Here is a 55,235-nt window from a genome sequence, read left to right on the forward strand (position 1 = left end):
TGACCGAGTGGAAGGAATTCCGCAGCCCGGACCTGGAGACCATCAAGGCCCGGCTCAAACGCCCCTTGATCGTCGACGGCCGCAACCTCTACGACCCGGCCTGGGTGCGCAGCCAGGGCTTCGAGTACCTGCCCATCGGGCGCTGAGCGAGATCGGGAGCGGCCCGGCCGCGCTCAGGCCAGGGTGTGCAGCGGAATGTCTTTCGCCAGCGCCAGCGCATCCAGCTGCCGGCGTGTCTTGCCCATCAGGAAGGCCGCGATGGCGGCGTGCGTGGCGGGCTGGAACAGCGCCCGCGGATCGCTGAGCGACAGGCCCGCTGCCGTGCTCAGCGCGGCGGCAAAGTGCGGCTCCAGCGCGGCCACCGCCACGCGCCCGTCCTTGCAGGGGTAGACGCGGTAACCGGCGTGCGCACCGCCCACCGCGCCCTTGGGCTGCGTGAGGCCCCAGGTGCGTGGCAGGGCGAGCCAGGCCGCGGCATCCGAGAGCGCCACTTCCCGGAAACTCCCCTTGCCGCTGCGCTGCTGCGCCAGCACGGCCTGCAGCACGGCTTCGCTCGCCATCAGCGCGCCGCCCATGTCGGCGAACAGGGTGGGTGGCAGTTCCAGGCCGGTCACCAGGCCGGCGTCGGCCAGGTAGGTGAGGTCGTGCCCGGGTTCTTCGGCGCGTGCGCCGGGCGCGCCCACGATGGCCACCACCGACAGCGCCGGGTACTGCTGGTGCAAGGCCTTCCAGCCCAGTTGCAGCTTGACCAGTGCGGAGGGGCGGAAGGAGGTGAGCAGCACATCGGTGCGCGCCAGCTGTTTGTGCAGCGTGGCCTGGCCGCGCTCGGTCTTGAGGTCGATGCCGAGCACCTTGATGCCGTCGTGCATCTCGGCATAGGCCGGCGGGTTGTACTGGCCCATGGGGTCGCCCGAGGTGCCGGCGGGCGCGCCCTTCGGCCCGGGCGGTTCGGCCTTGAGGCAGCTCGCGCCCATGGCCTTCAGTCGCATCAGGGCGGCCGGGCCGGGCAGGTTCAGCGCCAGGCTGAGCACGCGTACGCCGCGCAGGGGTTTGAGGGCCGGGGCGGGCCGGGCAGGGCGGGAGGTGGTCATGGCGCTTGTCTCGTTGGGTGGTTGTGCGGCCACTGTAGCGCCAAGCGCTGCGCCAGAAACGCAAACGGGCGACAGTGTCGCCCGTGTGGATGCGCTGGAAAACGCCTCAGCGTTCGCCGAAGTTCAGCGGCAGGCCGACGTAGTTCTCGGCCAGCGAGCGCGACATGGCTTCGGAGTTCACCACGTAGTCGAGCTCGGCTTCCTGGATCTTCTGGCCGAAGCCGGCGGTGTCGGGGAAGCGGTGCATCAGCGTGGTGAGCCACCACGAGAAACGCTCGGCCTTCCAGACGCGGCGCAGGCAGCGTTCGGAGTAGCTGTCGATGCCGGCCGAGGTCTTGTCGCGGTAGTACTCGATGAACGCACCCGAGAGGTACTTCACGTCGCTGGCCGCCAGGTTCAGGCCCTTGGCGCCGGTGGGCGGCACGATGTGCGCGGCATCACCGGCGAGGAACATGCGGCCGAAGCGCATCGGCTCGGCGACGAAGCTGCGCAGCGGGGCGATGCTCTTTTCGATGGTGGGGCCGGTGATGACGCGCGAAGCCATCTCCGGGTCGAGCCGCAGGCGCAGTTCGTCCCAGAAACGCTGGTCGCTCCAGTCTTCGACCTTGTCGTCCAGCGGGCATTGCACGTAGTAGCGGCTGCGCGTCAGGCTGCGCATGGAGCACAGCGCGAAGCCACGTTCGCTGTTGGCGTAGACGATGGCATGCGGCGAGACCGGTGGCACATCGGCCAGCACGCCGAGCCAGCCGAAGGGGTAGACCTTCTCGAACTCGGTGATCGCGCCCTTGGGCACGCTGGCGCGGCAGACGCCGTGAAAGCCGTCGCAGCCGGCGATGAAGTCGCAGGCAATCTCGTGCGTCTGGCCGTCCTTCTGGTAACGCACGCGTGGGTTGTTGCTGTCGTAGTCCAGCACTTCCACGTTGGCCGCTTCGTAGATGGTGGGCAGGTTGGCAGCGCTGCGCGCTTCCATCAGGTCGCGCGTCATCTCGGTCTGGCCGTAGGCGGTCACCACGCTGCCGCCGGTGAGGCCGTGCACGTCGATCGCGTGGCGCGTGCCGGCGAATACCAGCTCGATGCTGTGGTGCACCGTGCCCTCGGCATCCAGGCGCTGGCCCACGCCGGCTTCGCGCAGCAGGTCGGTGGTGATCTGTTCCAGAATGCCGGCGCGGATGCGGCCCAGCACGTATTCGCCGGTCTGGCGTTCGATCACGATGTTGTCGATGCCGGCTTTGTGCAGCAACTGACCGAGCAGCAGGCCGGAGGGGCCGGCGCCGATGATGGCGACCTGGGTTCGCATGGGGTGTCTCCTGAAAGGGTGGCCGGGCTGTTGGTCAGCACAGGCCTGATGAGGTACCGTCGCAGCTTAAAAAGCGCAAGGCCGAACTGCAATGCGGCGGCAGGCGATTTGCGCGATGATCGGACGCATTGCGCGATCACCGCGCAAATTCAGGGCGCTTGGGCATAATCCCCGGCATGACCCACGCGCTGCCCCCCATCGCCAAAGCCGACTTCATCGAGGGCATGGCCAAAGGCCTGGCGGTGCTGGAGAGCTTCGACACCGAGCGCCAGCGCCTCAACGCCACCCAGGCGGCCGAGCGCGCCGGCCTCACGCGGGCGGCGGCGCGCCGGCACCTGCTCACGCTGGCCCACCTGGGTTATCTGGAGTCCGACGGCAGCCACTACTGGCTGGCGCCCAAGGTGCTGCGTTTCTCCGGCAGCTACCTGGCCTCGGCGCGCCTGCCGCGCCTGCTGCAGCCCAGCCTGAACCGGCTCGCGGCGCAGACGCGCGAATCGTTCTCGGCCGCGGTGCTCGATGGTGACCAGGTGGTGATCGTGGCGCGCAACGTGTCGCTGGGAGGCCAGCGCCTGATGGCGCATGGCCTGCACCTGGGCGCGCGGCTGCCGGCGCATGCCACCTCCACCGGGCGGGTGCTGCTGGCCGGCCTGCCGCGCGGCGAGTTCTCCACCTGGCTGAAGGGCCGCGAGCTGCCGCGCCTCACTCCGCACACCACGGTGGAGCACAAGGCCTTTCGCGCGCTGATCGCGCAGGTGCGCAGCGACGACCTGTCGATTGCGCGTGAAGAGCACGAGCTCGGTGTGTTTGCATTGGCGGTGCCGCTGCGCAACATGCAGGGCCGCACGGTGGCGGCGCTCAACGTGGTGGCCTCGCCCGAGCGCTTTGAACCGGCGGTGTTCCGCCAGGACTTGTTGCCGCTGTTGCTGGAGGCGGCGCGCGAGCTGCGGCCGCTGCTCTGAGCAGAAGCTGCGATCAGACGCCCAGGTACTGTTCCAGCAGTTCCGGCTGCGCGTGCAGCTGTTGCGAGCTGCCCTGGAACACCACCTCGCCCTTGACCAGGATCACGTTGACGTCGGTGATCTGCGTCACGTGTTTCCAGTTCTTGTCCACGATCACGCTGCTGATGCCGCTCTCGCGGATCAGGCCGCAGATGCGCCAGATCTCGCGCGCGATCAGCGGTGCCAGGCCTTCGGTGGCTTCGTCGAGGATCAGCAGGTCGGGGTTGGTCATGAGCGCGCGGCCGATGGTGAGCATCTGCTGCTCACCACCGCTGAGCTGCTGGCCGCCGTGGTTCAGGCGTTCGGCCAGGCGCGGGAAGGTTTCCAGCACGCGGTCATACGTCCAGTCGCGCTGGCCACGGGTGCCGGCGCGGGCCGACATCACCAGGTTCTCGCGCACGCTCAGGTTGCCGAAGATGCCACGGCCTTCGGGCACGTAGGCCACGCCCAGGCGGGCGATCTCGAAAGTGGGCGCGCCGGTCATGTCCTGGCCCTTCACATGCACCTTGCCGCCACTCGGTTTGACGATGCCCATGATGGATTTGAGCAAGGTCGTCTTGCCCATGCCATTGCGGCCCATCAGGCCGATGGTCTGGCCCGGCTCGACGGTGAAGTCCACGCCGCGCAGGATGTGGCTGGCGCCGTAGTGGGTGTGCAGGCCGGTGGCCTGGATCAAAGCGGTCATCAGTGCTCCTCGCCCAGGTAAGCGGCTTGCACGCCGGCGTCGTTGCGGATTTCGGTCGGGGTGCCGCTGGCGATCACCTGGCCGTTGACCATCACCGTGAGGCGGTCGGCCAGCGTGAACACCGCGTCCATGTCGTGCTCCACCAGCATGATGGCGTGCGCCTGCTTGAGCTTGAGCAGCAAGGCCACCATGCTCTCGGCCTCGGCCTGGCCCATGCCGGCCAGCGGCTCGTCGAGCAGCAGCACGGTGGGCTCGGTGGCGAGTGTCATCGCGATCTCCAGCTGGCGCTGCTCACCATGGCTGGTGGTGCCGGCCACGGTGTGCGCGCGGGCGTTCAGGCCGGCGAGTTCGATGGCGCGTTCGCAGCGCTGGTTCACCCCGCGCATGGCACTGGCGTCGGACAACCAGCGCAGCGGGTTCCACGGGCTCTGCCGCTCGCGCGATTGCGCGGCCAGGCGCACGTTGTCCCACACGGTGAAGGGCCGGAAGATGTTGGTCTTCTGGTAACTGCGGCCCAGGCCCAGGCGCGAGATGTGCGCAGGGTTCTTGCCGGCGGTCTCGCTGCCGTTGAGCGTGACGCGGCCGCTGGTGGGCGGCAGGTCGCCGGAGAGCAGGTTGGTCAGCGTCGACTTGCCGGCGCCGTTGGGGCCGATCACGGCGTGGATGCGTTCGCGGTGCAGGTCCACCGACACGTCGTTCACCGCGGCCAAACCACCGAAGCGCTTGGTGAGGTTCTTCGCAGACAGCAGCAGTTCGCTCATGGGGCCTCCCGCTTCTTGCTGAACTGGGCCACCACGCCGAGCAGGCCGCGCGGCGCGAACACCACCACCAGCACGATGAAGCTGCCCATGAGCAGTTGCCAGTGCTTGGTAAGGTCCTTGAAGAAGTGCATCACGTACTCGAACGCGAAGGCGCCGACGATGGCTCCGGCAAAGTTGCCCATGCCGCCGAGGATGACCATCATGATCGCGTGCGCGCTCATGTGGAAACCCATCAGCTCGGGGTTCACGTAACCGGTTTGCGCCGCCCACAGGAAGCCGGCCACACCGGCCAGCGCGCCGGCCAGCGTGAAGGCCGCGAGCTTGTAGCCGAAGGTGCCGTAACCCACGGCGCGCATGCGGTGCTCGTTGACGCGGATGCCCGACAGCACGCGGCCGAAGGGCGAGAACAGCAGGCGCCGCAGGAAGGCGTACACCAGCACCAGCACCACCAGGGTGAAGTAGAAGAAGGTGGTCTTGTTCTCGAGGTCGATGCCGGTCCAGCCGAACAGCGAGGCGTCGGGGCGGAAGTTCACGTACAGGCCGTCGGAGCCGCCCAGTGCCTTGTTGTCGAAGAACAGGAAGAACACCATCTGCGCGAACGCCATGGTGACCATGATGAAGTAGATGCCGTGCGTGCGCACCACGAAGAAGCCGATGATCAGCGCCGCCAGTCCTGCGCCCAACGCCGAGACGGGCAAGGCCCACCAGAGGCTGATGGGTGTGTCGGCCGGCGTGAGGAAGGCCAGCGCGTAACCGGCGAGGCCGAAATAGGCGGCATGGCCGAGCGAGACCAGGCCGGTCACGCCCTGCAGCAGGTCCAGGCTCATCGCGAAGATGGCCAGGATCATCATCTGCGACAGCATCTGCAGGTAGAAGTCGGCACCCGCCACAGGGATGAGCGGGAAGGCGGCGAGGGCGATGGCGCCCAGCAGCAGGATCACCTGCATGCTGCGCGGCAGCTTTTCCAGTTGGGCTTTGGGCGAACTCATTGTTTGAACAGCCCTTCAGGCTTGTAGAGCAGGACAGCGGCCATCAGCATGTAGACCGCCATACCGGCGATCTGGGGCACCAGCACCTTGCCGAAGGTGTCGACCAGGCCGACCAGCAGCGCGGCAACCAATGCGCCCCGCACCGAGCCGATGCCGCCGATGACGACCACCACGAAGCACATGATCAGCACCGAACTGCCCATGCCCGGGTAGACGCTGGAGATGGGCGAGGCGATCATGCCGGCGATGGCGGCCAGCGCCACGCCGAGCGCGAACACCACGCCGTGGATCAGCCGGATGTTGATGCCGAGCGATTCCGTCATCTCGCGGTTGAAGGCGCCGGCGCGGATCTTCATGCCCAGGCGGGTCTTCGAGATGAGCAGGTACAGGCCAAGCGCGAGCGCGATGCACACGCCCGACATCACCAGGCGGTACACCGGGTAGGACAGGTTGTCGGTCAGCGGGATCGACCAGTTCAGCATCTCGGGCACCTGCACCGAGTGCACGTCGTCGCCCCAGAAGATGGAGCGCATTTCTTCAAAGATGTAGATCAGGCCAAACGTCAGCAGCACCTGGTCCAGGTGGTCGCGTTTGTAGAAGTGGCGGAACAGCAGCCATTCGAGCAGCCAGCCGAAGATGACCGCGATGACGGTGCCCAGCACGATGGCCAGCACCAGGCTGTTGAGCTGCGACACCAGGAACCAGGCGAGGTAGGCGCCCAGCATGTAGAAGCTGCCATGCGCGAGGTTGACCACGCCCATGATGCCGAAGATCAGGGTCAGTCCGGCGGCCAGCATGAACAGCAACAAGCCGTACTGCAGGCTGTTGAGCAGCTGGATCAGGAAATTGGCAAGGTCCATGAAACGGAGGCGGCGAGCAGCGGGGAAATTGGAGGGGTAAAAAACAGACCAGCGCCTGTGGGCGCCGGTCTGTAAAGGCAAGAAAGCAGGAAACGCGGGCGGTCTTCAGCCCATGCGGCAGCCGGTGGCCGGATCGGCCACCGCCTTCTGTGCAATGCCGATCACCTTGTTTTCCTTGTTCTCGACCTTGCGCATGTAGATGTCCTGGATCGGGTTGTGGGCCTTGCTCATGGTCCACTTGCCACGCGGGCTGTCGATCTCGGCGCCTTCCATGGCGGCGTACAGGGCCTTTTTGTTGTTGAGGTCGCCCTTGACGGCATTGGCGCCCTTGATCAGCAGCAGGCCGGTGTCGTAACCCTGCACCGCATACACGTCGGGCTGCAGGCGGAACGCCTTCGCGTAGTCCAGGCGGAACTGCTTGTCGCGTGGCGTGTTCAGCGAGTCACCGTAGTGCATGGTGGTCAGCACGCCGTTGGCGGCCGCACCGGCGGCTTCGAGCGTGCCCTCGGTCAGGAAGCCCGAGCCGTACAGCTGGATGCTCTTGTTCAGGCCGGCCGCGGCAAAGTCGCTCATGAACTTGGCGGCACCGCCACCGGCGAAGAAGCAGGCCACGGCATCGGGCTTGAGCGAGGCGATCTCGGTCAGCAGCGCCTGGAATTCCACGTTGGGGAAGGGCAGGCCGAGCTTCTTCATGATCGTGCCGCCTGCGGCTGTGTAACTTTGTTCGAAGCCTTCAAAGGCCTCGTCGCCCGCGGCGTAGTTCCAGGTGATCCACACGGCCTTCTTGTGGCCGTTGGCCACCATGGCCTTGCCCAGCGCCAGCGTCGGCTGTGAGTTGCTGAACGAAGTGCGGAACACGTTGGGCGCGCATTGGGCGCGGGTGGCCACGTGCACGCCGGCGTTGGGGATCAGGTTGAGCACACCGGTGTCGCGTGCCACCTTGTGGATGCCCATCTGCACGCCCGAGTGCACGGTGCCGACCAGCACGTCGACCTTGTCGCGTTGCACCAGGCGGGTGGCGTTCTCGATGCCCTTGGCCGGGTTGGATTCGTCGTCAACCTTGAAGTACTCGACCTCACGGCCACCCAGCTTGCCGCCTTGCTCGTTGAGGGCCATGCGGAAACCGTTCTCGATCGCCACGCCCAGCTGGGCGAAGGTGCCGGTGTAGGGCAGCATGAAGCCCACCCGCACCTTGTCGGACTGGGCGCGCACGATTTGTGGCAGCAGCAGGCCGGTGGATGCTGCGCCGATCACGGCGGCGCTGCGGGTCAGAACGATTCGGCGGGTGGTCATTGTTGTCTCCTGTGGATGGTTTGCCGGGATGCGGTTCACTGTAGACGTGGGGTCCGGGGCTGGCGATCCAGAATTACCCGTACTTGAGGCCTAAAATATTTATGGGTGAATTGGAACTCGTGGCCCGCAGCGCGCTCAGGCCTTCGCCTCGGCCTGCAGGGCCAGCGCCAGCCAGTCGCGGCACCAGGCGGTGCCGACCGCCTCGGGCTCGGTGCCGGCGGCGGCGTCAATGCGGAACACCTCACCCACGCGCACCGCGCCCAGGTCGGCCAGGCGCTCGTCGAAGCGCAGGCCACCGTTGCAGAAAGTCTGGGGGTGTGTGCTGCTGTCGCCCAGGGCGATCACGCCGTAGCGCACATGGCCGAGAAACTTGGGCTGGCTGCCCAGCGAGTCGTACAGCGCGTGGGCGTTGTCGGGCACGTCACCCGCGCCGTAGGTGGAAGTGCACAGGAGATATAGTGCATCCCCGTCAAAAACCGAAATATCCAGCCCGTTCATCATGCGCACCTCGATCGATTCGATCAGGTCGGCGCAATCCATTTCGATCGCCTGGGCGACGTATTCGGCGGTGTTGGTCATGGTGCCAACGAGGATGAGGAGTTTGGTAGGTGCTGGCATGGTCAGTTTCCTGCAATATACTTCATGTTTTTCGAGGGTGACACCGGGAAAACCCTCGGCCCAAAGGCGGCGGAAAGGGCTGTGACGGTGGTCATGCGCTCCGCGTGAATGGGCTGCCCTTTGCGGCCCTCTCTCTTCTGGATGCCCGGTTGCTTCTTCTGCCCCGGGAGTGACCGGCGCATTCTGCCGGCTTGCACCAAAGCCCCACGTTGCTGCGGGCTTAGGGCCCTCAAGCCCGCGCCATCGATGTGCAGCCCGATATGCTGGGCGCTGGCACAACAAGCGGAGGCACGATGCAGCAGGTCAGAATTTGCTGGAACCACGAAGTGAGCCGACTCAAGCGAGAGTCCACCACATCCAGCGCATGGGCTGAGTCTTCACCCGGACTGCTGAACTATTTCGATGTAATGGTGCAGGCCGGAAACACCGTCTTCGGTCCGGGAACGCACTGGTGTGAAACCAGGGAGGCGAGGGCGACATCGCTCCACCCGGAGGTTGCCGTGAGGCAGTTGCTGGACGACAGCATGAAAGCCTGGGTCGATGGGGACATCACCCGACATGTCGGCTACTTCACCCCATCGGCCGTGTTTGTCACCCCGACCGGTGAATGCCTGCGTGGCCACAGTGCACTGCAGCACGCCTTTCAAATCGAGCGTTCGGCCATGCCTGCGTTGCAGATGGCGCCCAAGAGCATCGAGATATTCCACCCGGCGCAAGACACGGCCATCGTGCTGATGAAGGGTCTCATCCACCACTCGGGCAGCACGGACCCGGAGCCGTGGAGCAGCACACAAACCGTGGTGCATACCGATGCCCAGGAATGGAAGATCGCGTCGCTGCAGGTTTATCACCCTCGGTGATCTCACGCCGGCCGCATGCCGGGATCGCTCGCGGACGTTCGAACGGCGCTGTTGCCGTGACCATTGCCTGAGACTGATACAGAAAAAGCACTCAAGGGGAAAACCCGACGATGCGTTTCGCCGCCTGCCGCGAAGATTCCGCGAGGAGGGCTTATGGACGCAAACGCTTTGTACACGCGGCAAGCAGCCGCTTTTCGAAACGAGATGCGCCAGACGTGCGCAGCGCTGGTGGGCATCGTGCAAGGCATCCTTGCCGATGGACAACTCCATGATCGGGAAATCGCGTTCCTCGATGGCTGGCTTGAAGGGGCGAAGAACGTTTCGCTGATATGGCCGGGCTCTGTGATTCACGCCCAGGTGAAACAGATACTGGCTGATGGTGTCGTCACCCAACAAGAGCGAGAGCACCTGACCAGCACGCTGGAGGCTCTCCTCGGTGGAGCGCTGGACAGCCTGGCCGAAACGCCACGCGTGACGGCCCTGGCATTCGATGAGGAGGCGACGATCGAGCACAGTGAACGATTGTTTTGCTTCACGGGCGACTTTGTTTTCGGACATCGCAGCGTCTGCGAGGCGGCGGTCGTGCGCCGCGGTGGTGTGATTGGCGGGGTGACGAAGAAGCTCAATTACCTTGTTGTAGGTGGACTCGGTAGCGCCGAGTGGAAGCACGGGGTCTTTGGCACGAAGATTGAGAAGGCGATGGAGCACCGCCAAAAAGGCGCCCCTGTGAAAATCGTTCACGAAGACACCTGGGCCTCGTCTCTAGGGGGCTGAGGCACTTGAGGTTTCTTCCAGAGGGGTGCGCTTCACCCCAAGAATTCAGACCTTCTGATCCGTTTCGATGGGCCTCTCACTCCGCGGGCCGATCAACGCGATGACTGCTTTCCGACCACCCTCCCGCCCGCCCGCATGTCGCGCCCGGGACAAGCCCTACAAGGTGTAGGCGAACCCATCCGCAAAAGTTTGTTAAATGCGGTACGACGTCGTACCGTTCGGGTGGTGGTGAATCAGGATCAAAGGGTTTGTATGCGGTTCTATCGGTTGTGTTGGAGCAAAGGCGTCGCCCAGTCAAAGGGCGAGCCGCATTGCTCCACGTCTTGGATGGCGGAAGAGGACACGAACCTCGAAGACCTTGCCGCGATGTGCGAGGCAGGCGTGCAGCTGTATGGGCCAGCTTCTCATTGGCTTGAGGTTCAGTTGAACCAGCCTGGAGATTGAGTTGCTCGCGGGCGGCATGCTGGCGCTTGCGCGCTTCGGCGCGGATTGCCGGGTGCGCGATGCAGAGGGCAAGACCGGTGCGGGTTGCCGTACTGCAAACGCGATGGGGGGGATGATGTGGTCTGCCCGGAGGGACTCGAACCCCCGACCTGCTGCTTAGAAGGCAGCTGCTCTATCCAGTTGAGCTACGGGCAGAGAGCGTGACCGCTGGTGATACAAAAAAGGCCCACACTGTGGGCCTTTTTGTTTCTGAAAAGAAATGGTCGGAGCGGCGGGATTCGAACTCGCGACCCTCTGCTCCCAAAGCAGATGCGCTACCAGGCTGCGCTACGCTCCGACTAAGCGGCGAATTGTACTCGCTGAATTGGCCGTTTTCGGCGCGCTCAACGCTTTTCGTACTGAGTTTTTCCAAACAGCATTTCGCGGGCCTTGTCGTCGGTGCCCGGTTTGCGTGCGCCGGCGAGCACTGCGACACCGCGTTGCACGGCCGGTCGGGCCGCGATGGTGTCGAACCAGACCTTCAAACGAGGGTAGTCGGCCCAGTCGATGCCCTGGTTCTGCCAGCTGCGCAGCCAGGGGAAGATGGCGATGTCGGCGATGCTGTACTGGTTGCCGGCGATGAACTTCTGCTCGGCCAGTTGCCGGTCCATCACGCCGTAGAGGCGCTTGGCCTCGTTGGTGTAGCGGTTCACGGCGTAGTCGATCTTCTCGGGCGCGTAGATGCGGAAGTGGTGTGCCTGCCCCAGCATCGGGCCGACACCGCCCATCTGGAACATCAGCCACTCCAGCGCCTTGAACTTCGCGCGGTCGCTCCTGGGCAGGAACTTGCCGGTCTTGCTGGCGAGGTAGAGCAGGATCGCACCCGACTCGAACAGGCTGATGCTTTTACCGTCAGGGCCGGCGCTGTCGACCAGCGCGGGGATCTTGTTGTTCGGGCTGATCTTGAGGAAGTCGGGCTGGAACTGATCGCCCTTGCCGATGTCGACCGCGTGCACCTGCCAGTCGCGGCCCAGGCGGAATCCGCACTCCTCCAGCATGATGTGGACCTTGTGTCCGTTGGGGGTGGGCCAGGAGTAGACGTCGATCATGGGTTTGCCTCGGTGCTCAGAAAAGAATGGGTTTTCGGGACGGCCACTCTAAGGCAAAGCAGGGGCCCGTGAACGGGCGCGGGAAAAGCGCCCGGCCTGTTGCGTCAGCTGCCGCGCGTGATCGGCATCTCGACCTCGGTCTTGACGAGCATGTGCTTGGCGAGTTCGAGCTTGGCGATGGACTGGCGGTGCACTTCGTCCGGGCCGTCGGCCAGCCGCAGGGTGCGCTGGCCGGCATAGGCATAGGCAAGTGGGAAATCGTCGCTCACGCCACCGCCGCCATGGGCCTGGATGGCCATGTCGATGATGTCGCAGGCCATGGTGGGCGCCACCACCTTGATCATCGCGATCTCGGCCTTGGCCACCTTGTTGCCCACCGTGTCCATCATGTAGGCGGCCTTGAGCGTGAGCAGGCGCGCCATCTCGATGCGGCAGCGTGCGTCGGCAATGCGCTCGTGCCACACCGACTGCGCGGACACCGGTTTGCCGAACGCGATGCGGCTGTTGAGGCGTTTGCACATCAGCTCCAGTGCGCGCTCGGCGGCGCCGATGGAGCGCATGCAGTGGTGGATGCGGCCCGGGCCAAGGCGGCCTTGCGCGATCTCGAAGCCGCGGCCTTCGCCGAGCAGGATGTTGCCGACCGGCACGCGCACGTTCTTCAGCACCACTTCCATGTGGCCGTGCGGCGCGTCGTCGTAACCGAACACCGAGAGCGGCCGCACGACGGTGATGCCCTGCGCGTTGGCCGGCACGATGATCATCGACTGCTGCGAGTGGCGTGGTGCATCGGGGTTGGTCTTGCCCATCACGATGTAGACGGCGCAACGCGGGTCGCCGGCACCGGACGACCACCACTTGCGGCCGTTGATGACGTAGTGGTCGCCGTCGCGCTCGATGCTGCACTGGATGTTGGTGGCGTCCGACGAGGCCACTTCGGGCTCGGTCATCAGGAAGGCGGAGCGGATCTCGCCGCGCAGCAGGGGCTCGAGCCACTGGTCCTTGAGTTCTTCGCTGGCGTAGCGCTCGAAGGTTTCCATGTTGCCGGTGTCGGGTGCCGAGCAGTTGAAGATCTCGGCCGCGAAGGGCACGCGGCCCATGATCTCGCACATCGGCGCGTACTCGAGGTTGGACAGGCCTTGCGGTGCGCGCGGGCTGCGCGGCAGGAACAGGTTCCACAGGCCGGCCTGCTGGGCCTTGGGCTTGAGCTCTTCGACGATTCGGGTGGGCACCCAGGGGTTGCCCGCGGCGCGGTTGGCCGCGATCTCGGCGTAGAAGCGCGCTTCGTTCGGGTAGATGTGCTCGTCCATGAACGCCAGCAGGCGCTCGCGCATGTCCTTGACTTTGTCGGTGTAGTCGAAATTCATCGTGTCTCCAGTGGAAAGTGTGTGTGGGGTGTAGGAGGGTCAGCGGGGGCTGCTGCTGGCGAAGCGCCAGGCCAGCTCGGCCATGGGGCGGGCGCCTGCGGCGGACTTCACCGCCTGGTCGCTGGAGGCGGTGCCGGCTTCCACGCGCTTGGCAATGCCTTGCAGGATGGCTGCGAGGCGGAACATGTTGTAGGCGAGGTAGAAGTTCCAGTCGGCCTTGAGCTGCGCCGGTTCGGCCAGCCCGGTGCGCGCGCAGTAGCGCGCGATGTAGTCGTCTTCGCAGGGGATGCCCAGAGTGGGCAGGTCCAGCCCGCTGATGCCGCGGAACAGGCCCGGCGGGATGTGCCAGGACATGCAGTGGTAGCTGAAATCGGCCAGCGGGTGGCCCAGGGTGGAGAGTTCCCAGTCCAGCACGGCCAGCACGCGTGGCTCCGTCGGATGGAACATCAGGTTGTCGAGGCGGAAGTCGCCGTGCACCACGGACAGCAGGGACTCGTTGCGCGCCATGGCCGGAATGTTGGCGGGCAGCCATTCCATCAGCCGGTCCATCTCGGCAATCGGCTGTGTGATGGACGCCTGGTACTGCTTGCTCCAGCGGCCGATCTGGCGCTCGAAGTAGTTGCCGGGTTTGCCATAACCGTCGAGCCCGATCTGCAGCGGCTTGACGGTGTGCAGCGCGGCGATCACGCGGTTCATCTCGTCGTAGATCTCGCTGCGCTCTGCGGGCGTCAGGCCGGGCAGGGCCTGGTCCCAGAGCACGCGGCCTTCCAGGTACTCCATCACGTAGAAGGCGCGGCCGATCACCGATTCGTCTTCGCACAGCACATGCATCTCGGGCACCGGCACGGCGCTGCCTTGCAGCGCGCTCATGACGCGGAACTCGCGTTCGATGGCGTGGGCCGACGGCAGCAGCTTGGCCACCGGGCCGGGCTTGGCGCGCATGACGTAGGCGCGCTGCGGCGTGATCAGCTTGTAGGTCGGATTGGACTGGCCGCCCTTGAACAGCTCGACGCTGAGCGGGCCGGCAAACCCCGGCAGGGCGGTGTGCAGCCAGCGCTCCAGGGCGGAGACGTCGAAAGCGTGTTGTCCGGTAACGGCACGCGTGCCGGTGAAGTGCTGTGTTTCGCTCATGCGGTGTGGTGGCCCGTGGCCATGTGGGGTGGAATGGCCAGAACCCTCAACCGCGAGCGCGCCGCGGGGAGGGTCAGGTCTCGGCTTCGGCGATGCGCATCAGCATGCTGCGGTTGCGCACCACCAGGCCGCCTTGTTCGATGCGGATCGCTTCCTCGCGCTCCATCGATTTGAGTTCCTGGTTGACGCGCTGGCGTGAGGCGCCCAGCAATTGCGCCAGTTCTTCCTGCGCCAGTTGCAGGCCGATGCGCATCTCGCTGCCATCGGCCAGGCAGGGCACGCCGTAGCTGCGCACCAGGTGCAGCAGCTGTTTGGCCAGGCGTGCGCGCAGCGGCAAGGTGTTGAGGTCTTCCACCAGGCCGAACAGCGTGCGGATGCGCCGCGCCTGCAGGCGCATCAGCGCTTCGTACAGCTCGACGTGCGCGGTCAGGATCTTCTGGAAGTCGGTGCGTGCCACGCACAGCAGCGTGGTCACGCCATGTGCATACGCATCGTGCGTGCGCTGGTCGCCGTCGAACATCGCCACATCGCCGAACCACACGCCCGGCTCCACATAGGTCAGCGTGATCTGCTTGCCCGAGAGCGAGGTGGAGCTCACGCGCACCGCGCCGCGGGCCACTGCCGACCATTCGGCCGGCGGGTCGCCGCGGGCGACGATCAGGTCGCCGTCCTTGAATCGCTTGACGTGGGCGCATCGGAGAATGTCGTGACGCAGGGAAGGTGAAAGACTGCTGAACCAGCGACCGTTGTTGATCGCCTCGCGTTCTTCCATTGTCAGAATCGGTTCGTCCATAGGCTGTCTTTTGAGTGACTGGAAAGTGATTCATTGTCGCCACTGGGACGTGGCACATGGATCAGGGTATGTGCGCAGAAGGGTCTTCCGCGCAGGCTCCGGGCCGTGTCAGCGGTAGTTGGCCGGGCGTTTTTCCATGAAGGCGGCGATGCCTTCGCCCGCGTTGGCGTGGTGCAGGTTGCGCACGAAATGATCGCGCTCGGCATCGAGCTGCGCGTGCAGCGCCACGGTGGCGGCGTCGTTGGCGAGTTCCTTGATGCTCGCCAGCGCATTGGGCGCGCGCGCGTTCAGGCGCTCGCACAAGGACAGCGCATCGGCCAGTGATTCGCCGGTGCTGCTGACCTGGCTCACCACACCCAGTTGCTGCAGCCGCTCGGCACCGACGCGGTCGCCACACAGCAACAACTGCAAGGCGGTGGCGCGGGGCAGGGCGCGCATCAGGCTCCAGGTGGCACCGCCGTCGGGTGAGAGGCCGACGTTGGCGTAGGCCATCACGAACACGCTGCCTTGTGCCGCCACGATCAGGTCACAGGCCAGCGCGAGTGAGAAGCCTGCACCGGCGCAGGCACCTTCCACCGCCGCCACCACCGGCTTGGGGAACGCGCGGATGGTTTCGATCCAGTTGTGCAAACCCTCGATGCTCTGGGCTTGCACCTCGGGCGCTTGCTGCCGGTTGGCGAGCAGGCGCTGCAGGTTGCCACCCGCGCAGAAGTTGCCGCCTTCGCCTGTGATCACGACGCTGCGAACCTCCGGGCTGCTCTCGGCGATGTTGAGCGCTTCAACGCCGGCGGCGTACATGTCGGGGCCCAGCGCGTTGCGATGCTCGGGGTTGCTGATGGTCAGCACCATGGTCTGGCCATGGCTGTGGCTCTTGAGGCTGGCGGTCATGTGGTGAGGCTTTCGCTGGTTGGCTGTTGAAGAGGTGTCGCCGGGCCGCTGCCGGCCCACACCGTGGCACCGGCCAGGCCGGGACACGGGTGTGGCCCCGCGCGGGGGAGGCGCGAGGTGGTGCAGGGGCGCAGCGCTCAGGCTTCCTCGTGCGTCAGGCTCAGGCCCAGCGCGCCGCGGCGGCGCAGCCAGGGCGAAGGGCGGTAACGCGGGTCGCCGTAGACGGTCTGCAGGTTGAACAGGATCTCCAGAACGTTGGTCGGGCCGATGCGGTCGCCCAGGGCCAGCGGGCCGGCGGGGTAGCCCAGGCCGAGCGTGACCGCCACGTCCAGGTCGGCCGGCGAGCAGACGCCTTGCTGGCACATGTCGGTGGCGATGTTGATGATGGTCGCCACCACGCGCTGCGTGACGAAGCCACCACTGTCGCGCACCACGCTCACGGCCTTGCCGTCGCTGGCGAACAGCGCGTGGGCCGCGTCGCGCATGTCGCTGCGGGTGGCCGGGTTGGTGGCCAGCACGCGGCGGCGGGTGGACGCGTCGTCCAGCATCATGTCGATGCCCATGGTGCGCGAGGCGTCGAGGCGCTCGACCGCGGCCAGCGTGGTCACGTCCAGGCCGAGCGGGGCGACCAGGATGAGCGCTTCCGCCGACGGTGCGGCACCGGTCTCGATGCGCGCGCCCAGGTCTTTCAGCAACTGGTAGAGCTCGGGCCGGCGCGCCGCTTTGGGCGACACCCACACCGGTGGCAGGTTGGCCACCGTGGGCACGGGCGGCTCCGCAGGCACCTGGGCCACGCCCTTGTCATACACATAAAAACCTTCACCGACCTTCTTGCCGACCACGCCGCCGGCCAGGCGCTGCGCGGTGATCACGCTCGGGCGGTAGCGCGGTTCTTCAAAGTACTGGTGGTAGATCGACTCCATCACCGGGTGCGACACGTCCAGCGCGGTCAGGTCCATCAGCTCGAAGGGGCCGAGCTTGAAGCCCACCTGGTCTTTCAGGATGCGGTCGATGGTGGCGAAGTCGGCCACGCGCTCGCCCACCACCCGCAGGGCCTCGGTGCCGTAGCCGCGGCCGGCGTGGTTGACGATGAAGCCCGGCGTGTCTTGCGCGGTGACCGGGGTGTGGCCGAACTGGCGGGAGTAGTCGGTCAGGCGTTGGCAGACAGCGGCGCTGGTCTTGAGGCCGGCGATGACTTCAACCACCTTCATCAGCGGCACCGGGTTGAAGAAGTGGTAACCGGCGAGCTGGGCGGGCCGCTTGAGGGCGGCGGCGATGGAGGTGACCGAGAGCGAGGACGTGTTGGTGGCCAGCACTGCGTCGGGACCGACGATGGCTTCGAGGTCGGCGAACAGGCGCTGCTTTACGTCCAGCCGTTCGACGATGGCTTCCACCACCAGATCGCAGGGCGCGAGGTCGGTCAGGGCCGTGGCCAGGTGCAGGCGCGACAGGCAGGACTCCATCTGCTCCGTGTCCATGCGGTTCTTGCCCACCAGGGTCTGCCAGGTGGTTTGAAGGGCAGCGCGCGCGGCTTCAGCGGCACCGGGTTGAAGGTCAAACAGCCAGACCTCGCTGCCTGCCTGGGCGGCCATCTGGGCGATGCCGCGGCCCATCGCGCCGGTTCCTACGATGCCTGCTTTCGGAAATATGGGTTGCATTTGTGTGTCGTATTTGGAAAGAAGCTGTCTGGAGCTATGACAGAATGGCCAAACGAAAAAATCGAAGGACTTCCGACGTGCGCCAGACATGGACAGCCTGTATTCTGCTATCAACTGCGCTGAGCTGTTCCGCCGCCACTCTTGGGCGGCACAGTGGGGCCGCCATCATTGGCCAACCACTGGATGTCCGGGTGCAGGTGTTGTTGGCACCAGGTGATGACCTGAGCAACCAGTGCCTGACGGCGGATGTGTATTACGGCGACAGCCAGATTCCGGCGGGTGCCGTGCGCAGCACACCGCAAAAGACCGCACCCGATGCCGAGGCCTCGGTCCGCATCCAGTCCAGCATCGCGATCAACGAGCCCATCGTCACCCTGTATGTGAAAGCGGGTTGCGGCAGGCCTTTCACGCGCCGCTTCGTATTGCTGGCCGATCCCCTCAACGAGCCGATGGCCGCGGCACCGGCCAGCGCCGCGCCATCACCAGCAACTGTGCGCGCGGCAGAGGCACCGGGTGCCGGTGAAGGCGCTGCCGCAGCGCGCAGCAACAACCGACCTGCCGCGTCAGCATCTAGTGCCGCAGCCCCTGCGCGCACGGCCGCCGCCAGCGCGACACGCGCCCCGGCCGCACGCCCGCCCAGCGTGGTGCGCCGCGCTGCGCCTGCTGCTGCGGCCCCGGCCGCACCGCGGCTCACGCTGGACCCGATCGACCTCGATCCCGGCATCGAACGCAACCCGGTGCTCAAGCTGTCGCCCTCGCTGCTGAGCGAGCCCGGCTCCAGCACCGAAGAGACCCGCGCCGCCGCCGGGCTGCTGTGGAAGGCCATCAACGCCACGCCCGAAGACGTGCTGCACGACGCACAACGGCTGGCCGCGCTCGAAGCCGAGGCTGCCCAGTTGCGCGCCGCGCAGGGCCAGAGCACGACCAGCATCAACGAGCTCAACAGCCAGCTCGAACAGGCACGCGACCAGCGTTACCGCAACTGGCTGGTGTACCTGCTCGGTGGCTTGCTGTTGCTGGCCTTGCTCGCGCTGTTGGTGTTGTCGCGCCGGCGCGCGGCAGCGGCGGACGGCACGCAGGCCTCACGTGCCTGGTGGTCGGCAGACCCGGCGGACAAGGCCGTGGCCGAACAGATTCCGCGCAACGTGCCGCAGGAGCCGCGCCGCAAGGTGCCGGCCCCGGTGGTGGCGCCAGTGGAGCAGGACACGCAGGAAATCGATCTCGACCTGGGTCATCACTCCGCGCTCGACAGCCTGTCGCCCCTGGTGACCGAAGAGCTGCAGGCCCGCGACCGGCGCGACTTTTCGGCCAGCGCACTCGGCGTCTCGCGTTCGGTGGCCACCGAAGAGTTGTTCGACGTGCAGCAGCAGGCCGATTTCTTCGTCTCGCTGGGCGAAGACGAGCAGGCCATCCAGGTGCTGCGCAACCACCTGGCCGAGAGCCACGAGCCCAGCCCGCTGGCCTACCTCGACCTGTTCAAGCTGTACCACCGCCTGGGCCGTCGCAAGGACTACGACGCGCTGCGCGACGAGTTCAACCACGTGTTCAACGCCGGTGCGCCGCCGTTCTCGCAGTACGAGGACGTCGGGCGCGGCCTGGAAGCCTACGAAACCGCGTTCAGCCGCATCCAGTCGCTCTGGCCGCAGCCGCGCGTGCTCGACCTGATCGAAGAATCGATCTTCCGCGACGCCAACGACGACCCGGTGGAGGTGTTTGACCTGGAGGCCTACCGCGAACTGCTGCTGCTGCACGCCATCGCCAAAGACCTGGTCAAGCGCGACGATCCGCCCGCGGCTCGGGCCTCCGGGTTCGGCGCCACCCGCATGCAGCCTTTGAAAGCCGAAGGGCGTTTGTCGGCGGCCGCGGAGACCGCACGCGCTGTCGCCGATGACGCGACGATCGCACGCAACACCCAACCCATGGGCCTGGACCTGCACTTTCCGGTGTCTTCGCGCATCGGGCTGGACGTGAACCTCGACGACCTGTCTGCCTTCTCGGCCTTCGAGGCCTCGCTGCCCGAGGTGTCGCCGCCGGTGGAGCCGAGTGCCCAAGCCCCGCAAGGGCCGCGTTCACCGGTCAGCAACATGATCGACTTCGAGGTGCTGGACTTCTCGCCGCCGGAAGACCTGGATGGCAAGGACGGTGGCAAACGCTGAGGGCCTTTGGCCGAGTCCTCGCGGCCAGGCCTGATGGTCTGAAACCCACAAAAAACGCCGGCATGAACCGGCGTTTTTTCATGGTGGCGCGCCGGGTGGCGCGTTGTTCAGCGCCGGACCTGCAGGGCGCCGGGGTTGACGATGTTGGTCGGCGTGCCCTTGATGAAGTTCACCACGTTGTCGAAGGCCGCCGAGAAGTACATCTCGTAGCTGTCCTGCTCGACGTAGCCGATGTGTGGCGTGCAGATGCAGTTCTCCAGCCGCAGCAAGGCGTGGCCCTGCAGGATGGGCTCGGACTCGAAGACATCGATCGCGGCCAGGCCCGGACGGCCACGGTTCAGGCCGGCGATCAGCGCTTCGGGCTGGATGAGTTCGGCGCGTGAGGTGTTGACCAGCAAGGCGGTGGTCTTCATGCAGGCCAGGTCTTCGGCCGTCACGCAGCCCGCGCTGCTCTCGCTCAGGCGCAGGTGCAGGCTCAGCACGTCGGCCGATTCAAACAGGGCGGTCTTGCTCGGTGCCACGTCGTAACCATCGGCGGCGGCGCGGGCACGGCTTTCTTCACTGCCCCAGATCACCACGCGCATGCCGAAGGCGCGGCCGTAGCTCGCCACCATCTGGCCGATGCGGCCGTAGCTCCAGATGCCCAGCGTCTTGCCACGCAGCACCATGCCCACACCGAAGTTGGCCGGCATGGCCGCCGCCTTCAGGCCGGCCTGCTGCCAGGCGCCGTGCTTGAGGTTGGAGACGTACTGCGGAATGCGCCGCATGGAGGTGAGGATCAGGCCCCAGGTCAGCTCGGCCGTGGCGACCGGTGAACCCACGCCGTCGGCGACGGCAATGCCGCGTTCGGTGCAGGCATTGACGTCGACATGGCCGCCAACGCGTCCGGTCTGGACAATGAGTTTCAGTCGGGGCAGTTTTTCGACCAGCTGGCGCGTGATCTGTGTGCGTTCGCGGATCAGCACCACCACGTCGGCGTCGCGCAGCCGGATGGACAACTGGCCCACGCCCTTGACGGTATTGGTGAAGACCTTGGCCGGATAGGCTTCGAGTTTTTCGGCACAACGCAGCTTGCGCACAGCGTCCTGATAGTCATCGAGGATCACGATATTCATGACCCTATTGTGCCTTCCCGCTCAGGCCAATCTGGAGAGCTGACCGCTGGTTACAAGCAGGGCCGCCACTTGCAGCGCGGCCCGCGCCGAAACGCAGCGGTTGCGTGCGGCGCGCACCGGTATCAGGCAACGCGCGTGGCCAGCAGGCGCTCCTGGTCTGCCAGCCGGTCGAGTTCGGCGCAGACGTCGTTGATGCGGCCCGAGATCACCAGCCGCACCTTGGCCCGCTGCGCCACTGGCGCTTCGGTCTGGCGCAACACCCGCACACGGGAGGTGGCGTGGACCGGGTCTGCAACGGCCGGCACCGCGCTCAGCAGCGGCGCGGCATTGCACGGCACGCCGCGCTTGAGCCAGCCCGCACGTGTGAAGCGTTGCACGGCACGGCTGGCCAGCGGTTCGTTGGCCGCCGGTGTCTTGCGGATTGCCGGTGAGGGCAGCCAGCAGTCGATCAGTTGCAGGGGGGCGCGCCAGGTATTGGATTGAAAGATTTTTCCCATGCGAAACTCCATTGATGGGGTTGAACACAGGCAGGATTGAGAACAAGCGCCAACGCAGGGTTGTGTCCTGTCGCGGGCACCATGCCCACGGGACCAAACGCCCGCCACCTGCGGAGGCGACACCGGCCGGAGCCGGTCAGAGCTGAAAGCTGTTGCGGATCAGGCCCACGGCAAGGCCTTCGATTTCGAACGGTTCACCCGGCTCGACCACGATGGTTTTGTAGTCGGGGTTTTCGGCGTGCAATTCGATCAGGTGCTGGCGCCGCATGAAGCGCTTCACGGTGACGTCTTCGCCCAGGCGGGCGACCACGATCTGGCCGTTCTTGGCTTCCTTGGTGGCCTGCACGGCGAGCAGGTCGCCGTCGATGATGCCGATGTCGCGCATGGACATGCCACGCACCTTGAGCAGGTAGTCGGGCGTGCGCTGGAACAGGCTGCGCTCGACGTGGTAGGTCTGGTCCACATGCTCTTGCGCCAGAATCGGCGAGCCCGCCGCCACACGACCGATCAGGGGCAGCATGAGCTGGCTCAGGCTGGGCAGCGGCAGTGTAAGCTGGCGCCCGCGCGAGTGGTTGATGGACTCCAGGTCTTCGCTGCGCAAGCGGATGCCGCGCGATGTGCCACTCACCAGCTCGATGACCCCTTTGCGTGCCAGTGCCTGCAGGTGTTCTTCTGCGGCGTTGGCCGACTTGAAGCCCAGCTCGGACGCGATTTCGGCCCGGGTGGGTGGCGCGCCGGTGCGTGCGATGGCGGTCTGGATGAGTTCCAGAATTTGCTGTTGTCGCGCGGTCAGCTTCGGAGCGGTGTGGGGCAGATCAAGCATGGGGACCTCGTTGAGAACGTGGTTGCCGGGAATGGACACGGTGTGGACCGAAAGCCAGGTGGCGCTTTGTGCCGTGTACCTGTTTTCTTATCCAGTGCCTGTATTTTTAACCAGTTTCAAAGGAATGGCAAGTGGTGGATGCAAACGAGGCCCGACGGCTGGTGATTCTGGGCACGGGCGGCACCATTGCCGGTCGTGCCACAGCAGCTTCGGACAACGTGGGTTATGTGGCCGGCCAGGTGGCCGTGGCCGATCTGGTGGCCGCCGTGCCGGCGCTGGCCGGTGTGTCCTGCGAGGTCGAGCAGGTGGCGCAGGTGGACAGCAAAGACATGGGCCTGCCGGTGTGGCAGGCGCTGGTGCGCCGGCTGGCACACCATCTGGAGGATCCTGCGGTGGCCGCTGTGGTGATCACCCACGGCACCGACACCTTGGAAGAAACCGCTTTTCTGCTGCAGCAGCTGCTGCAGCCCCGCAAGCCCGTGGTGCTGACCTGCGCGATGCGGCCGGCGTCGGCACTGACACCCGACGGCCCGCAAAACCTGAGCGATGCCGTGGCCGTGGCGCGTGAACCAGGCGCCGGTGGCGTGATGGTGGTGTGCGCCGGGCAGGTGCACACGGCGACCGACGTGAGCAAGGTCCACACCTACCGGACCGACGCCTTTGACTCGGGCGACGCGGGCCCGGTGGCTTGTGTGGAAGAGGGCCGCGTGCGCCGCTTCCGGCCCTGGCCCGCGGACGTTCGCGCGACAGGTGGTGACCACGATGCCGGCGCGCTGGCGCGCTTCCTCGCGGCCGATGCGTTGCCCCGGGTCGAGCTGCTCATCAGCCATGCCGATGCCGGCGGTGCGATGGTGCAGGCCTTGCTCGCGCAGGGCGAGACCGACCCCGTCCAGGCGGTGCGCGGCATCGTGGTGGCCGGCACCGGCAATGGCACGGTGCACCAGGCCCTGGCCGAAGCCTTGGACGTGGCCCAGGCGCGGGGCGTGCCGGTGCTGCTGACCTCGCGCTGTGCGCGTGGCCACGTGGTGCCGCACCCCGGGCTGGCCTTTGTGGCGGCCGACGACCTGTCGCCCGTGAAAGCCCGGCTCGGTCTGGCGCTGGCCCTGCTGGCGGACTGAGCCGTGTTCGAAGCCCTTGGCGCGCACCCCTGGGTCTACCCGATGCTGGAGGTGGTGCACCTGATCGGAGTGGGCCTGCTGCTGGGCAACCTCACCCTGCTGGAGTTGCGTGTGCTCGGTTGGGGCAAGGCGCTGCCGCTGGAGCTCCTGGCGCGTTTGAGCCTGACGCTGGTGGCGATTGGTTTCTGCCTCGCTGCGGCCTCCGGCTTGTTGATGTTCGCGACGCAAGCCGGGGAACTGCTGGCCAACCGTGTATTCACAGTCAAGATGGTGCTGATCATGCTGGCGGGTTGCAACGCCGGCTGGTTCCACGGCCGGCGTTCATTGCAGCGCCAGGACGGCACCGCACGCGCGCTGATGCTGCTGTCGTCGGCGCTGTGGCTGATGGTGTTGACCTGCGGCCGCTGGATTGGCTACTGGTGAAGGAGATGGCGATGCAAAGACGCAATCTGCTGCGAGTGGGCGCGCTGCTGTCGATGGGGGGCTGGCGCGGCGCCGCGTTGGCCCACCACGGCTGGAGCAGCTTCGACCAGACCCGGCCGATTTACCTGGAAGGACGCGCCAGCAACGTGCGTTGGCGCAACCCGCACGCGGAGCTGGTGCTGGAACTGCCCGACAACCTGGTGCTGCCGCCCGACCTGGCGCAACGCCCCTTGCCCCCGCGCAGACCGCCGGCATCGACGGCCTGGCGCTGCTCGCAAAGGCGGTGCTGCCCTCGCGCCGCGAGCGCCGCTGGGAGATCGAGCTGGCGCCGCTGTTGCGCCTGAACCAGTGGAAGATGCCGGAGATCCGCAACGGCGCCATGCTGTCCGCCGTGGGCTTCACCTTCAAGGACGAACAGGGCGAGGCGATTCTGCGCGCCGAGTACGTGTGGCTGGACGGCAATGCCTACGGCCTGCGCTCCAGCCCGGCCTGACGAGCCCTTTGCGGGTCTGAGCAGGCACAAAAAACCCGGCGCAAGGCCGGGGTCTTGATGGGCGCGTGTGGCGCCTTATTTGGCCAGCGCTGCGAAGGCACGCGCGGTGATGTCTTCCACCGAGCCCATGCCGCTGATGGCGTGGTACTGCGGTGCGGCAGCGGCGTCGTTGCGGGCCCAGCTGCTGTAGTAGTCGACCAGGGGGCGGGTCTGCGCGCTGTAGACCTCGAGACGTTTCTTCACGGTCTCTTCCTTGTCGTCTTCGCGCTGGATCAGGGGTTCACCGGTGACGTCGTCCTGGCCGGCCACCTTGGGCGGGTTGAACTTGACGTGGTAGGTGCGGCCCGAAGCAGGGTGCGAGCGGCGGCCGCTCATGCGTTCGATGATGGCGTCGAAGGGCACGTCGATTTCCAGCACGTGGTCGAGCTTCACGCCGGCCGACTTCATGGCGTCGGCCTGCGGAATGGTGCGCGGGAAACCGTCGAACAGGAAACCGTTGGCACAGTCGGGCTGGGCAATGCGTTCCTTGACCAGGTTGATGATGAGGTCGTCGCTGACCAGGCCACCGGATTCCATCACCGCTTTGGCCTGAAGGCCCAGCGGCGTACCGGCCTTGACCGCGGCACGCAACATGTCACCGGTGGAGATCTGGGGAATGCCGTATTTCTGGCAAATGAACGTGGCTTGCGTTCCTTTGCCGGCGCCCGGAGCGCCCAACAGAATCAGTCTCATCGCTTTCCTTTTTTGCAGAGTTTCAATGGCTTGGCCGCTTGTCTCGAGCGGCGGCCCCTGGCGTGGGAACCGGGGCAACCGGTCGAGGATAGCATGCACATCCTTCCGCCAGCCTGACAGCCCGGGGCGTCGCGGCGTGCCCGGTGCGGGCGGGTTTCAGCTGCTCGCCAGCAGTTCGCGCACGCGTTCCAGGTCTTGCGGCGTGTCCACGCCGGGTCCGGGGGCCTGGCTGCTCAGGTGCACTGCGATGCGCTGGCCGTGCCACAACACGCGCAGTTGCTCCAGCGATTCGGTGGCTTCCAGCGGAGCCGCTTCCAGCGCGGGAAACTGCCGCAGAAAGCCGGCGCGGTAGGCGTAGATGCCGACATGACGCAAGGGAGCGGGCGAGGGCAAGGACGCCATCGTTCGGCTATCCGCGGCCATGCCATCGCGCCACCATGCGATGGGCGCGCGGCTGAAGTACAGGGCGGTGCCGGCGCGGTCGAGCACCACCTTGACCACGTTGGGGTTGAGGAAGTCGGCCACGCTGTCGATGGTGTGTGCCGCGGTGCTCATGACGCAGTCGTTGCGGCGCTGCAGCTCGGCCGCCACCGCGTTGATCAGCGCCGGATCGATCAGCGGCTCGTCGCCTTGCACGTTCACCACCACCGCGTCGTCGGCCAGGCCGAGCAGGGTGCAGGCTTCGGCCAGCCGGTCGCTGCCGGAGGCGTGGTCGGTGCGCGTGAGCAGGGCTTGCACACCGTGCGCTTCGCAGGCGGCAACGATGCGCGCATCGTCGGCTGCCACCACGCAACGGCTGGCCGCGCTCTGGGCCGCGCGTTGTGCCACGCGCACCACCATGGGCACGCCGGCGATGTCGGCCAGGGGTTTGTCGGGCAGGCGGGTGGAGGCGAGCCGTGCCGGGATCAGCACCGTGAAGCCAGCCACGCCGTCGGCGGCGCTCATGCCAGCGGTGCTGGGGAGGAGGGGCGGGCCGCTTCTTCGTCGCTCAGGGGGCGGGCTTCATGTTCGAGCAGGATGGGAATGCCGTCGCGCACCGGATAGGCGAGGCGGGCGCTGCGCGAGAGCAGTTCCTGTTTGTCGCGGTCGAAGATCAGGGGGCCCTTGGTGACGGGGCAGACCAGCAGTTCGAGCAGTTTGGTGTCCATGGCGGGGATGATAGTCGGGCAGGGCGCTTCAGCGGGCCGGCTTCAGCGTCGCCAGGCGCGCGTCGATGGCGGCGAAGAAGGCCGGATCGGGCGCCAGTTCCAGCGGCACGGCCCAGGCCCGTACCGGCTGGCCGGCCGCGGCATGAGGCAGCAGGGGAAACAGCTTGACCGCGTCTTTTTCGGTGCAGAGCAGCGGCCCTTGCTCGGCCGTGCCGAGCAGCGCGGCGTAGGCGGCCGCGTCGGCATGGTCGGGCAGGGCGACGGTGTGGGCCAGGCTCAGCCCCTGGTCGCGCAGCATGTCGAAGAACACCTCGGGCCGGGCGATGGCGGCCACCGCCGTCACTGGCTGGTTGCGCAGATCGGCCAGCGGCATGCGCTGACCTTGCGGCCCGATGGCTTCGGTGGCGAGCCGGCGTGCTGCATTGAAGAGGGGCGCCACCGGCGACGCGGCCAGTGCGGCTGCCGGCTGGCCTGCCCGGCTTTGGCGCAGCACGAAGTCGGGCTGGAAGGCGGTGTGGCGCGCCGGTGGCCAGGGTTCGCGCAGCAGGCCGGCGGGCAGCAGCCAGCCGTTGCCGGTACCGCGGTCGTCGAACACGGCCACCGCGATGTCGCGCCCCAGCGCCAGGTGCTGCAGCCCGTCGTCGCAGACCAGCACGTTCACGTCCGGGTGCGCCGCCAGCAGCGCCTGCGCGGCCTCGGCCCGCTGCGCGGCCACGAACACCGGTACGCCGGTGGCCTGGCGGATCAGCAGCGGTTCGTCGCCGGCATCGGCGGCGGGGCTGCCGGGCAGCACGGCCAGCACGCCGGCCTCACGCCGGCCATGGCCACGCGACACCACGCCGGGCGTCCAGCCCTGGGCGCGCAGGTGTTGCACCAGGGCGATGGTGCAGGGCGTCTTGCCGGCGCCACCAACCACCACGTTGCCGATCACGATGACCGGCACCGGCAAACGCTGCACCTTCAGCAGGCCACGCGCGTAAAGCGTGCGCCGCAGTGCCACGAGGGCGCGGTAGAGCAGGGAGACGGGCCAGAGCAGGCGGGCCCGCAGGCCGCGCCGTTGTGCGCCGAGCAGCCAGGCCGCTTGTCCACGCGCTTGCCGGGTGGCGTCGCTCATGGTGGCTGGCGCGGGCCGCGCGCTGGTGTCAGGACTTGCCACGGGCAGCACCGCCCGACTGTTGCGTGGCAAAGGTGATCTGCACCAGGCCGGCGCGCCGCGCCGCGTCCATCACGTTGATGACCGACTGGTGGGAGGCGGCGGCGTCGGCGCTGATCACGATCACGGTGTCGCGGTTGTCCTGGGCGGTTTGCGACAGCACCCGGGTGAGGGCCTCGACCCCCGCGCCTTCCATCACCTGGCGGTTGATGGAGTAGCGGCCGTCGCTGCCGACTGCCACCACGATCTCGCGCGGGTTCTGCTTCGGCGCCTGCGCATCGGCCGTGGGCAGGTTGACCTTGAGTTCGGTGAACTTGCTGTAGGTGGTGGTGAGCATCAGGAAGATCAGCACCACCAGCAGGATGTCGATGAACGGGATCAGGTTGATCTCGGGCTCGTCGCGCTCGCCGGAACGGAAGTTCATGACAGCGGCTTCCGCAGGCTCAGCAGGTGGCGGGCGAAACGCTCGGCGGCCAGTTCCATGGCCAGCAGGTAAGCGTCGACGCGGCCGCGGAAGTAGCGCCAGAAGATCAGCGCCGGGATGGCGATGATCAGGCCGAACGCGGTGTTGTAGAGCGCGATGGAAATGCCGTGTGCCAGCTGACCGGGGTTGCCCATGCCGGGCACCGCGCCCGAGACGTCGGCCGCTTGCGAGCCGAAGATCTCGATCATGCCGATGACGGTGCCGAGCAGGCCCAGCAGCGGCGCGGCCGACGCGATGGTGGCCAATGCGCCGAGGTAACGCTGCAGCTTGGCCGCGGCTTCGCGGCCGGCGCCTTCCAGGCTGGCGCGCAGGTCGTCTTCGCTGGCGCGCGGGTTGATGTTGTAGGTGCGGAAGCCGGTGGCGAGCACGGCACCGAGCACCGAGTTCTGCTCCAGCTGCTTGACCACGTCGGGGCCGGGCACGCCGCCGCGGGACACCATCATGGCTTCATCCAGCAGCTTGGGTGGCACGATCTTTTTGGTCTGCAGGCTGATGAAGCGCTCGACCACCAGCGCCAGGCCGAGGATGGAGCAGGCAATGAGAGGCCAGATCGGCCAGCCGGCGGCTTGAATGATGGAAAACAAATCGGGGCTCCAGGCTTGTGCCACCGGACGCCGGTGGCCTTGATGGGTGCGAAGGATTATGTCTCAGGGCTGTGTCCGTTCCTCGTGGAGACGCGACCATTCAGCCCTCACCGCCGCCGCCCAGCCATCCTGTAGTTCGCTCGTTGGCACCCATCGCCGTGCTTTCGGTGGTTGCCCAGTCTGAGGTCGTGCAGCGCAGGCCCGCAGCTTCGTTTGCCAGACCTTCTTCCAGCCCACGCGTGCACCCCAGGCCCTGCCTTTGCTGCCGTCCAGCGCGATGCTGCGGTCTGTGGAGGCGAAGACGCTGGCCATCTCCGAGGTCTGGCCGGCGTAGCCCAACTTGAGCTGGGCCCGGGCGCCGAAGTTGTGCCACAGGTTCAGGCCTGCCCAGGCCATGGATCGGCTCCACCAGCACGTCCAGAGCCGCGCGGTACAGTGGCCGTCTTCCCGCACCTTGAGGCTGCCCGAGCAGGCATGGCAGCCAGGGCAGACTTAGCACCAGATTCTGTGGATAACTTTGTGAAAAACCCTCTTGATGACTGCGCCGGGCCCAATGCCCACGGGGCATTCAACAGATCGATGACAAAACAGGCAGCCCGAATGCCTTTGAAATCAACGCCCTTTGCCGTAGCGCGTGTCGGCGCTGGCAGTGGCGAGGGCGTGGCCAGCAACGGTGCGGATTGTGGACACTTTTGCCCCGGAGATGCTCGTGCCTGAAGACTTTCTCAACCCGTTTCCGCCATCGGCGCCGCGCGTGTGGTCGGTTGGACCGCTGATGCGAGCGGTGGCGGACACCCTGTCCGCCCGCTTCAACCCTGTCGCCGTGCGGGGCGAGCTTTCGGGCTTTTCGCGCGCGGCCAGCGGGCATTGTTATTTTTCGCTCAAGGACGACACCGGCCAGGTGCGCTGCGCCATGTTCCGGCGCGCCGCCGACCAGCTGAGCTTTGCGCCGCGTGATGGACAACTCGTGGAGGCGCGCGGCAAGCTCGACGTCTACGGCGCGCGGGGTGACCTGCAGCTCATCGTCGAATCGATGCAACCGGCGGGGCAGGGTGCCTTGTTCGAGCAGTTCCTCAAGCTCAAGGCCCAGCTGGAGGCCGAGGGCCTGTTCGAAGCCGCTCGCAAACGGGCCTTGCCGGCACAACCGCGCAGCATTGGCGTGGTCACCTCGCTCGGCGCTGCCGCCTTGCGCGACGTGGTCACCGCCCTGCGGCGCCGCGTGCCGCACATTCCCGTGACCATCTACCCGGCGGCGGTGCAGGGCGCCCAGGCCCCGGCCGAGCTCTGTACGGCGTTGCAGAACGCCTACCGCCGGCATGCCGACACCGGCGAGAGCGAGGTGCTGCTGCTGGTGCGCGGCGGTGGTTCGCTGGAAGACCTGTGGTCGTTCAACGATCCCACGCTGGTGCGCACGCTGGCGCAGGCGCCGATGCCGGTCATCAGCGGCGTCGGGCACGAAACCGATTTCACCCTGGCCGACTTCGTGGCCGATCTGCGCGCGCCCACGCCCACCGCGGCGGCCGAGCTCTGCGCACCGGCGCGCGAGCAGCGTCTGGGTGAGCTGTCCTACCTGCGTGAGCGCCTGAGCGACGGTGTCTTCAACGCCATCGACCAGCGAGGCCAGCGGCTGGACCGCCTGGCCCAGCGCATGGGCCGGCCTTCGGGTCGTCTGCACGAAAGCCAGCAGCAACTGACCGCCCTGCAGCACCGGCTGCAACATGGCCTGTTGCTCGGTACCCAGCAGCGCCGCCACAGCCTGCAGATGCTGGGGCAGGCCGTGCCGCAGGCCTTGCGCCGCGCGATGGACGCGCAGCGCCTGCGCCTGCAGCGCGGGCAGACCGCATTGAGCCTGCTCGATCCACAACTCGTGCTGCAACGTGGCTACGCCTTCCTGACCGACGAACACGGCACCGCGATCACGCTGGCGGCCCAGGCCCGGCCGGGCCAGGCGCTGCGCGCCACGCTGGCCGACGGTGAACTGGGTCTGCACGTCGATGACAGGTGAATGACCGGGGCGCGGAAGAAACCCTGCTCCTGTTGACGCCACCGGGCTTGCCTACAATGTGCGGGCCCCGCAGCCTTGTGCCACGCGCAACGCGGCCGAGTGCGCCGATTCACAACACCAACGCAAGAGGAACCCCATGGAACACACCCTGCCGAAACTGCCTTACGACCTGGATGCCCTGGCTCCGCACTACAGCCGCGAGACGCTGGAATACCACCACGGCAAGCACCACAACGCGTACGTGGTCAACCTCAACAACCTGCAAAAGGGCACCGAGTTCGAGAACCTCGACCTCGAGTCCATCATCAAGAAGTCCAGCGGCGGCATCTACAACAACGCAGCCCAGATCTGGAACCACACCTTCTTCTGGAACTGCATGAAGCCCGCCGGCGGCGGCGAGCCGACCGGTGCGCTGGCCGACGCCATCAACGCCAAGTGGGGCAGCTACACCGCCTTCAAGGAAGCCTTCGTGAAGTCGGCCGTGGGCAACTTCGGTTCGGGCTGGACCTGGCTGGTGAAGAAGGCCGACGGTTCGGTCGACATCGTCAACACCGGCGCTGCCGGCACCCCCCTGACCACCGCCGACAAGGCCCTGCTGACCGTGGACGTGTGGGAACACGCCTACTACATCGACTACCGCAACCTGCGCCCCAAGTTCGTCGAAACCTTCCTCGAGAAGCTGGTCAACTGGTCGTTCGCCGAAGCCAACTTCAAGTGATCACCGGCACCCGGTAAAACAGGCTCGAAGGGTGACCTTCGGGCCTTTTCCGTTTCTGCCGGGGAAAACAAGGCAGAAAAATTCGGACACTTTTTGCATTGTGAGATTGAGCTCGCAAAAATGGGGTTTCCCGCCACGCCCTGAACGCAAAATCAACGGTTGTCCGCGCGGCGCATCCCGGCACCCGTTGCCCCAGCGCCCGACGGCGTCCCCTTACAACTTTGGAGATAGGCCATGAGCAGCCAGCAACCGACCATCATCTACACCCTCACCGACGAAGCTCCGCTGCTGGCGACCAGTGCGTTCCTGCCCATCATCCGCACCTTCGCGGCACCGGCCGGCATCAACGTCGAGACCAGCGACATCTCGGTGGCCGGCCGCATCCTGGGCCAGTTCCCCGAGCAGCTGACCGAAGAGCAGCGCGTGCCGGACAACCTGTCCCAGCTCGGCAAGCTCACGTTCAAACCCGAAGCCAACATCATCAAGCTGCCCAACATCAGCGCCTCGGTGGCCCAGCTCAAGGCCGCCATCAAGGAGCTGCAGGACAAGGGCTACAAGATCCCGGACTTCCCTGAAAACCCGAAGACCGAAGAAGAGAAGGACATCCGCGCGCGCTACAACAAGTGCACCGGCTCGGCCGTCAACCCGGTGCTGCGCGAAGGCAACTCGGACCGCCGCGCGCCCAAGGCGGTGAAGGAATACGCCCGCAAGCACCCGCACAGCATGGGTGAATGGAGCCAGGCCTCGCGCTCGCACGTCTCGCACATGCACCACGGCGACTTCTACCATGGCGAAAAGTCCATGACGCTGGACCGCGCGCGCGACGTCAAGATGGAACTCATCGGCAAGAGCGGCAAGATCACCGTGCTCAAGGCCAAGGTGTCGCTGCTCGACCGCGAAGTCATCGACTCCATGTTCATGAGCAAGAAGGCTCTGCTGGCCTTCTACGAAAAGGAAATCGAAGACGCACACAAGACCGGTGTGATGTTCTCGCTGCACGTCAAGGCCACCATGATGAAGGTCTCGCACCCGATCGTGTTCGGCCACTGCGTGCGCATCTTCTACAAGGCCGCGTTCGAAAAACACGGCAAGCTGTTCGACGAACTGGGCGTCAACGTCAACAACGGCATGGTCGATCTGTACAACAAGATCGCCACGCTGCCGCAAAGCAAGCAGGACGAGATCAAGCGCGACCTGCACGCCTGCCACGAAGGCCGCCCCGAGCTGGCCATGGTGGACTCGGCCAAGGGCATCACCAACTTCCACTCGCCCAACGACGTGATCGTCGACGCTTCCATGCCGGCGATGATCCGCAACAGCGGCAAGATGTGGGGCGCCGACGGCCGCCTGAAGGACGTCAAGGCTGTGATGCCCGAATCGACCTTCGCCCGCATCTACCAGGAAATCATCAACTTCTGCAAATGGCACGGCGCGTTCGATCCGAAGACCATGGGCACGGTGCCCAACGTCGGCCTGATGGCGCAGCAAGCCGAAGAGTACGGCTCGCACGACAAGACCTTTGAAATCCCGGAAGACGGCGTTGCCAACATCACCGACCTGGCCACCGGCGAAGTGCTGATGAGCCAGGACGTGGAGCAGGGCGACATCTGGCGCATGTGCCAGGTCAAGGACGCTGCGATCCGCGACTGGGTCAAGCTGGCCGTCACGCGCGCACGCAACTCCGGCATGCCGGTGGTGTTCTGGCTCGATGCCTACCGCCCGCACGAAGCGCAACTGATCACCAAGGTCAAGATGTACCTGCACGAGCACAACACGGCCGGTCTGGACATCCAGATCATGAGCCAGGTGCGTGCCATGCGTTACACCCTGGAGCGCGTGATCCGCGGCCAGGACACCATCAGCGCCACCGGCAACATCCTGCGCGACTACCTGACCGACCTGTTCCCGATCATGGAGCTGGGCACCTCGGCCAAGATGCTGTCCATCGTGCCGCTGATGGCCGGTGGTGGCATGTACGAAACCGGTGCCGGCGGCTCGGCGCCCAAGCACGTGCAGCAGCTGGTGGAAGAAAACCACCTGCGCTGGGACTCGCTGGGTGAGTTCCTGGCGCTGGCCGTGTCGATGGAAGACCTGGGTCTGAAGACCGGCAACGCACAGGCCAAGATCCTGTCCCGCACGCTGGACGCGGCCACGGGCAGCCTCCTGGACAACAACAAGAACCCTTCGCCCAAGACTGGTCAGCTGGACAACCGCGGCAGCCAGTTCTACCTCGCCCTGTACTGGGCGCAGGAGCTGGCTGCGCAGACGGAAGACGCGGCCCTGGCCGCCAAGTTCGCACCGCTGGCCAAGCAGCTGGCCGACAACGAAAAGACCATCGTGGCCGAACTGGCCGAGGTGCAGGGCAAGCCGGTGGACATCGGCGGGTACTACAAGCCCGACTTCGCCAAGCTCGAAACCGTCATGCGCCCCAGCAAGACGCTGAACGCCGCGCTGGCGTCCGTCAAGGCCTGAGGACCAGGCGCTGCATCAGAAAGGGTCGCCGGCAACGGCGGCCCTTTTTTATTTGCGGAACGGGCCGCCGATGAGGCGCGTGCCGGGCTGGAGGCCACGCTTGTCGAACCAGCCCTTGTGCATCTCCAGCACGTAGCGCACCGGCTTGGTCGAGCAGTGAGATTCCAGGCTTTGTGGCTGCATGTCGGCCAGGTTGACGATGCTGCCGTCTTCGGCCACGAACGCGGCGGTCAGCGGCAGCAGGGTGTTCTTCATCCAGAAGCACTGCTCGGCCGGGTGCTCGAAGATGAACAGCATGCCTTCGTTGGCCGGCATCTCCTGGCGGTGCATCAGGCCGGTGGCGCGTTCCTGCGGTGTCTGGGCGATCTGGACCTGGATCAGGTGCATGCCGGCTTGCAGCTGCGTGCGGGTCAGGTCGGTCTGCGGCGCGTTCTGCGCCCAGGCCGCGCTGGCGATCAGGAAAGGCAGGCTAAGCAACAGGCGGGCGGACAGGGATTTCATGCGGCGTGTCGGAGGAAACGGATCGGGCCTTCATTGTCCGCCATCCGCTGCGCTGCCGTGAAGGGCGGCAAAGCCGCGCGCGCCGGGGCGCCATGAGGGCGCGACTAAAATTTCGGCTTCCCTCGCGTGCGCCCCCGGCGCGCCCAGCCAGTCCACCACGGGCCGGCTTCACACAGACCCCCGACTCCCGGAGCCCCGATTCCCATGTACCAGCACATCCAGGTGCCACCCCTAGGCCAGAAAATCACCGTCAACGCCGACCTGTCGCTGAACGTGCCGGACCAGCCCATCGTGCCCTTCATCGAAGGCGATGGCACTGGTCAGGACATCACGCCGGTGATGATCCAGGTGGTGGACGCAGCCGTGGCCCGGGCCTACGGGGAGCGCCGCAAGATCCACTGGATGGAGGTGTATGTCGGCCAGAAGGCCACCCAGGTTTATGGCCCGGACGCCTGGCTGCCCGACGAGAGCCTGGATGCCCTGCGCACCCACGTGGTGTCCATCAAGGGCCCGCTCTCCACACCCGCGGGTGGGCGCTTCCGCTCGATCAACGTGGCGCTGCGGCAGGCACTGGACCTGTACGTCTGCCAGCGACCGGTTCAGTATTTCGACGGCGTGCCTTCGCCGCTGAAAGAACCGCACAAGACCAACATGGTGGTGTTCCGCGAAAACTCGGAAGACATCTACGCCGGCATCGAATACGAAGCCGGCTCTGCCCAGGCGCAAAGCCTGATCCGTCTGCTGCAGGAAGAGATGGGCGTGGACAGCATCCGCTTTCCCGCCACCTCGGCCATCGGCATCAAGCCGGTGTCGGTGGAGGGCACCGAGCGCCTGATGCGCAAGGCCATCCAGTACGCGATCGACCACGACAAGCCCAGCGTCACCATCGTGCACAAGGGCAACATCATGCGGTACACCGAAGGCGGCTTCCGCGACTGGGCCTACGCCCTGGCCCAAAAGGAATTCGGTGCCGTGCTGGTTGACGACGGCCCCTGGTGCCAGTTGCGCAACCCGAAGACCGGCAGGGACATCCTCATCAAGGACTGTTTCGCCGACGACTTCCTGCAACAGATCCTGCTGCGCCCGCTGGACTTTTCGGTCGTGGCCACGCTCAACCTCAACGGCGACTACGTTGCCGACGCCCTGGCGGCGCAGGTGGGCGGCATCGGCATAGCGCCGGGCGCCAACCTGTCCGACACCCTGGCGTGTTTCGAGCCCACCCACGGCCCCGTGCCCAAACACGCCGGCAAGGACTACGCCAACCCCTGCGCGGAAATCCTGGCCGCCGACATGATGCTGCGCCACCTGGGCTGGAAAGAGGCTGGCGACATCATCATCCGCGCCCTCAAGGAAGCGATTGCCAGCAAGAAGGTGACGCACGATTTCGCGCGGCTGATGCAGGGCGCGACGCAGGTGAGCACCTCCGGTTTCGGCCAGGTGATGATCGGCCACATGTGAGTGGCAGGCGGCGGGCGGGAAGGGGCTTGCCCCGCCGTCGGCCGTGGCGATGTGACCGCATGTGCCCCAGCGCATGAACAAGTGCCCGAACCGCGCTTTTCTTCACCGTTTCCGCGCCGCATTTCGCTCCACAATGAGGCATGGAAAAGCTGCCTCCCACCGTCTTGCCCGCCAGGCTGGTCCGGCGGGTGGAACGCGCAACCGTATTCCCGCACGTCATTCAGGGCGGATGCGCACCGCTAGAATCATTTTCATGGCCACCCAGAACCCGAAAAAACCACCCACGCCCGTCGTCCCGCCCAGTGTCGGCAACGACGAGTCGGTGGTGCTTGAGCGCCGCACCCAGCGCACCCAGCCGCCGCAGATGTTCCAGGTCGTGCTGCTCAACGACGACTTCACCCCCATGGAGTTCGTGGTGCACGTCATCCAGGAGTTCTTCAGCAAGGACCGCGAAACCGCGACCCAGATCATGCTCAAGATCCACCTGGAAGGAAAAGGCATCTGTGGCGTCTATTCCCGCGACGTCGCGAGCACCAAGGTGGACCAGGTCCTCCAGGCCGCCCGCGCCGCCGGGCACCCGTTGCAATGTGTGAGCGAACCTGTTGAATAAACCCGAGTCCACCCCATCTGACCCCCAGTCTCCTGTTTTTTTGAATCCTGTCGATTGCCTCTTCCCCGATCACCCAAGCCCAAAGGACGTGCCCAATGATTGCCCAGGAACTTGAAGTCAGCTTGCATATGGCCTTTGTCGAGGCCCGGCAGCAGCGGCACGAATTCATCACTGTCGAACACCTTCTGCTGGCGCTGCTGGACAACCCCAGCGCCGCCGAGGTGCTGCGTGCCTGCTCGGCCAACATCGACGATCTGCGCAAATCCTTGACCAACTTCATCAAGGACAACACCCCGCAGGTCGCCGGCACCGACGAAGTCGATACCCAACCCACGCTGGGCTTCCAGCGTGTGATCCAGCGCGCGATCATGCACGTGCAGTCCACCGGCAACGGCAAGAAGGAGGTCACCGGTGCCAACGTGCTGGTGGCGATCTTCGGCGAGAAGGACTCGCACGCCGTGTACTACCTGCACCAGCAGGGCGTGACGCGCCTGGACGTGGTCAACTTCATCGCCCATGGCATCCGCAAGAGCGACCCGCCCGAGGCGGCCAAGCCCGGCGAGAGCGCGGCCGAGAACGAAGAGGCCGGCGAAGCCAAGGGCAACGAGAAGGCCTCGCCGCTGGAGCAGTTCACCCAGAACCTGAACCAGATGGCCAAGGACGGCAAGATCGATCCGCTGATCGGCCGCGAGTACGAGGTCGAGCGCGTGATCCAGATCCTGTGCCGCCGCCGCAAGAACAACCCGCTGCTGGTGGGCGAAGCCGGCGTCGGCAAGACCGCGATCGCCGAGGGCCTGGCCTGGCGCATCACCCAGGGTGACGTGCCCGAGATCCTGGCCGAGTCCGCCGTCTACTCGCTCGACATGGGCGCGCTGCTGGCCGGCACCAAGTACCGCGGTGATTTCGAGCAACGCCTCAAGGGCGTGCTCAAGTCGCTCAAGGACAAGCCCAACGCGATCCTGTTCATCGACGAAATCCACACCCTGATCGGGGCCGGTGCGGCCTCGGGCGGCACGCTGGACGCGTCCAACCTGCTCAAGCCGGCGCTCTCCAGCGGCCAGCTCAAGTGCATCGGCGCGACCACCTTCACCGAGTACCGTGGCATCTTCGAGAAAGACGCCGCGCTCAGCCGCCGCTTCCAGAAAGTGGACGTGGTCGAGCCGACCGTGCAGGAAACCGTGGACATCCTCAAGGGCCTGAAGTCGCGCTTTGAAGAGCACCATGGCGTGAAGTACGCCGTGGCCGCCCTGCAGGCCGCGGCCGAGCTGAGCGCCAAGTACATCAACGACCGCCACCTGCCCGACAAAGCCATCGACGTGATCGACGAGGCCGGTGCAGCACAGCGCATCCTGCCGGTGTCCAAGCGCAAGAAGACCATCAGCAAGACCGAGGTCGAAGAGATCGTGGCCAAGATCGCGCGCATCCCGCCGGCCAACGTGTCCAACGACGACCGCGGCAAGCTGCAGACGCTGGAACGTGACCTCAAGAGCGTGGTGTTCGGCCAGGACAAGGCGCTGGAAGTGCTGGCGTCCTCGGTGAAGATGGCGCGCTCGGGTCTGGGCAAGGCCGACAAGCCGATCGGTGCCTTCTTGTTCAGCGGCCCCACCGGCGTCGGCAAGACCGAAGCCGCCAAGCAGCTGGCCTACATCATGGGCATCGACCTGATCCGCTTCGACATGTCGGAGTACATGGAGCGCCACGCCGTGAGCCGCCTGATCGGTGCGCCCCCCGGCTACGTGGGCTTCGACCAGGGTGGTTTGCTGACCGAGGCCGTCACCAAGAAGCCGCACTGCGTGCTGCTGCTCGACGAAATCGAGAAGGCGCACCCGGACATCTTCAACGTGCTGCTGCAGGTCATGGACCACGGCACGCTGACGGACAACAACGGACGCAAGGCCGACTTCCGCAACGTCATCATCATCATGACGACGAACGCGGGTGCCGAGACCATGAACAAGGCGACCATCGGCTTCACCAACCCGCGCGAAGCGGGCGACGAGATGGCCGACATCAAGCGCCTGTTCACGCCCGAGTTCCGCAACCGCCTGGACGCGACCGTGAGCTTCAAGGCGCTTGATGAGAACATCATCATGCGCGTGGTCGACAAGTTCCTGCTGCAGCTGGAAACTCAACTGAGCGAGAAGAAGGTCGAAGTCACGTTCACCGATGCGCTGCGCAAGCACCTGGCGAAGAAGGGTTTCGACCCGCTGATGGGCGCACGCCCGATGCAGCGCCTGATCCAGGACACGATCCGCCGCGCGCTGGCCGACGAACTGCTGTTCGGACGCCTGACCGACGGTGGCCGCCTGACGGTGGACATCGTGAACAAGACCGACGAAGCGGGCAAGGAAACGCAGGAAGTCGAACTCGACATCCAGCCGTTGCCGAAGAAGGAAGGCAAGGCCAAGCCCGAAGAGGCTACCGCCGGCTGATCGTCGCAGGCACTCGCCCCATGCAAAAGGCCCGGTTCGTCCGGGCCTTTTTTCTTGTGCAATGTGGCTGCGGAGCGCAGCCACCCGGGAAGCCGGCGGGAAACCGGCTCAGCGCTTCTTGCCGCCGCCCAGCAGGCCACCCAGCATGCCGCGCACCAACTGGCGCCCGAGGCCGCTGGCAACGCTGCGTGCCGCCGTCTTGGCCATGGTCTGCACCAGGCCGTCGTACTGGCCGCCGCGTGGGCCGGTGCGGCCGAACAGCGCTTCGTTGACCATGCCGCCAAAACCACCGCCTTCGGCGGGGGCGGCCTGCTTGTCCGAGCCCGGCACCCGGGGCGCCTTGGGCGCCGCGTTGGCCGGCTGCTCTTCCTGTGGCGTCGCGCCGCGTTCGCCGGCGTGTTTGGCAAAGACTTCGTAGGCGCTCTCGCGGTCCACCACTTTCTCGTACACGCCGGCCACCAGCGAATCGCGGCGCAGCTGGGCACGTTGCTCGGGCGTGATGGGGCCGAGCTGGCTGCCCGGCGGCAGCACGTACACGCGCTCGGTCTCGCTCGGGCGGCCCTTGGCGTCCAGCAGGCTCACCAGGGCTTCGCCCACGGCCAGTTCGGTGATGGCGGCTTCGATGTCGAGGCCCGCCTTGGGGCGCATGGTCTGCGCGGTGGACTTGACGGCCTTCTGGTCGCGCGGGGTGAAGGCGCGCAGCGCGTGCTGGACGCGGTTGCCAAGCTGGCCCAGCACGCTGTCGGGAATGTCCAGCGGGTTCTGCGTCACGAAATACACGCCCACGCCCTTGGAGCGCACCAGGCGCACCACCAGTTCGATGCGTTCGATCAGCACCTTGGGCGCTTCGTTGAACAGCAGGTGGGCCTCGTCGAAGAAGAACACCAGCTTGGGTTTTTCGGGGTCGCCGATTTCGGGCAGGGTCTCGAACAGCTCGGACAGCATCCACAGCAGGAAGGTGGCGTAGAGGCGCGGCGCGTTCATCAGCTTGTCGGCGGCCAGGATGTTGATCACGCCCTTGCCGTCCACCGTCTGCATGAAGTCGTTGATGTCGAGCATGGGTTCGCCGAAGAACTTGTCGCCCCCCTGTTGTTCGACCTGCATCAGCCCGCGCTGGATCGCGCCGATGCTGGCGGCGCTGATGTTGCCGTACTCGGTGGTGAACTGCTTGGCGTTGTCGCCGATGTGCTGCAGCATGGCCCGCAGGTCTTTCATGTCGAGCAGCAGCAGGCCGTTGTCGTCGGCGATCTTGAACACCAGGTTGAGCACGCCGGCCTGGGTGTCGTTGAGGTTCAGCATGCGGGACAGCAGCAGCGGCCCCATGTCGCTGATGGTGGCGCGCACCGGGTGGCCGAGTTCGCCGAACACGTCCCACAGCGTGGTCGGGCAGGACTGCGAGGCGGGCGGCGTGATGCCGCGGTCTTTCAGGGTGGCGCTGATCTTTTCGCCGAAACTGCCGCGCTGGCTGATGCCCGAGAGGTCGCCCTTGACGTCGGCCATGAACACCGGCACGCCGATGTTGGAGAACTGTTCGGCCAGCGTCTGCAGCGTGACGGTCTTGCCGGTACCGGTGGCGCCGGTGATCAGACCGTGGCGGTTGGCCAGGGCGGGCAGCAGCTGGCAGGTGGTGTTGGCGTTGAGGGCGATCAGCATCGGTTCGGCCATGGCTTGAGTTCCTTCGGGAGGCGGTTCGGGACGGTGCGGGTGAAAACGTAAAATCGCGGTCTTATTAGATCAAAGCCAGAACGGGCAAAAGGACAATTTCGTGGCCGGACATAGCAAATGGGCAAATATTCAGCACCGCAAAGGCCGTCAGGACGAAAAGCGCGGGAAGATCTGGACGCGTGTCATCCGTGAGATCAGCGTGGCGGCACGCCAGGGTGGCGGCGACCCGGCCATGAACCCGCGCCTGCGGCTGGCGATCGACAAGGCCAAGGCCGCCAACATGCCGGCCGACCGCATCAAGTACAACGTCGACAAGGCCTCGGGCAACCTGGAAGGCCAGGCGCTGGAGGAAATCCGCTACGAGGGCTACGGCATCGGCGGCGCCGCCATCATCGTCGACACCATGACCGACAACCGCGTGCGCACCGTGGCCGAGGTGCGCCACGCCTTGAGCAAACACGGCGGCAACCTCGGCACCGAAGGTTCGGTGGCGTTCCAGTTCAAGCACTGTGGCCAGCTGATTTTTGCCCCCGGTACCTCCGAAGACCAGGTGATGGAAATCGCGCTGGAAGCCGGTGCGGACGACGTGATCAGCGACGAGGACGGTGCCATCGAGGTGCTGACCCCGCCACTGGAGTTCGAGGCCGTGAAGAACGCGCTGGAAGCCGCCGGCCTCAAGCCCGAGGTGGCCGAGGTGACGATGCGGCCGGAAAACTCCATTGCCCTGACCGGCGACGACGCGGCCCGCATGCAGAAACTGCTGGACGTGCTGGAAGACCTGGACGACGTGCAGGACGTGTTTCACAACGCCGAGATCGGCGAATAACCAACGACAGATAGATCCGGATGAAAGTACTCGTGATTGGCGGCGGTGGCCGCGAGCATGCGCTGGCCTGGAAGCTGGCCCAGGCCGACGGTGTGGAGCAGGTGTTTGTGGCCCCGGGCAATGCCGGCACCGCGCGCGACCCGCAGCTGAGCAACCTGGACATCACCGACAAGGCTGCGCTGCGCGCCTGGGCGCAAGGGCAGGGCATCGCGCTCACGGTGGTCGGGCCTGAAGCGCCGCTGGCTGCCGGCGTGGTGGACGAGTTCCGCGCCCACGGCCTGGCCATCTTTGGCCCCACCCAGGCCGCCGCCCAGCTGGAGAGCTCCAAGGCTTTCTCCAAGGCCTTCATGCAGCGCCACGGCATCCCGACCGCGAAATACCAGGCCTTCACCGATCCGGTGGCGGCCCACGCCTACGTGGACGCGCAGGGCGCGCCCATCGTGGTCAAGGCCGACGGCCTGGCCGCCGGCAAGGGCGTGGTGGTGGCCATGTCCGCGGCCGAAGCGCACGAAGCGATCGACTTCATGCTGCTCGACAACACCCTGGGTGTGGCGCACAACGAAGGCGGTGCGCGCGTCGTGATCGAAGAATTCCTGAGTGGCGAAGAAGCCAGCTTCATCGTGCTGTGCGACGGCGAGCACGCGCTGGCCCTGGCCACCAGCCAGGACCACAAACGACTGCTCGACGCCGACCAGGGCCCCAACACCGGTGGCATGGGCGCGTACTCGCCCGCGCCGGTGGTCACGCCCGCGGTGCACGAGCGCGCCATGAACGAGGTCATCCTGCCCACGTTGCGTGGCATGAAGGCCGACGGTATTCCCTACACCGGCTTCCTGTACGCCGGGCTGATGATCACGCCCGACGGCCAGGTCAAGACGCTGGAATTCAACTGCCGCATGGGCGACCCCGAGACCCAGCCCATCACCATGCGCCTGCGCAGCAACCTGGCGCAGGTGCTGCTCGCCGCCACGCGCGGCGAGCTCGACCGCGTGACGCTGGACTGGGACCCGCGCGTGGCGCTGGGCGTGGTGCTGGCCGCCGCCGGTTACCCGCTGAGCCCGCGCAAGGGCGACGCCATCAGCGGCCTGCCGGCCGACGAGGCCGACCGCATGGTCTTCCACGCCGGCACCAGCAGCGGCGCGGCCGACACGGTGCAGGTGTCGGGCGGGCGCGTGTTGTGCGTGACGGCGCTGGCGGACTCCGTCGCCGAGGCGCGCAAGCGCGCCTACGAGGTGGTGGACGCCATCCATTTCGATGGCGTGCAATGCCGCCGCGACATCGGCTACCGCGCGCTGTGAACCCGCAGCACACCCCCACGGCCCTGGTCCGTGAGTACCTGGTCGACCTGCAGGACCGCATCGTGTCCACCGTGGCGCTGGTCGATGGCGGCAGCTTCGTAGTGGACCGCTGGACCAAGGCCGCGGGCGAACCGCTGCAAGGCAGCGGCATCACGCAGATCCTGGAGGACGGTGCCGTGTTCGAGCGCGCCGGCTGCGGTTTCTCGCACGTGACCGGCCCGCGCCTGCCGCCTTCGGCCACGCAGCACCGGCCCGAGCTGGCCGGCGCCGCCTTCGAGGCCATGGGCGTGTCGCTGGTGTTCCACCCGCGCAACCCCTACGTGCCCACGGTGCACATGAACGTGCGCATGATCGCCGCCACGCCCGCAGGCGGCGAGCCGGTGTGCTGGTTCGGTGGCGGCATGGACCTCACGCCGTACTACGGTTTTGAAGAAGATGCGGTGCACTTCCACCGCTCGGCGAAAAACGCGCTCGACCCCTTTGGGGTCGACAAGTACCCGCGCTTCAAGACCTGGTGCGACGACTACTTCGTGCTCAAGCACCGCGACGAACAACGCGGCATCGGCGGCGTGTTCTTCGACGACTTCTCCGAACTGGGCTTCGACGGCAGCTTTGCCATGCTGAGTTCGGTGGGCGACGCGTTCCTCGATGCCTACCTGCCGATCGTGGACCGGCGCAAGAACATGCCCTACGGCGAGCGCGAGCGCAGCTTCCAGCTGTACCGGCGCGGCCGTTACGTCGAGTTCAACCTGGTCTGGGACCGCGGCACCCACTTCGGCCTGCAGTCGGGTGGGCGCACAGAGTCCATCCTGCTGTCCATGCCGCCGCTGGTGAGCTGGGCCTACAACCGCAAGACCAAGAGCGGCACACCGGAAGACCGGTTGTACAAGGACTTCCTGGTGCGCAAGGACTGGGTCTGATGGCCGACCAGCCGGCACCCCTGCGCCGCATCGGCATGTTCGGCGGCGCGTTCGACCCGCCGCACTGGGCGCACCGCGACCTGGCGAAGACCGCGCTCACGCAGCTGAATCTCGACGTGCTGCACGTGCTGCCGACCGGCCACGCCTGGCACAAGTCGCGCGTGCTGTCGCCGCCGCAAGACCGTGCCGCCATGTGCGAACTCGCCTTTGGCGACCTGCCCAGGGTGAAGCTCGACGAACGCGAAATTCACCGCGAAGGCCCGAGCTACACCGCCGACACCTTGCGTGAGCTGCAGGCCGAATACCCCGGCGCACAACTGTTCCTGGTGCTCGGCGCCGACCAGCTGCTGGCTTTCAAGAGCTGGGTGCGCTGGCAGGAGGTGCTGGAGCTGGCTACGCTGGCGGTGGCCAACCGCGCCACCAACATCGGTGCGGACGCCCCGCTGGACACTACCAGTGAGACCGACCTGTCGGGCGTCGGCCTGCCTTTCGAGCTGCTTCAGATGCCTCTGAAGAACATCAGCGCCACCGCCGTGCGCGCCCGCGTGGGCCAGACCGCAGCCAGTGCCCACGCACTGGATGTTCTGGTGCCCGAGGCCGTCGCAGGCTATATTTCACAACACAACCTCTACCAGCCCCCTACATGACCAGCGAAACCACTGCCAAAAAAGACATCCAGAGACTCCAGCGCGCCATCGTCGATGGCCTCGAGGACGTCAAGGGTCAGGACATCGTGGTTTTCAACACCGAGCACCTCTCACCCCTGTTCGAGCGGGTCATCGTCGCCAGCGGCACCTCCAACCGCCAGACCAAGGCGCTGGCCTCCAGCGTGCGCGACGCGGTGCGCGAGGCGGGCTTTGACAAGCCCCGCATCGAAGGCGAAGAAAACGGCGAATGGATCATCGTCGACTGCGGCGCCGCCGTGGCGCACGTGATGCAACCGGTGATCCGCCAGTACTACCGCCTCGAAGAAATCTGGGGCGCCAAGCCCGTGCGCCTCAAGCACGGTGCAGACAAACCTGCCGCGGCCGAAGCCAAACCGGCGGCCAGGAAGACCAGCCGCAAGAAGCCGGCCGAGAGCGTGGCCGCCCAGCCCGCGAAGTCGGTGGCGCGCAAGGCCGCCAAGTCTGCCAAGGCGTCGCAGGCCGCTGCACCGGCCAAGACCGCAACCAAGTCTGCCGCCAAGGCCCCGGTGAAGACCGCTGCCACCAAGTCTGCTGCGAGCAAAACCGCCGCCGGCAAGACCGCCGCCGGCAAGACCGCGGCGCGCAAGACCCCGGCCGCCGCACCGAAGACCGCGCTGCAGAAGCTGGTGGTCAAACCGCGCAGCGCCACCAAGCCGGGCGCGAAGACCGCGGCCAAGCCTGCCGCCAAGAGCGCCGCCGCCAAACCGGCGCTCAAGACACCGGTGCGCAAGACCGCCAAAACTGCCGCCGCCAAGAAGGCATGAGGCTGCTGATCGTCGCGGTCGGGCAGCGTGTGCCCGACTGGGCCCAGACCGCCTACGACGATTACGCCAAACGCTTCCCACCCGAACTGCGGGTGGAACTCAAAGCCGTCAAGACCGAACCGCGCGCCTCCAAGACCCTGGAGACGCTGTTGGCGGCCGAGCGCGAGCGCATCGAGGCCGCGATTCCGCGCGGCAGCCGCGTGGTCGCGCTCGACGAACGCGGCACCACGCTGACCACCAAGGCACTGGCCCAGCAGTTGCAGCACTGGCAGCTTGAAGGCGACGATGTGGCCCTGGTGATCGGTGGCCCCGATGGCCTTGACCCGGCCTTTCGAGCCGCGGCACACCAGCGCATCCGCCTGTCCGACCTGACCTTGCCACACGCCATGGTGCGGGTGCTGCTGATCGAGCAGCTCTATCGCGCCTGGTCGGTCAACGCGAACCACCCCTACCACCGCGAATGAGGGCGCGTTGCTCTCCTGCGCGCGCCAGACCCCACACCGTTCCATGACCGACTTCATCTACCTGGCCTCGCAGAGCCCGCGCCGCAAGCAGTTGCTCGAGCAATGGGGCGTGCGCTGCGAAACCCTGTTGCCCGACGCGTCGGAAGACGCCGAGGCACTGGAGGTCGTGCACCCGGGCGAAGCGCCCGCCGCCTATGTGCAGCGCGTCACCGGGCTCAAGCTGCAGGCCTCGCTGGAGCGCCGGCAACGGCGCGGCTTGCCGCCCGCGCCCGTGTTGTGCGCCGACACCACGGTGGCGCTGGGCCGGCGCATCCTGGGCAAACCCGCCGATGCCGCCGAAGCCCGCCGCATGCTGGCCGAACTCTCCGGCCAGCGCCACCGTGTGCTGACCGCGGTGGCAGTGGGACGGCCGGCGGCGCGTGGTGCGCCGCGCCAGTGGGCGGCCCTGTCCACATCCTGGGTCACGTTTGCTGCGCTGAGCGCGGCGCAGATCCGCCGCTACGTCGAGAGCGGCGAGCCCATGGGCAAGGCCGGTGCCTACGGCATCCAGGGTCGCGCGGGGCTCTGGGTGAGCCACATCAGCGGCAGTTATTCGGGCATCATGGGTTTGCCCGCGCACGAGACGGCGCAGGTGCTGCACGCGGCGGGCGTGCCGCTGATCTGAACCCCAACCACACGCCACCGAGAAGGGCCCCATGAGCCAGGACATTCTGATCAATTGGTCGCCGCAGGAAACGCGCGTGGCGGTGGTGGAGCAGGGCGCCGTGCAGGAGGTGCACCTGGAGCGCACGCTGGAGCGCGGCCTGGTCGGCAACATCTACCTCGGCAAGGTCTCGCGCGTGCTGCCCGGCATGCAGTCGGCCTTCATCGACATCGGCCTGGACCGCGCAGCATTCCTGCACGTGGCCGACCTGATGCCCAACATCGCCGCCAAACACGCCACGCCCCGCGCCCCGGTGCCACCGCCGCCGGCCGCGCCGCAGACCGACACACCCGGCGCCAACGGCGCCACCAAGCTGCTGGCACCCAACCCGGTGCTGCCGATCGAACGCCAGATCTTCGAAGGCCAGGCGCTGATGGTGCAGGTGTTGAAGGACCCGATTGGCACCAAGGGTGCGCGGCTCACTGCGCAGATCAGCATCGCCGGGCGCTTGCTGGTGTTCCTGCCGCAGGACAACCACATCGGCGTGTCGCAGAAGATTCCGCCGGCCCAGCGCGAATCGCTGCGCCAGCGCCTCGTGCGCCTGACCGCCACGGCCGATGGCAGCCCGGCCGGTGGCTTCATCCTGCGCACCAACGCCGAGGATGCGAGCGACGAGGAACTGGTGGAAGACACCGCCTACCTGCGCAAAACCTGGCTGCGCATCAAGGAAGCCGCCACGCGCCAGCCGCCGGCCACGCTGCTGCACGAAGACCTGAACCTGATGCAACGCGTGCTGCGCGACCTGGTGGGCGTGGACACGCAGTCGATCCGCATCGACTCGCGCGAGCAGCACGGCCTGCTGGCCGGCTTTGCCGCCGAATTCATGCCCGACACAGTGGCCAAGCTGCAGCACTACAGCGGTGAGCGGCCGATTTTTGACCTCTTCAACGTCGACGAGGACATCGTGCGCGCGCTCAGTCGCCGGGTGGACCTGAAGTCGGGCGGCTATCTGGTGATCGACCAGACCGAGGCCCTGACCACGGTGGACGTGAACACCGGTGGTTTCGTCGGGGCACGCAATTTCGACGACACAGTGTTCCGCACCAACCTGGAGGCGGCGCAGGCGATTGCGCGCCAGCTGCGCCTGCGCAACCTGGGTGGCATCGTGATCGTGGACTTCATCGACATGGTGCGCGACGACCATCGGGAGGCGGTGCTCACCGAGTTCCGCAAGCAGCTCGCGCGCGACCGCGTGAAAACCATGACGGGCGGTTTCTCGCAGCTCGGCCTCGTGGAAATGACGCGCAAGCGCACGCGCGAGTCGCTGGCCCACATGCTCAGCGAGGCCTGCGAGGCCTGCGGTGGCCGGGGTGTGGTGAAGACCGCGCGCAGCGTGTGTTACGACATCCTGCGCGAAATCCTGCGCGAGGCGCGCGCCTTCAACCCGCGTGAGTTCCGCGTGGTCGGTTCGCCCAAGGTCATCGAGCTGTTCCTCGACGAGGAACGCGCCCATCTGGCGGGCCTGTCGGACTTCATCGGCAAACCGATCTCCCTGCAGAGCGAGAGCTCGATGACGCAGGAGCAGTACGACATAGTGCTTTTGTAGCCTCCCGCGCTGCCTGCAGCGTCACCCCCCAAGGGGGCGCACCTGGCGGCCCGGCGGAGCCGGTTCCACGGGTGCTCTGGACAAGTCGCTTCGCGCTGGAAAGACCGACGGGTACGCCTCGCGCGGCCCGCCATGCGGCAGAGAGGCGTCCTCGACGCTTACTCGCTCTCGGGCCGAAAGCTCTGCGCGTGCAGCCGGGCGTACAGGCCGTCGGCCTGCAGCAGCTCGCGGTGCGTGCCCTGTTCGCGGATGCGACCGTCGGCCAGCACCACCACGCGGTCTGCGTGTTCAATCGTCGAGAGCCGGTGCGCGATCACCAGGGTGGTCCGGCCCTTCATGAGCCGGGACAGCGCATCCTGCACCAGGCGTTCGGACTCGTTGTCCAGGGCAGAGGTGGCTTCGTCCAGGATCAGCACCGGCGCGTCCTTGTAGATCGCGCGTGCGATCGCCAGCCGCTGGCGCTGGCCGCCCGACAGTTCGGCGGCGTTGTGCCCCACGGTGCTGTGCATGCCTTGCGGCAGGCGGCCGATGAGTTCACCCAGGTTGGCCGATTCGAGTGCTGCCTGCACCCGCGCCTCGTCAATCTGGGTGTCGGCCGCGCCCAGCGCCACGTTGGCCGCCAGCGTGTCGTTGAGCATCACCACGTCCTGGCTCACCATGGCGTACTGGCGGCGCAGGCTGCGCAGTTCCCAGTCGGCCAGCGGCACGCCATCGAGCAGCACTTCGCCACGCTCGATTTCCACGAAGCGCGGCAACAGGTTCACCAGCGTGGTCTTGCCGGAGCCCGACGGGCCGACAAAGGCCACCACCTCGCCCGGGCGGATGTCCAGCGACACACCACGCAGGGCGACCAGGCTGTCGTCGTCGGTGCGCGCCGGTGCGCCGTCCTTCTCCGGGTAACGCACCCAGACGTCGCGCAGCGAGATCGAGCCACTCACGCGGTCGGCGGTGTGGCTGCCGCTGGTTTGTTCGGGGGTATTCTCGATCAGCTCCAGGCCACGCTCCAGGGCCGCCAGGCCACGCGTGATGGGTGAGGCGATTTCGGCCAGGTGCCGGATCGGCGTGATCAGCATCAGCATGGCGGTGACGAAAGCGACAAAGTTGCCCACCGTCACGCCGCTGCTGCTGCTCTGCCACAGCGCCACCGCAATGACGGCCGACAGCGCGGCCGAGGCCAGCAGCTGCGTCAGCGGCGTCATGGCGCCGGTCGCGATGGTGGACTTGAGCGCCAAGCGGCGCAGCGCCACGCTCAGCACGTCAAAGCGCTGGGTCTGCCGCTCCTGCGCGCCGTGCAGCCGCACCATGCGGTGGGCGAGGGCGTTTTCCTCCACCACATAGGCCAGCTCGTCGGTGGCCTGCTGGCTGTCGCGCGTGAGCTTGTAGAAGCGGCGCGAGAGCACGCGCATGATGAGGATCAGCCCGGGGAAAATCATCAGCACGATCAGCGTGAGCTTCCAGTTCAGGTACAGCAGGTAGCCGAGCAGGGCGACCACCGCCAGGCTGTCCTTGGTGAGCGTGAGCAGCGCCGTCACCAGCAGCTGCGAGCCGGTCTGCACCTCGTAGACCAGGGTGTTGGACAGCTTGCTCGCACTCTGCCGGGCGAACAGCGTCATCTGCGCGTCGTTGAGCTTGATGAACATGGCGCGCCGCAGGTTGAGCAGGCCCAGGCTGGCGGTGTGCGAGAGCGCGTACTGGGCCACGAAGCCGGCCAGGCCACGCACGCCGAACAGGCCCATCAGCGCCACGGGCACCATCCAGAGCGCGATGTTGCCCGAGGCAAAGCCGCGGTCCAGCAAGGTCTTGAGCAGGGCAGGGATCAACGGCTCGGTCAGCGCACCGATCAGTGTGCAAAAGGCCGCGAGCGCGATGCCGGTCTTGGCGGAACGGAAGTAGGGCCACATCCGCAGCAGGCGCTGGGTGATGGTGCCGGCCGGGGGCTGGTGCGAGGCTTTGGGTTCGGTCAAGTGCGGTTCGCTTCAGGAAATCGTGCCGATCGGCGGAACAATGCGGCGGAATAGGGATCAAGCACCGATGCGTTGCGGCTGGCGCAGGGCGGCGTGCACACATCTTGTCACGGAAGGCCCTGAACGCTCCGTTATTATCAGTTGATTGGTTACACGCGCTCCGCACGTGGCAACCCAAGGACAAACGACACACCCGAGATGCTGGATTTGAACCGAAACGACATGCTGGCCCACCTACCGAGGCGTTCCGTTCTCGGCCTGGTTTCTTCCCTCCCCCTGCTTGCCCTGTCGCTCACACCAGCGCACGCCCAGTTCCGGGTCGAGGTGGCCGGTGTCGGTCTGACCCAGTTCCCGTTCTCCGTGGTGGGTTTCCGCGGCAACGACGCCACGAGCGAAAACATCGCCGCCATCGTGCGCGCCGACCTGGAGCGCAGCGGCCAGTTCCGTTTTGTCGATCCGGCCGCTGGCGGCCTGGACGAAACCTCGCGCCCCGACCTCGGACCCTGGCGCGAACGCGGTGCCGACTCCCTGCTGACCGGCAGCGTCACGCGCCTGGCCGATGGCCGCTTCGACGTGCGCTTCCGCCTCTGGGACGTGGTGCGCGGACAAGACCTCGGCGGCCTGAGCTATCCCGTCGGTGCACAAGACCTGCGGCTCGCAGCGCACCGCGTGGCCGACCATGTGTTCGAGAAGATCACCGGCGTCAAGGGCGTCTTCTCCACGCGCATTGCCTACGTCACCAAGGCCGGCTCGCGCTACAACCTGTGGGTGGCGGACGCCGACGGCGAAAACGCCCGCGCGGCGCTCACCAGCCCCGAACCCATCATCTCGCCGAGCTGGGCGCCAGGCGGCACGCAGCTGGCCTACGTGTCCTTCGAGGCCCGCAAGCCGGTCATCTACGCGCACGACGTGGCCACCGGCAAGCGCCGCCTGCTGGCCAACTTCCGCGGATCCAACAGCGCGCCCTCGTGGTCGCCGGACGGCCGCCTGGTGGTCGCCACGCTGTCGATCTCGGGCAACGCGCAGGTCTACGTCATGGACGCCAACGGTGGCGAGCCGCGCCGCCTGAGCCAGTCGGGCAGCATCGACACCGAGCCGGTGTTCAGCCCCGATGGCAAGAGCATCTACTTCGTGAGCGACCGCGGTGGTTCACCCCAGGTCTATCGCATGAGCGCGCAGGGCGGCAACGCACAACGCCTGACCTTCACCGGCAACTACAACATCTCGCCCGCGCCGAGCCCGGACGGGCGCTGGCTGGCCTTCATCTCGCGCGTCAACGGCGCGTTCCGCCTGCATGTGATGGACCTTGCCAGCGGCACCGTGACCGCCCTGAGCGAGTCCAGTGGCGACGAGAGCCCGAGCTTCGCGGCCAACAGCCGCATGATCATCTACGCCACCCGAGACAAGGGGCAAGAGGCGCTCATGACCACCACGGTCGACGGGCGCATCAAGACCCGGCTGGCAGGTTCCCAGGGCGACATCCGCGAGCCCGAGTGGGGCCCCTTCCTCAAATAAGCGAACGGGGCGGCCCTGTGGCCACGCCCGATCACGCCACCCCGGTTTTGCACAACGCCTCTTCTTCCTAAAGGACATTTCCATGCAACACATTCACCTTTCTGCGCAACGCACCCAAACCCTGTCTGCCCGCTGGGTGCGCCTGGTCGCTGGCCTCGGTCTCGTCGCCGTGCTGGCCGCCTGCGGTTCCAGCGTGAAGCTCGACGACGTGCCGGTGGAAGACCGCACGGGCAGTGCCGCCGGTGCGGGCGGTGCCGGTGGCCAGTCGGGCGCCGTGGACCCACGTGGTGTGTCCGGCGTGGCCGTCAACGGTGCCGATGCACAGCAGCCGAACGCGCTGACCCGCATCGTCTACTTCGACTACGACAGCTTTGAAGTCAAGGGCGAGTTCGCCGCCACGCTGGAAGCCAACGCGCGTTACCTCAACGCCAACCGCAGCCGCCGCGTGAACCTGGAAGGCCACACCGACGAGCGCGGTGGCCGTGAATACAACCTGGCCCTGGGCCAGAAGCGTGCCGAAGCCGTGCGCCGTGCACTCTCGCTGCTGGGCGTGACCGACGCACAGATGGAAGCCGTGAGTTTCGGTGAAGAGAAGCCTGCCCAGGTCGGCTTCGACGAAGCCGCATTCAGCAAGAACCGCCGCGTTGAACTGACCTACCGTTGAGCACCATGGTGAACCGCGTTCGTCTCGCCACCGGTACGTTCGGCGCCAGCGCCCTGGCGCTGGCGGCCTTGTGGCCGCTGCAGGCCCACGCCTTGTTCGGCGACGACGAGGCCCGCCGGGCCATCGTCGAGCTGCGCCAGAAGGTCGATGCCGGCCAGCAGGCTTCCAACGCCGCGAACGCCGAAGCACGCGAAAGCAATGCGGCCACCCGCCGCAGCCTGCTCGAACTGTCGAACCAGATCGAACAGGTGCGCGCCGAACTGGCCCGCATGCGCGGCCAGAACGAGCAGCTCGCGCGTGAGGTGTCCGAGCTGCAGCGCCAGCAGAAGGACGTGCAGGCCGGGGTGGACGAACGTTTGCGCCAGGTCGAACCCCAGCGCATCGAGCACGACGGCCAGAGCTTCACCGTCGCGCCGAACGAAAAGCGCGACTTCGACGCCGCCATGGACCTGCTGCGCAAGTCGGAGTTCGGCCCCGCCGCGTCGGCCTACAACGCCTTCCTGCAGCGTTATCCGGCCAGTGGTTACCGTGCCTCGGTGCTGTACTGGTTGGGCAACGCGCAGTACGCCAGCAAGGCCTACAAGGAATCCGTCGAGAGCCATCGCCGCCTGGCAACCGAGTTCCCGACGCATCTGCGCACGCCCGAGGCCATGCTGGCCATGGCCAACAGCCAGATCGAACTCAAGGATGCACGCGCCTCGCGTCGCACCCTGGAGGATCTGGTGAAGGCCTACCCCAACTCCGAAGCCGCAGCTGCAGGCCGCGAACGCCTCGCCCGCCTGCGCTGACGCGCGAGGGATGGCGCAGCGCCTTGCCCCTGCCGGGGTGGGGCCTGCTGGCCGCCTCCTACAATGGCGGCCATGGACATCGCCGACTTTCAACAACTGCAGACCCAGGTGCTCTGGGCTGCCTTCGCCGTGGCCGTGGTCTTCGGCTTCATCGCCCAGCGCACGCACTTCTGCACCATGGGTGCCATCAGCGACATCGTGAATATGTCGGACTGGACCCGCATGCGCATGTGGGGCATGGCCGTCGGCGTGGCCATGGTGGGTTTTTATGGCATGGCCTGGCTGGGCTGGATCGATGGCGGCAAGTCCATCTACACCGCGGGCCGCATCATCTGGCTGTCGGCTCTGACCGGTGGTGCCGTGTTCGGCTTCGGCATGGTGCTGGCTTCGGGTTGCGGCAGCAAGACGCTGGTGCGCATCGGTGCCGGCAGCCTGAAATCGCTGGTGGTGTTTTTCGTCATGGGGCTGGCGGCCTTTGCCACCCTGCGCGGCGTGTTCGCCGTGGCGCGCGTGAACAGCGTCGACAAGATCGCCTTTGAGATTCCCGCCGGGGGTGCCGTGCCGTCCTGGATTGCCAGTGGCCTGGGCCTGGACCCGGCGCTCACCGGCCTGCTGCTGGCGCTGCTGGTGGGTGGGGCGCTGGTGTTGTGGGCCTTGCTCGGCACCGACTTCCGAAACGCCAACAACCTGTTGGGCGGGCTTGGCATCGGCCTGGCCGTGGTGGCCATGTGGTGGGTCAGCGGGCACCTGGGCTTTGTGCCCGAGCACCCCGAGACGCTGGACGCGGTGTACCTCGCGTCGAACTCCGGCCGCATGGAGTCACTGACCTTCACTGCGCCCATGGCCTACACGCTGGACTGGCTGATCTTCTTCAGCGACACCTCCAAGCTGTTGACCTTTGGCGTGGTCACGGTGGTGGGCGTGGTGGTGGGCTCGTTCGTGTGCACGCTGATGGAGCGCAACTTCCGGTGGGAAGGTTTTCGCAGCACACAAGACACCGCATTGCACATCGTCGGCGGCGCCTGCATGGGCATCGGCGGCGTGACAGCCCTAGGTTGCACCGTGGGGCAGGGCCTCTCCGGCCTGTCCACGCTCAGCCTGCTCAGCGCGATTGCCGTCACCGGCATCGTGCTGGGCGCGGTTGGCGGCTTCCGTTTTCAGATGTGGCTGCTGGACCGCGAGTGAACGCAGCCATCACCAGCGAGGTGTTTGAACGCCGCTTCGGCGGCCTGCGTCGGCTGTATGGCGTCGAGGGTGCGCAGCGCATCTTTGATGCCCATGTGGTGGTGGTCGGCATCGGTGGTGTGGGGTCGTGGGCGGTGGAAGCCCTGGCGCGCAGTGGTGTGCGGCGGCTGACGCTGGTGGATCTGGACCACGTGTCCGAGTCCAACATCAACCGCCAGATCCACGCCCTGGAACCCACGCTGGGCCAGGCCAAGGCCGAAGCCATGCGCGAGCGCATCGCCTTGTTTCACCCCGGTTGTGTGGTCGATGTGATCGACGACTTTGTCACCGCCGACAACTGGCCGGCCCTGTTCGATGCGTTGCCCGACCGGCCGGGTCTTCCGTCGGCGCTGATCGACGCCTGCGACAACGTGCGCGCCAAAACCGCGCTGGCGAACTGGGCGGTTGAACAGTCGGTGCCTTTCGTCACCGTCGGTGCCGCCGGCGGCAAGCGCCTGCCGCAAGCGGTGGAGGTGGCCGACCTGGCGGAGACCACACACGACCCCTTGCTCGCTCAACTGCGTTACCGCCTGCGCAAGCACCACCAGGGCGCACGCGCCGGCCGCATGGGCGTGAACTGCGTGTTCAGCCGCGAGGCGGTGGCGCCGCCCGATGCCTCGTGCGGCATCGATGGAGCCGATGGCTCGCTCAACTGCCACGGCTACGGGTCTGCTGTGAGCGTGACGGCCACTTTTGGCCTGTGCGCTGCGGGCTGGGTGATGAATGCGTTGGCATCCGATGCAAAAAAATCGCGAACAGTGAAAAGCCGCTTGGCAATGACGCTATAATTTGAGGCTTGGCGTAGTAGTCGAACAGACTCGAACCCGGTGCAAGCCACCGGAATTCACGCAAATTCCCTTCGGGGGCGTTAGCTCAGTTGGTAGAGCAGCGGACTCTTAATCCGTAGGTCGAGTGTTCGAGTCACTCACGCCCCACCACCGTCATCGAGTACGAGTTTGCACAGCCGTGTGGCTTTGCAAACCAGTTTTGATGGGACGTTAGCTCAGTTGGTAGAGCAGCGGACTTTTAATCCGTTTGTCACTGGTTCGACCCCAGTACGTCCTACCAAACAAAAAAAGCCCTGATCGCAAGATCAGGGCTTTTTTTCTGCGCGCTTGGCTGGCAGCAAGTGGCCGTTTAGGCCACCTCACTGCGCTCACTTCTTCTTGAAGAGGCCGTAGATCAGCAGCAGGATGATGGCGCCGATCACCGAGGCGACAAAACCGACGGGGTCGCCCGGTTGGTAAAAACCCAGTGCCGAGCCCAGATAACCCGCCACGAATGCGCCCGCCACGCCGAGCAGGGCCGTCATGATCCAGCCCATGCCGTCGTCGCCGGGCTTGATGGCCCGGGCGACGAAGCCTGCGATCAGGCCTATGAAGAGGGTGCCAAGTATCGACATCATGTTGAGGGTCCTTCCTGTTTGCGATGAGGTGTACCGGAAGCCGGCGCGCTCAGGATACTCCAACGAGGCTATCGGAACGGGTGTACCCGTTCAGGCGCCAACGGCTTCAATGGCCTCGTGCAACTCCAGCCAGCGGGCCTCCAGCGTCTCGGTTTCGTCGTTCACGGCTTTCAGGCGCCGACCGGCGTCGGCCATCTCTGCCGGGGTGGCGGGTTGGCCCATCGCGGTTTCCAGCCGGGTCTTTTCCTGCGCCAGCTGGGCCATGCGTTTTTCGGTCTGCTCCAGCTCT

57 protein-coding genes and 4 tRNA genes (2 of these 61 cut by a window edge) are annotated in these 55,235 nt (G+C 66.4%); 30 read left to right on the plus strand and 31 right to left on the minus strand.

Going from position 1 to position 55,235, the window contains the following annotated elements; all coding sequences use genetic code 11:
* On the plus strand, positions 1–146 hold the 3' end of the coding sequence (locus HPA01S_RS00535; protein ID WP_066265298.1) for a UDP-glucose dehydrogenase family protein. It extends 1,177 nt beyond the left edge of the window; the window shows 146 of its 1,323 coding nt (coding positions 1,178–1,323); its start codon lies off the left edge, out of view; it ends in the stop codon at positions 144–146.
* Between the two features lie 27 nt (positions 147–173).
* Here HPA01S_RS00535 and HPA01S_RS00540 read toward each other — a convergent pair whose 3' ends face one another.
* The gene (locus HPA01S_RS00540) at positions 174–1,091 is read right to left on the minus strand and encodes a CoA transferase (protein WP_066265300.1); all 918 of its coding nucleotides are present in this window, start codon (positions 1,089–1,091) and stop codon (positions 174–176) included.
* Between the two features lie 106 nt (positions 1,092–1,197).
* The gene (gene pobA, locus HPA01S_RS00545) at positions 1,198–2,388 is read right to left on the minus strand and encodes a 4-hydroxybenzoate 3-monooxygenase (RefSeq protein ID WP_066265302.1); all 1,191 of its coding nucleotides are present in this window, start codon (positions 2,386–2,388) and stop codon (positions 1,198–1,200) included.
* 176 nt (positions 2,389–2,564) lie between these two features.
* On the opposite strand from pobA, the gene HPA01S_RS00550 reads away from it, so the two are divergent.
* Positions 2,565–3,347, plus strand: a complete 783-nt coding sequence (locus HPA01S_RS00550; protein ID WP_066265304.1) for an IclR family transcriptional regulator domain-containing protein — start codon at positions 2,565–2,567, stop codon at positions 3,345–3,347.
* Positions 3,348–3,360: 13 nt separating this feature from the next.
* Here HPA01S_RS00550 and HPA01S_RS00555 read toward each other — a convergent pair whose 3' ends face one another.
* From HPA01S_RS00555 to HPA01S_RS00580, 6 genes are all read right to left on the minus strand, one after another.
* Positions 3,361–4,071, minus strand: coding sequence for an ABC transporter ATP-binding protein (locus tag HPA01S_RS00555; protein ID WP_157084847.1), 711 nt, complete (start codon positions 4,069–4,071; stop codon positions 3,361–3,363).
* On the minus strand, positions 4,071–4,832 hold the full coding sequence (locus HPA01S_RS00560; RefSeq protein ID WP_066265307.1) for an ABC transporter ATP-binding protein: 762 nt from the start codon (positions 4,830–4,832) through the stop codon (positions 4,071–4,073). Before HPA01S_RS00560 ends, HPA01S_RS00555 begins: the two co-directional genes overlap by 1 nt.
* Complete coding sequence (locus tag HPA01S_RS00565; protein WP_066265309.1) at positions 4,829–5,821, minus strand: branched-chain amino acid ABC transporter permease; 993 nt, start codon at positions 5,819–5,821, stop codon at positions 4,829–4,831. Before HPA01S_RS00565 ends, HPA01S_RS00560 begins: the two co-directional genes overlap by 4 nt.
* Entirely contained in the window at positions 5,818–6,681 is an 864-nt protein-coding gene (locus HPA01S_RS00570; protein ID WP_066265311.1) for a branched-chain amino acid ABC transporter permease, read from the minus strand. The genes HPA01S_RS00565 and HPA01S_RS00570 overlap by 4 nt, the downstream gene beginning before the upstream one ends.
* A gap of 105 nt (positions 6,682–6,786) precedes the next feature.
* Entirely contained in the window at positions 6,787–7,974 is a 1,188-nt protein-coding gene (locus HPA01S_RS00575; RefSeq protein ID WP_066265313.1) for an ABC transporter substrate-binding protein, read from the minus strand.
* Between the two features lie 135 nt (positions 7,975–8,109).
* Entirely contained in the window at positions 8,110–8,592 is a 483-nt protein-coding gene (locus tag HPA01S_RS00580; protein ID WP_066265316.1) for a flavodoxin domain-containing protein, read from the minus strand.
* Between the two features lie 293 nt (positions 8,593–8,885).
* Between HPA01S_RS00580 and HPA01S_RS00585 the strand changes: the two genes are divergently transcribed.
* Positions 8,886–9,452 carry a YybH family protein gene (locus HPA01S_RS00585; protein WP_169801484.1) on the plus strand — a complete coding sequence of 189 codons (567 nt, stop codon included), beginning with the start codon at positions 8,886–8,888 and terminating at the stop codon, positions 9,450–9,452.
* Positions 9,453–9,605: 153 nt separating this feature from the next.
* A complete protein-coding gene (locus HPA01S_RS00590; RefSeq protein WP_066265319.1) occupies positions 9,606–10,226 on the plus strand; it encodes an NAD-dependent DNA ligase in 621 nt (206 codons plus the stop codon).
* A gap of 562 nt (positions 10,227–10,788) precedes the next feature.
* Here HPA01S_RS00590 and HPA01S_RS00600 read toward each other — a convergent pair.
* The 8 genes from HPA01S_RS00600 to HPA01S_RS00635 all read right to left on the minus strand — a co-directional run bounded on the left by HPA01S_RS00600 (position 10,789) and on the right by HPA01S_RS00635 (position 17,592).
* A tRNA-Arg gene (locus HPA01S_RS00600) sits at positions 10,789–10,865 on the minus strand.
* A 65-nt stretch (positions 10,866–10,930) separates the two neighbouring features.
* A tRNA-Pro gene (locus tag HPA01S_RS00605) sits at positions 10,931–11,007 on the minus strand.
* Positions 11,008–11,053: 46 nt separating this feature from the next.
* On the minus strand, positions 11,054–11,758 hold the full coding sequence (locus tag HPA01S_RS00610; RefSeq protein WP_066265325.1) for a glutathione binding-like protein: 705 nt from the start codon (positions 11,756–11,758) through the stop codon (positions 11,054–11,056).
* Between the two features lie 104 nt (positions 11,759–11,862).
* Entirely contained in the window at positions 11,863–13,122 is a 1,260-nt protein-coding gene (locus HPA01S_RS00615; RefSeq protein WP_066265327.1) for an acyl-CoA dehydrogenase family protein, read from the minus strand.
* A 39-nt stretch (positions 13,123–13,161) separates the two neighbouring features.
* A complete protein-coding gene (locus tag HPA01S_RS00620) occupies positions 13,162–14,253 on the minus strand; it encodes a phosphotransferase (protein WP_066265331.1) in 1,092 nt (363 codons plus the stop codon).
* Positions 14,254–14,326: 73 nt separating this feature from the next.
* A complete protein-coding gene (locus HPA01S_RS00625; protein ID WP_066265333.1) occupies positions 14,327–15,046 on the minus strand; it encodes a Crp/Fnr family transcriptional regulator in 720 nt (239 codons plus the stop codon).
* A gap of 108 nt (positions 15,047–15,154) precedes the next feature.
* On the minus strand, positions 15,155–15,934 hold the full coding sequence (locus HPA01S_RS00630) for an oxepin-CoA hydrolase, alternative type (RefSeq protein WP_066265335.1): 780 nt from the start codon (positions 15,932–15,934) through the stop codon (positions 15,155–15,157).
* Positions 15,935–16,071: 137 nt separating this feature from the next.
* The gene (locus HPA01S_RS00635; protein WP_066265345.1) at positions 16,072–17,592 is read right to left on the minus strand and encodes a 3-hydroxyacyl-CoA dehydrogenase; all 1,521 of its coding nucleotides are present in this window, start codon (positions 17,590–17,592) and stop codon (positions 16,072–16,074) included.
* A 203-nt stretch (positions 17,593–17,795) separates the two neighbouring features.
* On the opposite strand from HPA01S_RS00635, the gene HPA01S_RS00640 reads away from it, so the two are divergent.
* A complete protein-coding gene (locus HPA01S_RS00640; RefSeq protein ID WP_157084848.1) occupies positions 17,796–19,748 on the plus strand; it encodes a hypothetical protein in 1,953 nt (650 codons plus the stop codon).
* Between the two features lie 107 nt (positions 19,749–19,855).
* Here the strand turns inward: HPA01S_RS00640 and HPA01S_RS00645 are convergent, their stop codons facing one another.
* From HPA01S_RS00645 to lexA, 3 genes are all read right to left on the minus strand, one after another.
* Entirely contained in the window at positions 19,856–20,863 is a 1,008-nt protein-coding gene (locus HPA01S_RS00645) for a D-2-hydroxyacid dehydrogenase family protein (RefSeq protein WP_066265350.1), read from the minus strand.
* A 122-nt stretch (positions 20,864–20,985) separates the two neighbouring features.
* Positions 20,986–21,360, minus strand: coding sequence for a hypothetical protein (locus HPA01S_RS00650; protein ID WP_157084849.1), 375 nt, complete (start codon positions 21,358–21,360; stop codon positions 20,986–20,988).
* Between the two features lie 136 nt (positions 21,361–21,496).
* The gene (gene lexA, locus HPA01S_RS00655; protein ID WP_066265353.1) at positions 21,497–22,183 is read right to left on the minus strand and encodes a transcriptional repressor LexA; all 687 of its coding nucleotides are present in this window, start codon (positions 22,181–22,183) and stop codon (positions 21,497–21,499) included.
* A 131-nt stretch (positions 22,184–22,314) separates the two neighbouring features.
* Here lexA and HPA01S_RS00660 point away from each other — a divergent pair, with 131 nt between their 5' ends.
* From HPA01S_RS00660 to HPA01S_RS23775, 4 genes are read left to right on the plus strand one after another with little or no spacing between them, the layout of a single operon-like run.
* Complete coding sequence (locus HPA01S_RS00660) at positions 22,315–23,301, plus strand: asparaginase (RefSeq protein ID WP_066265354.1); 987 nt, start codon at positions 22,315–22,317, stop codon at positions 23,299–23,301.
* Between the two features lie 3 nt (positions 23,302–23,304).
* Positions 23,305–23,724, plus strand: a complete 420-nt coding sequence (locus tag HPA01S_RS00665; RefSeq protein WP_157084850.1) for a hypothetical protein — start codon at positions 23,305–23,307, stop codon at positions 23,722–23,724.
* 11 nt (positions 23,725–23,735) lie between these two features.
* A complete protein-coding gene (locus HPA01S_RS00670; RefSeq protein WP_306307096.1) occupies positions 23,736–24,068 on the plus strand; it encodes a DUF6152 family protein in 333 nt (110 codons plus the stop codon).
* On the plus strand, positions 24,059–24,217 hold the full coding sequence (locus tag HPA01S_RS23775) for a hypothetical protein (protein ID WP_306307097.1): 159 nt from the start codon (positions 24,059–24,061) through the stop codon (positions 24,215–24,217). Before HPA01S_RS00670 ends, HPA01S_RS23775 begins: the two co-directional genes overlap by 10 nt.
* Before the next feature lie 75 nt (positions 24,218–24,292).
* Here the strand turns inward: HPA01S_RS23775 and adk are convergent, their stop codons facing one another.
* From adk to HPA01S_RS00705, 7 genes are all read right to left on the minus strand, one after another.
* Entirely contained in the window at positions 24,293–24,949 is a 657-nt protein-coding gene (gene adk / locus HPA01S_RS00675) for an adenylate kinase (RefSeq protein ID WP_066265359.1), read from the minus strand.
* A gap of 156 nt (positions 24,950–25,105) precedes the next feature.
* On the minus strand, positions 25,106–25,894 hold the full coding sequence (gene kdsB / locus HPA01S_RS00680; RefSeq protein WP_066265364.1) for a 3-deoxy-manno-octulosonate cytidylyltransferase: 789 nt from the start codon (positions 25,892–25,894) through the stop codon (positions 25,106–25,108).
* Positions 25,891–26,097, minus strand: a complete 207-nt coding sequence (locus tag HPA01S_RS00685) for a Trm112 family protein (RefSeq protein WP_066265368.1) — start codon at positions 26,095–26,097, stop codon at positions 25,891–25,893. The genes kdsB and HPA01S_RS00685 overlap by 4 nt, the downstream gene beginning before the upstream one ends.
* Before the next feature lie 28 nt (positions 26,098–26,125).
* On the minus strand, positions 26,126–27,211 hold the full coding sequence (gene lpxK / locus HPA01S_RS00690; protein ID WP_066265369.1) for a tetraacyldisaccharide 4'-kinase: 1,086 nt from the start codon (positions 27,209–27,211) through the stop codon (positions 26,126–26,128).
* Between the two features lie 28 nt (positions 27,212–27,239).
* Complete coding sequence (locus HPA01S_RS00695; RefSeq protein ID WP_066265372.1) at positions 27,240–27,674, minus strand: ExbD/TolR family protein; 435 nt, start codon at positions 27,672–27,674, stop codon at positions 27,240–27,242.
* A complete protein-coding gene (locus HPA01S_RS00700) occupies positions 27,671–28,318 on the minus strand; it encodes a MotA/TolQ/ExbB proton channel family protein (protein ID WP_066265375.1) in 648 nt (215 codons plus the stop codon). Before HPA01S_RS00700 ends, HPA01S_RS00695 begins: the two co-directional genes overlap by 4 nt.
* Positions 28,319–28,381: 63 nt before the next feature.
* Positions 28,382–28,714 (minus strand): hypothetical protein, encoded by a 333-nt coding sequence (locus HPA01S_RS00705; RefSeq protein WP_066265377.1) that lies wholly within the window; start codon positions 28,712–28,714, stop codon positions 28,382–28,384.
* 379 nt (positions 28,715–29,093) lie between these two features.
* Here HPA01S_RS00705 and xseA point away from each other — a divergent pair, with 379 nt between their 5' ends.
* The 3 genes from xseA (at position 29,094) to HPA01S_RS00720 (ending at position 33,513) form a co-directional block, all read left to right on the plus strand.
* On the plus strand, positions 29,094–30,323 hold the full coding sequence (gene xseA, locus HPA01S_RS00710; protein WP_245638549.1) for an exodeoxyribonuclease VII large subunit: 1,230 nt from the start codon (positions 29,094–29,096) through the stop codon (positions 30,321–30,323).
* Positions 30,324–30,459: 136 nt separating this feature from the next.
* A complete protein-coding gene (locus HPA01S_RS00715) occupies positions 30,460–31,041 on the plus strand; it encodes a superoxide dismutase (protein ID WP_066265382.1) in 582 nt (193 codons plus the stop codon).
* 234 nt (positions 31,042–31,275) lie between these two features.
* Positions 31,276–33,513, plus strand: a complete 2,238-nt coding sequence (locus tag HPA01S_RS00720; protein WP_066265385.1) for an NADP-dependent isocitrate dehydrogenase — start codon at positions 31,276–31,278, stop codon at positions 33,511–33,513.
* A gap of 48 nt (positions 33,514–33,561) precedes the next feature.
* On the opposite strand, the gene HPA01S_RS00725 is transcribed toward HPA01S_RS00720, so the two are convergent.
* Positions 33,562–34,014 (minus strand): DUF192 domain-containing protein, encoded by a 453-nt coding sequence (locus tag HPA01S_RS00725; RefSeq protein WP_066265387.1) that lies wholly within the window; start codon positions 34,012–34,014, stop codon positions 33,562–33,564.
* Positions 34,015–34,212: 198 nt separating this feature from the next.
* Here HPA01S_RS00725 and icd point away from each other — a divergent pair, with 198 nt between their 5' ends.
* From icd to clpA, 3 genes are all read left to right on the plus strand, one after another.
* Positions 34,213–35,472, plus strand: coding sequence for an NADP-dependent isocitrate dehydrogenase (gene icd / locus HPA01S_RS00730; RefSeq protein ID WP_157084866.1), 1,260 nt, complete (start codon positions 34,213–34,215; stop codon positions 35,470–35,472).
* 253 nt (positions 35,473–35,725) lie between these two features.
* The gene (clpS, locus tag HPA01S_RS00735) at positions 35,726–36,082 is read left to right on the plus strand and encodes an ATP-dependent Clp protease adapter ClpS (RefSeq protein WP_066265392.1); all 357 of its coding nucleotides are present in this window, start codon (positions 35,726–35,728) and stop codon (positions 36,080–36,082) included.
* A gap of 95 nt (positions 36,083–36,177) precedes the next feature.
* Positions 36,178–38,514, plus strand: coding sequence for an ATP-dependent Clp protease ATP-binding subunit ClpA (gene clpA, locus HPA01S_RS00740; RefSeq protein ID WP_066265394.1), 2,337 nt, complete (start codon positions 36,178–36,180; stop codon positions 38,512–38,514).
* Between the two features lie 108 nt (positions 38,515–38,622).
* Here clpA and HPA01S_RS00745 read toward each other — a convergent pair whose 3' ends face one another.
* Positions 38,623–40,179 (minus strand): helicase HerA-like C-terminal domain-containing protein, encoded by a 1,557-nt coding sequence (locus HPA01S_RS00745; RefSeq protein WP_066265395.1) that lies wholly within the window; start codon positions 40,177–40,179, stop codon positions 38,623–38,625.
* A gap of 100 nt (positions 40,180–40,279) precedes the next feature.
* Between HPA01S_RS00745 and HPA01S_RS00750 the strand changes: the two genes are divergently transcribed.
* From HPA01S_RS00750 to HPA01S_RS00785, 8 genes are read left to right on the plus strand one after another with little or no spacing between them, the layout of a single operon-like run.
* A complete protein-coding gene (locus tag HPA01S_RS00750; protein WP_066265398.1) occupies positions 40,280–41,005 on the plus strand; it encodes a YebC/PmpR family DNA-binding transcriptional regulator in 726 nt (241 codons plus the stop codon).
* Between the two features lie 20 nt (positions 41,006–41,025).
* Positions 41,026–42,303 (plus strand): phosphoribosylamine--glycine ligase, encoded by a 1,278-nt coding sequence (purD, locus tag HPA01S_RS00755; protein WP_066265402.1) that lies wholly within the window; start codon positions 41,026–41,028, stop codon positions 42,301–42,303.
* A complete protein-coding gene (gene hemF, locus HPA01S_RS00760; protein WP_066265404.1) occupies positions 42,270–43,223 on the plus strand; it encodes an oxygen-dependent coproporphyrinogen oxidase in 954 nt (317 codons plus the stop codon). Before purD ends, hemF begins: the two co-directional genes overlap by 34 nt.
* On the plus strand, positions 43,223–43,870 hold the full coding sequence (gene nadD / locus HPA01S_RS00765) for a nicotinate (nicotinamide) nucleotide adenylyltransferase (RefSeq protein WP_066265407.1): 648 nt from the start codon (positions 43,223–43,225) through the stop codon (positions 43,868–43,870). Before hemF ends, nadD begins: the two co-directional genes overlap by 1 nt.
* Positions 43,867–44,673: a ribosome silencing factor gene (gene rsfS / locus HPA01S_RS00770; protein ID WP_066265409.1), complete on the plus strand. Its 807-nt coding sequence runs from the start codon at positions 43,867–43,869 to the stop codon at positions 44,671–44,673. The genes nadD and rsfS overlap by 4 nt, the downstream gene beginning before the upstream one ends.
* The gene (rlmH, locus tag HPA01S_RS00775; protein ID WP_066265412.1) at positions 44,670–45,137 is read left to right on the plus strand and encodes a 23S rRNA (pseudouridine(1915)-N(3))-methyltransferase RlmH; all 468 of its coding nucleotides are present in this window, start codon (positions 44,670–44,672) and stop codon (positions 45,135–45,137) included. The genes rsfS and rlmH overlap by 4 nt, the downstream gene beginning before the upstream one ends.
* 43 nt (positions 45,138–45,180) lie before the next feature.
* The gene (locus HPA01S_RS00780; RefSeq protein WP_066266157.1) at positions 45,181–45,801 is read left to right on the plus strand and encodes a Maf family protein; all 621 of its coding nucleotides are present in this window, start codon (positions 45,181–45,183) and stop codon (positions 45,799–45,801) included.
* Between the two features lie 31 nt (positions 45,802–45,832).
* A complete protein-coding gene (locus tag HPA01S_RS00785; protein WP_066265415.1) occupies positions 45,833–47,386 on the plus strand; it encodes an Rne/Rng family ribonuclease in 1,554 nt (517 codons plus the stop codon).
* A gap of 158 nt (positions 47,387–47,544) precedes the next feature.
* Here HPA01S_RS00785 and msbA read toward each other — a convergent pair whose 3' ends face one another.
* Complete coding sequence (gene msbA, locus HPA01S_RS00790; RefSeq protein WP_066265416.1) at positions 47,545–49,350, minus strand: lipid A export permease/ATP-binding protein MsbA; 1,806 nt, start codon at positions 49,348–49,350, stop codon at positions 47,545–47,547.
* A 198-nt stretch (positions 49,351–49,548) separates the two neighbouring features.
* Here msbA and tolB point away from each other — a divergent pair, with 198 nt between their 5' ends.
* From tolB to HPA01S_RS00825, 7 genes are all read left to right on the plus strand, one after another.
* A complete protein-coding gene (gene tolB / locus HPA01S_RS00795; RefSeq protein ID WP_066265419.1) occupies positions 49,549–50,865 on the plus strand; it encodes a Tol-Pal system beta propeller repeat protein TolB in 1,317 nt (438 codons plus the stop codon).
* An 82-nt stretch (positions 50,866–50,947) separates the two neighbouring features.
* Positions 50,948–51,529 (plus strand): peptidoglycan-associated lipoprotein Pal, encoded by a 582-nt coding sequence (gene pal, locus HPA01S_RS00800; RefSeq protein ID WP_066265422.1) that lies wholly within the window; start codon positions 50,948–50,950, stop codon positions 51,527–51,529.
* Positions 51,530–51,534: 5 nt separating this feature from the next.
* Positions 51,535–52,317, plus strand: a complete 783-nt coding sequence (gene ybgF, locus HPA01S_RS00805; RefSeq protein WP_066266159.1) for a tol-pal system protein YbgF — start codon at positions 51,535–51,537, stop codon at positions 52,315–52,317.
* 72 nt (positions 52,318–52,389) lie between these two features.
* Positions 52,390–53,502, plus strand: a complete 1,113-nt coding sequence (locus HPA01S_RS00810; RefSeq protein WP_066266161.1) for a YeeE/YedE family protein — start codon at positions 52,390–52,392, stop codon at positions 53,500–53,502.
* Entirely contained in the window at positions 53,499–54,329 is an 831-nt protein-coding gene (locus HPA01S_RS00815; protein WP_084360371.1) for a tRNA threonylcarbamoyladenosine dehydratase, read from the plus strand. The genes HPA01S_RS00810 and HPA01S_RS00815 overlap by 4 nt, the downstream gene beginning before the upstream one ends.
* A 74-nt stretch (positions 54,330–54,403) precedes the next feature.
* Positions 54,404–54,479: transfer RNA gene (locus HPA01S_RS00820), tRNA-Lys, on the plus strand.
* 54 nt (positions 54,480–54,533) lie between these two features.
* Positions 54,534–54,609 (plus strand) — tRNA-Lys (locus HPA01S_RS00825).
* A gap of 88 nt (positions 54,610–54,697) precedes the next feature.
* Here the strand turns inward: HPA01S_RS00825 and HPA01S_RS00830 are convergent.
* The gene (locus HPA01S_RS00830; protein ID WP_066265425.1) at positions 54,698–54,946 is read right to left on the minus strand and encodes a GlsB/YeaQ/YmgE family stress response membrane protein; all 249 of its coding nucleotides are present in this window, start codon (positions 54,944–54,946) and stop codon (positions 54,698–54,700) included.
* Between the two features lie 90 nt (positions 54,947–55,036).
* Positions 55,037–55,235, minus strand: partial view of an ABC-F family ATP-binding cassette domain-containing protein gene (locus tag HPA01S_RS00835; protein ID WP_066265427.1) — the end only. The gene runs 1,814 nt beyond the window's last position; 199 of the gene's 2,013 nt are visible here — the last part of the coding sequence; the start codon falls outside the window, past its right edge; its stop codon occupies positions 55,037–55,039.

Origin of the sequence: Hydrogenophaga palleronii NBRC 102513 (assembly GCF_001571225.1) — a bacterium.
In the GTDB taxonomy this organism is placed as follows: domain Bacteria; phylum Pseudomonadota; class Gammaproteobacteria; order Burkholderiales; family Burkholderiaceae_C; genus Hydrogenophaga; species Hydrogenophaga palleronii.

Coding starts and splice junctions, on each gene's coding strand:
- HPA01S_RS00540 (WP_066265300.1), bottom strand. CDS start 1,091: ATGACCACCTCCCGCCCTGCCCGGCCCGCCCCGGCCCTCAAACCCCTG.
- pobA (WP_066265302.1), bottom strand. CDS start 2,388: ATGCGAACCCAGGTCGCCATCATCGGCGCCGGCCCCTCCGGCCTGCTG.
- HPA01S_RS00550 (WP_066265304.1), top strand. CDS start 2,565: ATGACCCACGCGCTGCCCCCCATCGCCAAAGCCGACTTCATCGAGGGC.
- HPA01S_RS00555 (WP_157084847.1), bottom strand. CDS start 4,071: ATGACCGCTTTGATCCAGGCCACCGGCCTGCACACCCACTACGGCGCC.
- HPA01S_RS00560 (WP_066265307.1), bottom strand. CDS start 4,832: ATGAGCGAACTGCTGCTGTCTGCGAAGAACCTCACCAAGCGCTTCGGT.
- HPA01S_RS00565 (WP_066265309.1), bottom strand. CDS start 5,821: ATGAGTTCGCCCAAAGCCCAACTGGAAAAGCTGCCGCGCAGCATGCAG.
- HPA01S_RS00570 (WP_066265311.1), bottom strand. CDS start 6,681: ATGGACCTTGCCAATTTCCTGATCCAGCTGCTCAACAGCCTGCAGTAC.
- HPA01S_RS00575 (WP_066265313.1), bottom strand. CDS start 7,974: ATGACCACCCGCCGAATCGTTCTGACCCGCAGCGCCGCCGTGATCGGC.
- HPA01S_RS00580 (WP_066265316.1), bottom strand. CDS start 8,592: ATGCCAGCACCTACCAAACTCCTCATCCTCGTTGGCACCATGACCAAC.
- HPA01S_RS00585 (WP_169801484.1), top strand. CDS start 8,886: ATGCAGCAGGTCAGAATTTGCTGGAACCACGAAGTGAGCCGACTCAAG.
- HPA01S_RS00590 (WP_066265319.1), top strand. CDS start 9,606: ATGGACGCAAACGCTTTGTACACGCGGCAAGCAGCCGCTTTTCGAAAC.
- HPA01S_RS00610 (WP_066265325.1), bottom strand. CDS start 11,758: ATGATCGACGTCTACTCCTGGCCCACCCCCAACGGACACAAGGTCCAC.
- HPA01S_RS00615 (WP_066265327.1), bottom strand. CDS start 13,122: ATGAATTTCGACTACACCGACAAAGTCAAGGACATGCGCGAGCGCCTG.
- HPA01S_RS00620 (WP_066265331.1), bottom strand. CDS start 14,253: ATGAGCGAAACACAGCACTTCACCGGCACGCGTGCCGTTACCGGACAA.
- HPA01S_RS00625 (WP_066265333.1), bottom strand. CDS start 15,046: ATGGACGAACCGATTCTGACAATGGAAGAACGCGAGGCGATCAACAAC.
- HPA01S_RS00630 (WP_066265335.1), bottom strand. CDS start 15,934: ATGACCGCCAGCCTCAAGAGCCACAGCCATGGCCAGACCATGGTGCTG.
- HPA01S_RS00635 (WP_066265345.1), bottom strand. CDS start 17,592: ATGCAACCCATATTTCCGAAAGCAGGCATCGTAGGAACCGGCGCGATG.
- HPA01S_RS00645 (WP_066265350.1), bottom strand. CDS start 20,863: ATGAATATCGTGATCCTCGATGACTATCAGGACGCTGTGCGCAAGCTG.
- HPA01S_RS00650 (WP_157084849.1), bottom strand. CDS start 21,360: ATGGGAAAAATCTTTCAATCCAATACCTGGCGCGCCCCCCTGCAACTG.
- lexA (WP_066265353.1), bottom strand. CDS start 22,183: ATGCTTGATCTGCCCCACACCGCTCCGAAGCTGACCGCGCGACAACAG.
- HPA01S_RS00670 (WP_306307096.1), top strand. CDS start 23,736: ATGCAAAGACGCAATCTGCTGCGAGTGGGCGCGCTGCTGTCGATGGGG.
- adk (WP_066265359.1), bottom strand. CDS start 24,949: ATGAGACTGATTCTGTTGGGCGCTCCGGGCGCCGGCAAAGGAACGCAA.
- kdsB (WP_066265364.1), bottom strand. CDS start 25,894: ATGAGCGCCGCCGACGGCGTGGCTGGCTTCACGGTGCTGATCCCGGCA.
- HPA01S_RS00685 (WP_066265368.1), bottom strand. CDS start 26,097: ATGGACACCAAACTGCTCGAACTGCTGGTCTGCCCCGTCACCAAGGGC.
- lpxK (WP_066265369.1), bottom strand. CDS start 27,211: ATGAGCGACGCCACCCGGCAAGCGCGTGGACAAGCGGCCTGGCTGCTC.
- HPA01S_RS00695 (WP_066265372.1), bottom strand. CDS start 27,674: ATGAACTTCCGTTCCGGCGAGCGCGACGAGCCCGAGATCAACCTGATC.
- HPA01S_RS00705 (WP_066265377.1), bottom strand. CDS start 28,714: ATGGCCTGGGCAGGCCTGAACCTGTGGCACAACTTCGGCGCCCGGGCC.
- xseA (WP_245638549.1), top strand. CDS start 29,094: ATGCGAGCGGTGGCGGACACCCTGTCCGCCCGCTTCAACCCTGTCGCC.
- HPA01S_RS00715 (WP_066265382.1), top strand. CDS start 30,460: ATGGAACACACCCTGCCGAAACTGCCTTACGACCTGGATGCCCTGGCT.
- HPA01S_RS00720 (WP_066265385.1), top strand. CDS start 31,276: ATGAGCAGCCAGCAACCGACCATCATCTACACCCTCACCGACGAAGCT.
- HPA01S_RS00725 (WP_066265387.1), bottom strand. CDS start 34,014: ATGAAATCCCTGTCCGCCCGCCTGTTGCTTAGCCTGCCTTTCCTGATC.
- clpS (WP_066265392.1), top strand. CDS start 35,726: ATGGCCACCCAGAACCCGAAAAAACCACCCACGCCCGTCGTCCCGCCC.
- clpA (WP_066265394.1), top strand. CDS start 36,178: ATGATTGCCCAGGAACTTGAAGTCAGCTTGCATATGGCCTTTGTCGAG.
- HPA01S_RS00745 (WP_066265395.1), bottom strand. CDS start 40,179: ATGGCCGAACCGATGCTGATCGCCCTCAACGCCAACACCACCTGCCAG.
- purD (WP_066265402.1), top strand. CDS start 41,026: ATGAAAGTACTCGTGATTGGCGGCGGTGGCCGCGAGCATGCGCTGGCC.
- hemF (WP_066265404.1), top strand. CDS start 42,270: ATGCCGCCGCGACATCGGCTACCGCGCGCTGTGAACCCGCAGCACACC.
- nadD (WP_066265407.1), top strand. CDS start 43,223: ATGGCCGACCAGCCGGCACCCCTGCGCCGCATCGGCATGTTCGGCGGC.
- rsfS (WP_066265409.1), top strand. CDS start 43,867: ATGACCAGCGAAACCACTGCCAAAAAAGACATCCAGAGACTCCAGCGC.
- rlmH (WP_066265412.1), top strand. CDS start 44,670: ATGAGGCTGCTGATCGTCGCGGTCGGGCAGCGTGTGCCCGACTGGGCC.
- HPA01S_RS00780 (WP_066266157.1), top strand. CDS start 45,181: ATGACCGACTTCATCTACCTGGCCTCGCAGAGCCCGCGCCGCAAGCAG.
- HPA01S_RS00785 (WP_066265415.1), top strand. CDS start 45,833: ATGAGCCAGGACATTCTGATCAATTGGTCGCCGCAGGAAACGCGCGTG.
- tolB (WP_066265419.1), top strand. CDS start 49,549: ATGCTGGATTTGAACCGAAACGACATGCTGGCCCACCTACCGAGGCGT.
- pal (WP_066265422.1), top strand. CDS start 50,948: ATGCAACACATTCACCTTTCTGCGCAACGCACCCAAACCCTGTCTGCC.
- ybgF (WP_066266159.1), top strand. CDS start 51,535: ATGGTGAACCGCGTTCGTCTCGCCACCGGTACGTTCGGCGCCAGCGCC.
- HPA01S_RS00810 (WP_066266161.1), top strand. CDS start 52,390: ATGGACATCGCCGACTTTCAACAACTGCAGACCCAGGTGCTCTGGGCT.
- HPA01S_RS00830 (WP_066265425.1), bottom strand. CDS start 54,946: ATGATGTCGATACTTGGCACCCTCTTCATAGGCCTGATCGCAGGCTTC.